This is a genomic window from Acinetobacter sp. BHS4 (assembly GCF_018454425.1).
GTDB lineage: Bacteria > Pseudomonadota > Gammaproteobacteria > Pseudomonadales > Moraxellaceae > Acinetobacter > Acinetobacter pittii.
Genome location: NZ_CP075323.1, coordinates 1614206 through 1671743, shown reverse-complemented (window position 1 = coordinate 1671743; position 57538 = coordinate 1614206). Strand labels below are relative to the sequence as shown.

Annotated in this window: 60 protein-coding genes (2 of these 60 cut by a window edge); 28 read left to right on the top strand and 32 right to left on the bottom strand. The window is 37.2% G+C overall.

Annotation, left to right across the window (positions count from 1 at the left end; genetic code table 11):
- The 5 genes from KIP84_RS07945 to KIP84_RS07925 form a co-directional block, all read right to left on the bottom strand.
- Positions 1-174: the beginning of a 3-oxoacid CoA-transferase subunit B gene (locus KIP84_RS07945; protein ID WP_213689675.1), read on the bottom strand. The gene continues 480 nt to the left of window position 1, outside the view; the window shows 174 of its 654 coding nt (coding positions 1-174); the start codon lies at positions 172-174; its stop codon lies beyond the left edge, outside the window.
- A gap of 18 nt (positions 175-192) precedes the next feature.
- Positions 193-864, bottom strand: coding sequence for a 3-oxoacid CoA-transferase subunit A (locus tag KIP84_RS07940; protein WP_213689674.1), 672 nt, complete (start codon positions 862-864; stop codon positions 193-195).
- Between the two features lie 350 nt (positions 865-1214).
- The gene (gene ispD, locus KIP84_RS07935; RefSeq protein WP_213689673.1) at positions 1215-1931 is read right to left on the bottom strand and encodes a 2-C-methyl-D-erythritol 4-phosphate cytidylyltransferase; all 717 of its coding nucleotides are present in this window, start codon (positions 1929-1931) and stop codon (positions 1215-1217) included.
- Positions 1897-2286: a cell division protein FtsB gene (gene ftsB, locus KIP84_RS07930; protein ID WP_213689672.1), complete on the bottom strand. Its 390-nt coding sequence runs from the start codon at positions 2284-2286 to the stop codon at positions 1897-1899. The genes ispD and ftsB overlap by 35 nt, the downstream gene beginning before the upstream one ends.
- Before the next feature lie 313 nt (positions 2287-2599).
- Positions 2600-4795, bottom strand: coding sequence for a TonB-dependent siderophore receptor (locus KIP84_RS07925; protein ID WP_346011717.1), 2196 nt, complete (start codon positions 4793-4795; stop codon positions 2600-2602).
- Positions 4796-5168: 373 nt separating this feature from the next.
- On the opposite strand from KIP84_RS07925, the gene KIP84_RS07920 reads away from it, so the two are divergent.
- Complete coding sequence (locus KIP84_RS07920; RefSeq protein WP_213689671.1) at positions 5169-5849, top strand: hypothetical protein; 681 nt, start codon at positions 5169-5171, stop codon at positions 5847-5849.
- A gap of 349 nt (positions 5850-6198) precedes the next feature.
- Entirely contained in the window at positions 6199-6876 is a 678-nt protein-coding gene (locus KIP84_RS07915) for a YetF domain-containing protein (RefSeq protein WP_068557086.1), read from the top strand.
- A gap of 82 nt (positions 6877-6958) precedes the next feature.
- Here the strand turns inward: KIP84_RS07915 and eno are convergent, their stop codons facing one another.
- From eno to KIP84_RS07900, 3 genes are all read right to left on the bottom strand, one after another.
- Complete coding sequence (gene eno, locus KIP84_RS07910; RefSeq protein ID WP_213689670.1) at positions 6959-8248, bottom strand: phosphopyruvate hydratase; 1290 nt, start codon at positions 8246-8248, stop codon at positions 6959-6961.
- 63 nt (positions 8249-8311) lie between these two features.
- Positions 8312-9169, bottom strand: coding sequence for a 3-deoxy-8-phosphooctulonate synthase (gene kdsA / locus KIP84_RS07905; protein ID WP_213689669.1), 858 nt, complete (start codon positions 9167-9169; stop codon positions 8312-8314).
- A gap of 30 nt (positions 9170-9199) precedes the next feature.
- Positions 9200-10837 (bottom strand): CTP synthase, encoded by a 1638-nt coding sequence (locus KIP84_RS07900; protein ID WP_002121060.1) that lies wholly within the window; start codon positions 10835-10837, stop codon positions 9200-9202.
- A 223-nt stretch (positions 10838-11060) separates the two neighbouring features.
- On the opposite strand from KIP84_RS07900, the gene KIP84_RS07895 reads away from it, so the two are divergent.
- Positions 11061-11516 (top strand): hypothetical protein, encoded by a 456-nt coding sequence (locus KIP84_RS07895; protein ID WP_002121076.1) that lies wholly within the window; start codon positions 11061-11063, stop codon positions 11514-11516.
- Positions 11517-11757: 241 nt separating this feature from the next.
- A complete protein-coding gene (locus KIP84_RS07890) occupies positions 11758-12603 on the top strand; it encodes a metal-dependent hydrolase (RefSeq protein ID WP_025468387.1) in 846 nt (281 codons plus the stop codon).
- A gap of 63 nt (positions 12604-12666) precedes the next feature.
- Here KIP84_RS07890 and KIP84_RS07885 read toward each other — a convergent pair whose 3' ends face one another.
- The 4 genes from KIP84_RS07885 to KIP84_RS07870 form a co-directional block, all read right to left on the bottom strand.
- Positions 12667-13761 (bottom strand): alpha/beta fold hydrolase, encoded by a 1095-nt coding sequence (locus tag KIP84_RS07885; protein WP_213689668.1) that lies wholly within the window; start codon positions 13759-13761, stop codon positions 12667-12669.
- Between the two features lie 19 nt (positions 13762-13780).
- The gene (locus KIP84_RS07880) at positions 13781-14497 is read right to left on the bottom strand and encodes an SGNH/GDSL hydrolase family protein (protein WP_213689667.1); all 717 of its coding nucleotides are present in this window, start codon (positions 14495-14497) and stop codon (positions 13781-13783) included.
- Positions 14498-14535: 38 nt separating this feature from the next.
- Positions 14536-14943: a nuclear transport factor 2 family protein gene (locus KIP84_RS07875; RefSeq protein ID WP_213689666.1), complete on the bottom strand. Its 408-nt coding sequence runs from the start codon at positions 14941-14943 to the stop codon at positions 14536-14538.
- A 71-nt stretch (positions 14944-15014) separates the two neighbouring features.
- Positions 15015-17039 carry an NADPH-dependent 2,4-dienoyl-CoA reductase gene (locus KIP84_RS07870; RefSeq protein WP_213689665.1) on the bottom strand — a complete coding sequence of 675 codons (2025 nt, stop codon included), beginning with the start codon at positions 17037-17039 and terminating at the stop codon, positions 15015-15017.
- A gap of 135 nt (positions 17040-17174) precedes the next feature.
- On the opposite strand from KIP84_RS07870, the gene KIP84_RS07865 reads away from it, so the two are divergent.
- Together KIP84_RS07865 and KIP84_RS07860 are read left to right on the top strand one after the other, a co-directional pair.
- Positions 17175-17735 carry a PadR family transcriptional regulator gene (locus tag KIP84_RS07865; protein WP_005069032.1) on the top strand — a complete coding sequence of 187 codons (561 nt, stop codon included), beginning with the start codon at positions 17175-17177 and terminating at the stop codon, positions 17733-17735.
- Between the two features lie 2 nt (positions 17736-17737).
- Entirely contained in the window at positions 17738-18655 is a 918-nt protein-coding gene (locus KIP84_RS07860) for an alpha/beta hydrolase (RefSeq protein ID WP_002120883.1), read from the top strand.
- 48 nt (positions 18656-18703) lie between these two features.
- Here KIP84_RS07860 and KIP84_RS07855 read toward each other — a convergent pair whose 3' ends face one another.
- From KIP84_RS07855 to argC, 6 genes are all read right to left on the bottom strand, one after another.
- Positions 18704-19759 carry a 3-deoxy-7-phosphoheptulonate synthase gene (locus tag KIP84_RS07855; RefSeq protein ID WP_213689664.1) on the bottom strand — a complete coding sequence of 352 codons (1056 nt, stop codon included), beginning with the start codon at positions 19757-19759 and terminating at the stop codon, positions 18704-18706.
- Between the two features lie 425 nt (positions 19760-20184).
- Positions 20185-20547 carry a YnfA family protein gene (locus KIP84_RS07850; RefSeq protein WP_213689663.1) on the bottom strand — a complete coding sequence of 121 codons (363 nt, stop codon included), beginning with the start codon at positions 20545-20547 and terminating at the stop codon, positions 20185-20187.
- A gap of 3 nt (positions 20548-20550) precedes the next feature.
- Positions 20551-22827: an ATP-dependent Clp protease ATP-binding subunit ClpA gene (gene clpA, locus KIP84_RS07845; protein ID WP_017400370.1), complete on the bottom strand. Its 2277-nt coding sequence runs from the start codon at positions 22825-22827 to the stop codon at positions 20551-20553.
- A gap of 9 nt (positions 22828-22836) precedes the next feature.
- Positions 22837-23250, bottom strand: a complete 414-nt coding sequence (gene clpS, locus KIP84_RS07840; RefSeq protein WP_213689662.1) for an ATP-dependent Clp protease adapter ClpS — start codon at positions 23248-23250, stop codon at positions 22837-22839.
- Positions 23251-23259: 9 nt separating this feature from the next.
- Positions 23260-24018 carry a DUF6776 family protein gene (locus tag KIP84_RS07835; RefSeq protein ID WP_014206946.1) on the bottom strand — a complete coding sequence of 253 codons (759 nt, stop codon included), beginning with the start codon at positions 24016-24018 and terminating at the stop codon, positions 23260-23262.
- A 75-nt stretch (positions 24019-24093) separates the two neighbouring features.
- Positions 24094-25149, bottom strand: coding sequence for an N-acetyl-gamma-glutamyl-phosphate reductase (gene argC / locus KIP84_RS07830; protein WP_213689661.1), 1056 nt, complete (start codon positions 25147-25149; stop codon positions 24094-24096).
- A gap of 184 nt (positions 25150-25333) precedes the next feature.
- Between argC and KIP84_RS07825 the strand changes: the two genes are divergently transcribed.
- Entirely contained in the window at positions 25334-26854 is a 1521-nt protein-coding gene (locus KIP84_RS07825) for a hypothetical protein (protein WP_213689660.1), read from the top strand.
- On the opposite strand, the gene KIP84_RS07820 is transcribed toward KIP84_RS07825, so the two are convergent.
- Both KIP84_RS07820 and rpiA read right to left on the bottom strand, forming a co-directional pair.
- Entirely contained in the window at positions 26851-27531 is a 681-nt protein-coding gene (locus KIP84_RS07820) for a SprT family zinc-dependent metalloprotease (RefSeq protein ID WP_213689659.1), read from the bottom strand. The two genes, KIP84_RS07825 and KIP84_RS07820, sit on opposite strands and share 4 nt — an antisense overlap.
- A complete protein-coding gene (gene rpiA, locus KIP84_RS07815) occupies positions 27531-28202 on the bottom strand; it encodes a ribose-5-phosphate isomerase RpiA (RefSeq protein ID WP_002046900.1) in 672 nt (223 codons plus the stop codon). Before rpiA ends, KIP84_RS07820 begins: the two co-directional genes overlap by 1 nt.
- 100 nt (positions 28203-28302) lie before the next feature.
- Here rpiA and ilvA point away from each other — a divergent pair, with 100 nt between their 5' ends.
- From ilvA to KIP84_RS07800, 3 genes are all read left to right on the top strand, one after another.
- On the top strand, positions 28303-29850 hold the full coding sequence (gene ilvA / locus KIP84_RS07810; RefSeq protein ID WP_171256526.1) for a threonine ammonia-lyase, biosynthetic: 1548 nt from the start codon (positions 28303-28305) through the stop codon (positions 29848-29850).
- A gap of 143 nt (positions 29851-29993) precedes the next feature.
- Entirely contained in the window at positions 29994-30644 is a 651-nt protein-coding gene (locus tag KIP84_RS07805) for a TrkA family potassium uptake protein (RefSeq protein ID WP_005069007.1), read from the top strand.
- Positions 30645-30662: 18 nt separating this feature from the next.
- Positions 30663-32000, top strand: coding sequence for a TrkH family potassium uptake protein (locus tag KIP84_RS07800; protein WP_213689658.1), 1338 nt, complete (start codon positions 30663-30665; stop codon positions 31998-32000).
- Between the two features lie 38 nt (positions 32001-32038).
- Here KIP84_RS07800 and KIP84_RS07795 read toward each other — a convergent pair whose 3' ends face one another.
- A complete protein-coding gene (locus tag KIP84_RS07795; protein ID WP_213689657.1) occupies positions 32039-33190 on the bottom strand; it encodes a phospholipase A in 1152 nt (383 codons plus the stop codon).
- Between the two features lie 21 nt (positions 33191-33211).
- Positions 33212-36151 carry an insulinase family protein gene (locus KIP84_RS07790; protein WP_213689656.1) on the bottom strand — a complete coding sequence of 980 codons (2940 nt, stop codon included), beginning with the start codon at positions 36149-36151 and terminating at the stop codon, positions 33212-33214.
- A 381-nt stretch (positions 36152-36532) separates the two neighbouring features.
- Between KIP84_RS07790 and KIP84_RS07785 the strand changes: the two genes are divergently transcribed.
- The 8 genes from KIP84_RS07785 (at position 36533) to KIP84_RS07750 (ending at position 42205) form a co-directional block, all read left to right on the top strand.
- A complete protein-coding gene (locus KIP84_RS07785) occupies positions 36533-37537 on the top strand; it encodes an adenosine kinase (protein WP_017480985.1) in 1005 nt (334 codons plus the stop codon).
- A gap of 16 nt (positions 37538-37553) precedes the next feature.
- On the top strand, positions 37554-37862 hold the full coding sequence (locus KIP84_RS07780; RefSeq protein WP_002121079.1) for a Rieske (2Fe-2S) protein: 309 nt from the start codon (positions 37554-37556) through the stop codon (positions 37860-37862).
- 25 nt (positions 37863-37887) lie between these two features.
- Positions 37888-38496: an OB-fold-containig protein gene (locus KIP84_RS07775; RefSeq protein WP_002121106.1), complete on the top strand. Its 609-nt coding sequence runs from the start codon at positions 37888-37890 to the stop codon at positions 38494-38496.
- 374 nt (positions 38497-38870) lie between these two features.
- Positions 38871-39065: a cytochrome oxidase putative small subunit CydP gene (gene cydP, locus KIP84_RS07770; protein WP_005073962.1), complete on the top strand. Its 195-nt coding sequence runs from the start codon at positions 38871-38873 to the stop codon at positions 39063-39065.
- Positions 39065-40651, top strand: coding sequence for a cytochrome ubiquinol oxidase subunit I (locus KIP84_RS07765; RefSeq protein WP_213689655.1), 1587 nt, complete (start codon positions 39065-39067; stop codon positions 40649-40651). Before cydP ends, KIP84_RS07765 begins: the two co-directional genes overlap by 1 nt.
- Positions 40648-41793, top strand: a complete 1146-nt coding sequence (gene cydB / locus KIP84_RS07760; RefSeq protein WP_213689654.1) for a cytochrome d ubiquinol oxidase subunit II — start codon at positions 40648-40650, stop codon at positions 41791-41793. Before KIP84_RS07765 ends, cydB begins: the two co-directional genes overlap by 4 nt.
- Positions 41794-41803: 10 nt before the next feature.
- Entirely contained in the window at positions 41804-41905 is a 102-nt protein-coding gene (gene cydX, locus KIP84_RS07755; protein ID WP_000270276.1) for a cytochrome bd-I oxidase subunit CydX, read from the top strand.
- Complete coding sequence (locus tag KIP84_RS07750) at positions 41906-42205, top strand: cyd operon YbgE family protein (protein WP_004791954.1); 300 nt, start codon at positions 41906-41908, stop codon at positions 42203-42205. It abuts the gene before it with no gap.
- Between the two features lie 12 nt (positions 42206-42217).
- Here KIP84_RS07750 and KIP84_RS07745 read toward each other — a convergent pair whose 3' ends face one another.
- From KIP84_RS07745 to KIP84_RS07720, 6 genes are all read right to left on the bottom strand, one after another.
- A complete protein-coding gene (locus KIP84_RS07745; RefSeq protein WP_206217195.1) occupies positions 42218-42742 on the bottom strand; it encodes a GNAT family N-acetyltransferase in 525 nt (174 codons plus the stop codon).
- A gap of 77 nt (positions 42743-42819) precedes the next feature.
- On the bottom strand, positions 42820-43491 hold the full coding sequence (locus KIP84_RS07740) for a DUF2057 domain-containing protein (RefSeq protein WP_125740060.1): 672 nt from the start codon (positions 43489-43491) through the stop codon (positions 42820-42822).
- 222 nt (positions 43492-43713) lie between these two features.
- Positions 43714-44310, bottom strand: a complete 597-nt coding sequence (locus KIP84_RS07735) for a nitroreductase family protein (protein WP_002121011.1) — start codon at positions 44308-44310, stop codon at positions 43714-43716.
- Positions 44311-44499: 189 nt separating this feature from the next.
- Complete coding sequence (gene ftsY / locus KIP84_RS07730; RefSeq protein ID WP_005073955.1) at positions 44500-45612, bottom strand: signal recognition particle-docking protein FtsY; 1113 nt, start codon at positions 45610-45612, stop codon at positions 44500-44502.
- A gap of 120 nt (positions 45613-45732) precedes the next feature.
- Entirely contained in the window at positions 45733-46059 is a 327-nt protein-coding gene (locus KIP84_RS07725) for a hypothetical protein (RefSeq protein WP_213689653.1), read from the bottom strand.
- Between the two features lie 99 nt (positions 46060-46158).
- A complete protein-coding gene (locus KIP84_RS07720) occupies positions 46159-46518 on the bottom strand; it encodes a hypothetical protein (RefSeq protein ID WP_002120892.1) in 360 nt (119 codons plus the stop codon).
- Positions 46519-46734: 216 nt separating this feature from the next.
- On the opposite strand from KIP84_RS07720, the gene KIP84_RS07715 reads away from it, so the two are divergent.
- The 3 genes from KIP84_RS07715 (at position 46735) to KIP84_RS07705 (ending at position 48117) form a co-directional block, all read left to right on the top strand.
- Positions 46735-46968: a hypothetical protein gene (locus KIP84_RS07715; RefSeq protein WP_002121063.1), complete on the top strand. Its 234-nt coding sequence runs from the start codon at positions 46735-46737 to the stop codon at positions 46966-46968.
- Positions 46969-47167: 199 nt separating this feature from the next.
- Positions 47168-47542 (top strand): DUF2750 domain-containing protein, encoded by a 375-nt coding sequence (locus tag KIP84_RS07710; RefSeq protein WP_005802084.1) that lies wholly within the window; start codon positions 47168-47170, stop codon positions 47540-47542.
- A gap of 143 nt (positions 47543-47685) precedes the next feature.
- On the top strand, positions 47686-48117 hold the full coding sequence (locus KIP84_RS07705) for a CBS domain-containing protein (protein ID WP_002121094.1): 432 nt from the start codon (positions 47686-47688) through the stop codon (positions 48115-48117).
- A gap of 55 nt (positions 48118-48172) precedes the next feature.
- Here the strand turns inward: KIP84_RS07705 and KIP84_RS07700 are convergent, their stop codons facing one another.
- On the bottom strand, positions 48173-49381 hold the full coding sequence (locus tag KIP84_RS07700) for an aspartate aminotransferase family protein (RefSeq protein ID WP_213689652.1): 1209 nt from the start codon (positions 49379-49381) through the stop codon (positions 48173-48175).
- A 227-nt stretch (positions 49382-49608) separates the two neighbouring features.
- Here KIP84_RS07700 and grxD point away from each other — a divergent pair, with 227 nt between their 5' ends.
- Complete coding sequence (gene grxD / locus KIP84_RS07695; protein ID WP_002120913.1) at positions 49609-49950, top strand: Grx4 family monothiol glutaredoxin; 342 nt, start codon at positions 49609-49611, stop codon at positions 49948-49950.
- 47 nt (positions 49951-49997) lie between these two features.
- Here grxD and KIP84_RS07690 read toward each other — a convergent pair whose 3' ends face one another.
- Positions 49998-50321 (bottom strand): hypothetical protein, encoded by a 324-nt coding sequence (locus tag KIP84_RS07690; RefSeq protein ID WP_213689651.1) that lies wholly within the window; start codon positions 50319-50321, stop codon positions 49998-50000.
- A 241-nt stretch (positions 50322-50562) separates the two neighbouring features.
- On the opposite strand from KIP84_RS07690, the gene KIP84_RS07685 reads away from it, so the two are divergent.
- On the top strand, positions 50563-51462 hold the full coding sequence (locus KIP84_RS07685) for a LysR family transcriptional regulator (protein WP_002120927.1): 900 nt from the start codon (positions 50563-50565) through the stop codon (positions 51460-51462).
- A 47-nt stretch (positions 51463-51509) separates the two neighbouring features.
- On the opposite strand, the gene map is transcribed toward KIP84_RS07685, so the two are convergent.
- On the bottom strand, positions 51510-52304 hold the full coding sequence (gene map / locus KIP84_RS07680; protein ID WP_213689650.1) for a type I methionyl aminopeptidase: 795 nt from the start codon (positions 52302-52304) through the stop codon (positions 51510-51512).
- Positions 52305-52656: 352 nt separating this feature from the next.
- Here map and brnQ point away from each other — a divergent pair, with 352 nt between their 5' ends.
- The 3 genes from brnQ (at position 52657) to KIP84_RS07665 (ending at position 55081) form a co-directional block, all read left to right on the top strand.
- Positions 52657-53958 carry a branched-chain amino acid transport system II carrier protein gene (brnQ, locus tag KIP84_RS07675; RefSeq protein WP_213689649.1) on the top strand — a complete coding sequence of 434 codons (1302 nt, stop codon included), beginning with the start codon at positions 52657-52659 and terminating at the stop codon, positions 53956-53958.
- 189 nt (positions 53959-54147) lie between these two features.
- The gene (locus tag KIP84_RS07670) at positions 54148-54567 is read left to right on the top strand and encodes a heme-binding protein (protein ID WP_046813672.1); all 420 of its coding nucleotides are present in this window, start codon (positions 54148-54150) and stop codon (positions 54565-54567) included.
- A 259-nt stretch (positions 54568-54826) separates the two neighbouring features.
- Positions 54827-55081 carry a hypothetical protein gene (locus KIP84_RS07665; protein WP_005068965.1) on the top strand — a complete coding sequence of 85 codons (255 nt, stop codon included), beginning with the start codon at positions 54827-54829 and terminating at the stop codon, positions 55079-55081.
- A gap of 25 nt (positions 55082-55106) precedes the next feature.
- Here KIP84_RS07665 and KIP84_RS07660 read toward each other — a convergent pair whose 3' ends face one another.
- Complete coding sequence (locus KIP84_RS07660; RefSeq protein WP_213689648.1) at positions 55107-55562, bottom strand: hypothetical protein; 456 nt, start codon at positions 55560-55562, stop codon at positions 55107-55109.
- A 143-nt stretch (positions 55563-55705) separates the two neighbouring features.
- On the opposite strand from KIP84_RS07660, the gene KIP84_RS07655 reads away from it, so the two are divergent.
- Together KIP84_RS07655 and ptsP are read left to right on the top strand one after the other, a co-directional pair.
- Positions 55706-56566, top strand: coding sequence for an alpha/beta fold hydrolase (locus tag KIP84_RS07655; RefSeq protein ID WP_213689647.1), 861 nt, complete (start codon positions 55706-55708; stop codon positions 56564-56566).
- Positions 56567-56882: 316 nt separating this feature from the next.
- A protein-coding gene (gene ptsP / locus KIP84_RS07650; protein WP_213689646.1) for a phosphoenolpyruvate--protein phosphotransferase crosses the window boundary here: on the top strand, positions 56883-57538 show its 5' portion. 2197 nt of this gene lie beyond the right edge of the window; only the first 656 of its 2853 coding nucleotides appear in the window; its start codon is at positions 56883-56885; its stop codon lies beyond the right edge, outside the window.

The window sequence follows — 57538 nt, the reverse complement described above, 5'->3', positions numbered from 1 at the left end:
CGGGCCAAATGCCAACAGGCCATTTTCAGAATGAAGAAAAATATCTTTATCGTCAGGCAAGTAGCTGGCAATCTTGGTTGGTAAACCAATGCCCAAGTTCACATAGGCGCCATCTGGAATATCTTGTGCCACACGTTGTGCAATCTGGTCACGGCTGAGTTTCTGGTAGCTCATGTTATTTCTCCTTATTGCTTACTGTGCTGGCGCTACTTGTACAACATGCTGTACAAAAATACTCGGGGTGATGATGTGCTCAGGGTCTAATCCACCTAGCTCTACCACTTCAGAAACCTGAGCAATGGTGACATCAGCAGCCATCGCCATAATCGGGCCAAAGTTACGTGCAGATTTACGGTAAACCAGATTGCCCCAGCGGTCGCCTTTGTAAGCTTTAATCAAGGCAAAGTCAGCCTTGATTGGATATTCAAGTACGTAATCTTTCCCATCAATCTCACGGGTCTCTTTACCTTCGGCCAAAAGTGTTCCAAAGCCTGTTGGGGTAAATACAGCGCCTAGGCCCATACCTGCTGCCTGAATACGACACGCCAGATTACCTTGTGGTACCACTTCAAGCTCGACTTTTCCAGCACGGTACAATTCATCAAACACATAAGAATCTGACTGACGTGGGAAAGAGCAGATGACTTTTTTAACCGAACCGGCTTTAAGCAGTTTCGCCAGACCATAGTCGCCATTACCGGCATTGTTACTGACGATGGTTAAATCTTTAACACCGAGTTCAATAAGACCATCAATGAGTTCAGCGGGTTGTCCTGCGGTACCGAAACCACCAATCAGAATGGTTGCACCATCTTTAATCTGCGATAGAACCTCGCTTAGTGAGGACTTACTTTTGTCAATCATTAGACAACTCCATTGTGCTCATTGAAGAAGAGATAGGTAAGAGAGTTAGGCACACTGAGGCGAGAAGAATAGATAAATATTTCACTCAATCCCGAGTGTTTCCCTTAGATTTCCCTTTTAAACATTTTTGATAATTTTCGTATTTTGATCTAGTAAGCTACATACAGTTTTGTTCGGTATAAATATATTTTGTTCGATGATCGAACATTATCTAAGTAAATTACTCAACTAATCTTATAGACTTGGGATGTAAAAAAACATTAATTCTTATAAATAGATATGTAGAAATGAAATATTTACTTAGGCTATTTCTCAAATAAAACTACAAAATATTATTATGTATATCTATCTTAAGACTGTGATTGTAAAATTAAACGTGCAAGCTCTAAATCATCAGGATAAGTAATTTTAATATTATCAGAACGCCCCATTACAACCTGCACAGTTTCCCCGATATATTCAAGTGCACTTGCCTCATCGGTAATAGCAATATTATTTTCTAAAGCGTATTCAATTGCTTTTTTGAGCTTCCCAATTTTAGCAATTTGAGGCGTTTGAGCCTGCCATAATAAATCCCGACTTACCGTTTTATTAATATGATTATTTGCCTCAACCTGTTTTAAAGTGTCACGAACAGGAATCGCTAAAATAGCACTATGATTTGATTCAATTGCTTGTTCAACAAGGGTATTTAAACAATCAAATGTTACACAAGGTCGTGCTGCATCATGTACAAGAACCCAATCATTTTCATTAGCAAAAGTTAAAAGATGATTTAAAGCATTTAATACCGAATGGACTCGTTCAGCCCCACCTATACAAAAATGCGCCTTATCTATATTTTGAAATGCGAGCGTCTGAGCAAAGGTATCTTGGGTACCAATTGCCAGAACATAACCATTTAATGGAAGTTGACTTATGCGCCGAACAGTATGTTCTAAAACAGTCGTATTCTGAATATATTGATACTGTTTCAATTCAGTTTTAGAAAATCGACTTCCTGAACCTGCAGCTGGAATAACTGCCCATAATTTAGTCTGGGATATCTGGGGATGCAGGTGTCTCATTCGTTTCCAAATCAACTTTAGCGTTCGGGTCAATATAAATAGGCTTGTAATGGGTACTGATGGTACTCATTTGAACAAATGTCTCATGTGGTTTAACTAAACCTAGATCAAGGCGAGCATGTTCTTCTATTGCTTCTGTACCATTTTTCAGGTCAAAAACCTCTGCTGCCAAAATACGGTTTCGTTCTTTAAGCTCTTCATTTACTTCAGCTTGTTGCTGAATTTGTTGCATGAGAGTTTGATGAGGGAGATAGCCACCCTCACCTAACCAAAATTGATATTGCAGTATGGCTACCAAAACAATAACCAGTAGTAATATCAGTTTGCTTGAAGTGGATCGAAATACTTCTAACATATCATTAAGATTTTTAATTAAAAACTTTCGTTAAGAGATTGTATTGTATAGTAATTAAGAAGTAGCATGCGAAATTCCTGCAAAAATTTAAGCAAAATTATTAATGGGCATATTACTTTAATTGACCATTGTGACATGTTTCATTTTGTCAAAAATGAATGGAATTTGAAAGGGAAATAATATTTATAAGTACAACTGCTTATAAATCACTCTATATATAAAAGCTATTCTGCGTATCAAGAAATTATGTTTAATAAATAGGAAAAAGTCCTCCGAAGAGGACTTATCAATAGAGATTTAAATGAGCCATTAATTAGAAGCTATAACGAACACTCAGCGTTGCATTTCGTGGTGTTCCCCAATTCATTGAGTTTTCACCAATACCTTCATAATATTTTTCATCAAAAATATTATCGATATTAAATTGAAGTTTAATATTTTTATCTACTTGATAGCCAAGCATCGCACTTGCTAAAACATAAGCATCTTGCTCAATACGAGAGCTTCCACTACCCGTATAGTATTTACTCTTATAATTTAAGCCAAGTCCTGCACTCCACTGATTAAGTTTGTACTTAACAAATAAATTTGAAGTTGTTCGAGAGTTTGTCGTATTAACCTTCGTACCCTTTGCATCTTTTGCTTCAAAATTAGCAATACCAAAATTAACAGCCCAGTTATCGTTAATTTCCCCATCAGCTTCAAACTCAAAGCCTTTACTTTCAACACCATCTACAGCACGGTAAGCTTGCTCTGTAGTTTGTGTACCATTACGGACAATAAATACTCCAGGTATCGATTCAGCAAAATTAGATTGTTCTATTCGAAATACTGACAATGCTGTATTTAAACGCCCCCCAAACCACTCACTCTTTAAGCCAGCCTCATAACTCTTACCTGTAATCGGATCAATATATTGATCATTTACATCTTTACGGTCTTGAGGTTTGAAAATTTCCGTATAACTCGCATACACAGAATGATCTTGGGCAAAATCATAAATAGCGCCAATATAAGGTGCTAATTCATTGTTAAATTCACGGTTACCTTTATCATTCTCAGCTTTATATTCCCAGTTAGATAAACGTGCACCAGCAATAATTTTTAAAGGATCAAGAATTTGAAATTTTCCAGCAATATATGCCGCAGTTTGTGTGGTTTCATTCAGCGCATTTTTGCCGTTTAAAATAACAGGCTGAAGCAACTCTTGAGCTATATCATTATAGTTAAGCGGACCACCTAAATATTTTTCAATGTCTTGGTTTTTGTTAGATCCACCAAAAATATCTTTAGTCTTTTCATTCTTATTCCAAGATCCGCCAATAATGATTTCTTGTGGACGATTAAAAAGCTTAAATGGGGCATTAATAAAAACATCAATATTGTTTTCTTCGCTGGCAGCTTTTGCGCCATATACAGAAACATAATCAGTTTTATTCTCCGAATTATCATTTGGATTTTCTAATGGGCTGGTGTTGGTTGCCTTATCTACTTTTCCAGCTGTATATAACAACATAGAGTCCGTATCTTCTTTGCGGAAGGTATAAGCAACATTTAAATTGACATCATTAAATAAATTCTGTTTTAAGTTCGCAAAAACTGCCGTTGTATTCACATCCCAGTAAGTCCAAGGTGCACTTATTGTTAAGCTTCTAGAAAAATTGGTACGGGTCCCATCAGTATAAAAAGCAGGTGTACCACCCCAGCGGATACCGTCACGATGCAATTCTTGATAAGTAGCTCCAAGCGACATACTTGTTTTATCGCTCAGATCATAATCAAGGGCACCATAAAATACATTCCGTTCTTTCTCATAAAAATCCATAAATGAATTTTCATCAGAATGCTTCACAAACATACGTCCACGCAATGAACCATCAGCATTAAGCGGTGTAGAAATATCTGCCGAACTACTCCAAGAGTTCCATGAGCCTAATGATGTACTAACATTACCACTAAGTTCTTTTGAGTTTGCATGTTTACGAATCATATTCAGCGCCATCGCTGGATTTCCAGCACCTGTGGTTAGGCCATTAGCACCTTTCACCACCTCGACGCGATCATAAATATCTAAATCAAGATCCCCTGTACCTAAATTAATCGTGCTCGGTATTCCATCTATTAAGTAATAATCTACCTCAAAACCACGTGCATAAACTTTCTGACGCTCATCAGTACGTGAAGTCGAAACACCCGTAATATTGTTCATTAAATCTTGAAAAGAATCGATTTTACGATCATCTAAATATTCACGGGTTAAAACCTTCACCGATTGTGGTGTTTCACGAAGAGATAAATTTAATTTTGTAGAAGTATTTGCGCTTTTTGCTGCGTAACTGCCCGAACCTTCGGTAACAGTGGAATTTTCTTGTTCTGCTTGTACTCTTATCGTTTCCAAGGTGGCTGTTCCATTTTTCTCATCTGCATAACCAACTGAAGGAACAACTAAAGCCATAGCAAATGCTAAAGGATGAGCTCTAAATGCTTTTCTAAAGGGCGAAATGTACATAAGAAAATTCCATAATAATTAATGTGCTGTGCGAGATTCCTTACCCTTTTACTACTTTGTTCCTTATTACAAAGCAGAAAAAGTCGGCACAAAAGTTAACACTAATGATAATTGTTATCAACAATGTATTAATAATTACTACCATTTGTTTAGAATTTGTTATCAGTAATTTTAATTATTGATGTATTTCTTTCCCATCCAACCCCACACTCGGATCATCAGACCAGTTAAATTTATCGTGCTCCAATTAATTAATAAAATGTTATGCAATTGTCTTACGATTAACTCAAAAATAACAAACTAAACAGTATTTTCTTTTATATTTTATTATTCTTCTAAAATCTCATCATAGAGAATAAAGGTACAACTTGTAGTGCATAAAGTTTTAGCATTTTCTTTAGTAAGCTTAGGTTTGAGTGCTTGTAATAATCATACTGATGATAGTCCATCAAAAATAATTAATGTGGAGGACTCCCAAAAAATAAATAGACCTATTAATACCTATACATATGAATTTAATGATATTATTTATAAATTAAATACTAAACAAGACCAAATGACAGCTCATTTGAAATTAAAACGTTTATTAAAAAAGATGCCACCTAACGATAACAACTTAAACATTTTAAAAACTAAACGTAAAATACTCGTACATTTAGGTTGTCTTAATGAAGCATATAGTGTTACCGAAAAAATACTAGCTAAATCAGAAAATTCAAAATTACAAGAGATGCAATGTATTTTCCTAAGTAAAATGAAGAAAGATGCTCATGAAATAAAAGCATGTTATGAAAAAACCGCGAATAGTTATTTAAATGAGATAAATTTAATTCCTAAAGCTGCTTTGCGATATCAATATGCTTTATGGGGACATTATGCAGCAATGTTCCATGCTGGTCATATAGAATATAAAGATAAACTCCAAGAAGTTATTGATTATCACAACATTGAAGATCACAAAAAAACATATCAACAAATGTATAAAAATGTTATGGATCCTCAAGTTTTTCAAAAACGTCTAGATGAGATTCCTTATACTCCTGATTGTCATTAAACTATTTTTTTTAAATCTTAATATCAGTTATTTTTATAGCTTGCATCATTATTAAATCTAATCTACCTAATAAGAATGTCTTTGTTGATATATCTTTTAATACTGCCTTCCCTTTTAGAAATAGCATCACCTCTTAATAGATCTATTTTTGAATAGTACAGCACATAATTAGACTAACTATCTTAAGTTTATTCACACAGAATTAGTTACGAATAAAATTTATAAAAAGTCACATATGCTTCACTCTTTTAACCAATAACTACCTAAAAAGTATATTTTTTTATTTTCTAATTTGTTAAGAATTTTATAAGGATTTCTCTCAATATTTTAATAAGGAGAAAGGTGAAAAATGGATTTTATTAATATATTTATAGGTGATACAACCTGGAACTTTGTTTTAGAAGTTTTAGTTCGATGTACCGTGATGTTTATCATCATTATTAGTTTTTTAAGATTATCTGGTAAACGAGGTGTACGTCAACTCTCCCTTTTTGAACTCGCAATCATTTTATGTTTAGGGTCAGCAGCTGGCGATCCGATGTTTACTGAGGATATACCTATTGCACATGCCTTTGTTGTGTTTATCGTTATTCTTTTTCTTTATCGATTTGCTACATGGAGCATGGTAAAGCATAAAAAAATTGAAGATTTACTTGAAGGAAAAGCGCTTTGTATTGTTAAGGATGGTCTTGTAGTCTACAAAGATTTCCAAAAACAATCATATTCTCATGATGAGTTTTTCTCAGAAATGCGGCAACAACATGTTGAGCATCTTGGACAAGTGAGAACAGCTTTATTAGAGTCTGATGGTATTCTTAGTCTGCTTTATTTTGAAGATGAGGACGTAAAATGGGGCCTACCATTATTCCCTGACGCTTACCGCAGAGCCAATGTACTTAAACTTAATACTTTTTATTCATGTATGAAATGTGGTGAAACTAAAATTTTAAATAAAATCGACCAAGAATGTAGCCGATGTCAACATCACAGTTGGGCTGAGTCTTTAAAAACACGCCGATTAGGATAATAGAAAAGGTGCTATTTCCTATTAAAAACAGGAAATAGCACCTTAAAATGTTAAAAAATTAATTTTAACTTTTATTTAAAGATTAGTTTAAACCTTTAAACTCAGCTTTACCGCGGTAAGCAGCTTTAGTCAATTCTTCAATACGAAGTAATTGGTTGTACTTAGAAACACGGTCAGAACGGCAAAGTGAACCAGTCTTGATTTGACCAGCAGCTGTACCTACTGCTAAGTCAGCAATAGTAGAATCTTCTGTTTCACCAGAACGGTGAGAAATAACAGTCGAATAACCATTTGCTTTAGCAAGATAGATTGCATCTAAAGTTTCAGTCAAAGTACCGATCTGGTTGTATTTGATTAAGATTGAGTTACCAACTTTTTCATCAATACCACGTTGTAAAATCTTAGGATTAGTTACGAACAAGTCATCACCAACCAATTGGATTTTATCACCAAGGATTGAAGTCAAGTAGCTCCAGCCTTCCCAATCAGACTCATCAAGACCATCTTCGATTGAGATAATTGGATATTGATTTACAAGACCAGCTAAATAATCTGCAAACTGATGGCTTGTAAATGCACGGTTGCCTTCGCCTTCTAAAACGTATTGACCGTTTTTGTAGAATTCTGAAGATGCGCAGTCTAACGCAAGCATCATGTCTGAACCAGCTGTGTAACCAGTCAATTCAATTGCTTGTAAAATGATTTGAATTGCTTCTTCGTTAGAACGTAAGTTAGGAGCAAAACCACCTTCATCACCCACAGCAGTATTCAAACCTTGTTTCTTTAAAACTGATTTTAAAGAATGGAATACTTCAGCACCAGCACGTAAAGCTTCAGCAAATGAAGTGAAACCTACAGGCTCAATCATGAACTCTTGAATATCAACAGTGTTGTCCGCATGCTCACCACCATTTAAGATGTTCATCATCGGTACAGGCATTGTCAAAATTGTTTGACCACGAAGATCTGCGATGTATTGGAAAAGAGGAAGTTTCTTTTCTTCAGCAGCAGCGCGCGCAGCAGCCAATGACACAGCTAAAGTTGCGTTAGCACCTAATTTCTCTTTGTTTTCAGTACCGTCAAGCGCGATCATTGTATTATCAATGTCTTTTTGCTCAAAAACTGATTTACCCAACAAAGCATCACGAATCAACGTATTAACGTTGTTAACTGCTGTACGAACGCCTTTACCTAAGTAACGCGATTTATCACCGTCACGTAGTTCTAAAGCTTCACGAGAACCAGTTGAAGCACCAGATGGTGCACATGCACGACCAACAACCCCAGATTCTAAAATTACGTCTGCTTCGATGGTTGGGTTACCACGAGAGTCCAAAATTTCACGTGCACGAATGTCAACGATTTGGCTCATGAACAATTCCTCTTTGAATGAATATGAGCTGCGGTTAAAGCAGCGTAAGGGTTATAAAACAACTCAATGGGTGTCTAACTTTTTGAATCCTTTAACTAAAGTATCCAATTCTTTTATTTGTGCCAAGAATGGTTCAAGTTGGGACATACGTAATGCACAAGGTCCATCGCATTTTGCATGTTCTGGGTCTGGATGAGCTTCCAAGAACAATCCAGCCAAACCAGTTGCCATTCCAGCGCGTGCTAAAGTTGTAATTTGAGCACGACGACCACCTGCTGAGTCAGCACGACCACCAGGGGTTTGTAACGCATGTGTCACGTCAAAGAAAACTGGCACATTCATTTCTTTCATTGTGTCAAAGCCAAGCATATCTACAACAAGATTGTTATAACCAAATGCTGAACCACGTTCACAAAGAATAAGTTTGTCGTTTCCTGCTTCTAAACATTTATGCAGGATATGACGCATTTCATGAGGTGCTAAAAACTGGGCTTTCTTAATATTAATAATAGCCTGTGTTTTTGCCATCGCCTCGACAAGATCAGTCTGACGACTTAAGAAAGCGGGTAATTGAATAATATCGGCTACTTCTGCGACCGGTGCAGCCTGATATGGCTCATGCACATCAGTAATGATAGGAACATTAAAATGTTTTTTAATATCACCTAACCATTCGATACCTTTTTCAAGTCCAGGACCACGGAATGAATGCAGACTAGAACGATTTGCTTTATCAAAACTCGCTTTAAATACATAAGGAATATCTAAGCGTTTGCAAATATCAACATACGTTTCTGCAATTTCAAAAGCTAAATCTTTTGATTCAAGTACGTTCATTCCGCCAAATAATACAAATGGCAAATGATTTGCCATTTGTATATCGCCTAAACGTACAACTTCTTGTGGTTTTAATTGTGACATTTAAACTTTCCCAGTTTATTTAAAATCGCATTATTTACTTTTTTGATGCTGTGTTTTTGCAGCGTCAATAAAACTAGCAAATAATGGATGTCCATCACGTGGTGAACTTGTAAATTCCGGGTGGAATTGTACAGCAATAAACCAAGGATGTTCAGGAATTTCTACAGTTTCAACTAAATGTTGTGCTGAAGAGTAACCTGAAATCTTCATACCAGCTTGTTCAATCGACTCGATGAAACGGTTATTCATTTCATAACGGTGACGATGACGCTCAGTGATTTCAGCTTTACCGTAGACTTCACGTGTTTTTGTGCCTTCAACCAATTCAGATTTTTGAGCACCTAAACGCATAGTTCCACCTAAGTCAGACTCAAGGCTACGTTGTTGTAATTCACCGCGCTCATCTAACCATTCAGTAATTAAACCAATAAGTGGATATTTTGTAGAGCGGTTAAATTCTGTAGAAGAAGCTTCTGGCATACCTGCAACATGGCGAGCGTATTCAATAACAGCCAATTGCATGCCTAAACAAATACCCAAGAATGGGATTTTGTTTTCACGTGCGTATTGAATAGCTTTCATTTTGCCTTCAGTACCACGTTCGCCAAAACCACCTGGAACTAAAATTGCGTCAGCTGTACTTAAAATAGATACGTCTTGGCTTTCAAGTTCTTCAGCGTTGACATAATCGATTTGTACTTTTACACGATTTTTAATACCTGCGTGTAATAATGCTTCATTCACAGACTTATAAGCATCTGGTAATTCAACATATTTACCAACCATAGCTACACGTAAAGTGTATTCAGGATTTAGTAATGCTTCGACTACATTGTCCCAATCTTCTAGGTTTGCTTCTGGAAGATCATTAAATCCAAAACGCTCACAGATCAAGTCATCAACGTTTTGTTCATAGAATGTACGTGGAATTTGATAAATTGTTTTCGCATCTTTACATACCACTACAGCACGCGCTTCTACGTTAGTGAACAATGCAATTTTGCGTTTAGTATCAACATCCACATCATATTCAGTACGGCAGATAAGAATATCTGGCTGAATACCAATCGAAAGCAACTCTTTAACAGAGTGTTGAGTTGGTTTTGTCTTAAGCTCTGCTGCAGATTTGATATATGGCAACAAAGTTAAATGCATAAGCATGGTTCTTTTATGACCAAGCTCAACCATTAACTGACGAACTGACTCCATAAATGGAAGTGATTCAATATCACCTACCGTACCGCCAATTTCTACAATAGCAACATCGTAGCCTTCACCTGCGCGAAGTACACGTTCTTTAATGTTGTCAGTAATATGAGGAATAACTTGAACTGTACCACCAAGGTAGTCACCACGACGTTCTTTATTTAAAACGTCCTGATATACACGACCACTGGTAAAGTTATTAAGTTTGGTCATTTTCGCACGACGTAAGAAACGTTCGTAATAACCCAAGTCTAGATCAGTTTCGGCACCATCCTCTGTGACAAAAACTTCACCATGTTGGAAAGGGCTCATTGTCCCTGGATCGACATTAATGTAGGGATCCATTTTAACCATTGTGACTTTTAAGCCACGGGCTTCCAAAAGTGCAGCAACTGAAGCAGCAGAAATACCTTTACCTAGCGATGAAACTACACCACCAGTGACAAAAATAAAATGGGTCATTAAGTTTCTCGTACAATCAAGCCGAAATCGGCCTACAATGTTTGGCAATTTTACTGTACTCTGCCCCTATAAAGCAAAGTCAAACCGCATCAATTCAAAGATCATTAAACAACTGGCTATTCTATCAGCATTTTTAATAAAAATTTAGGTCAATCTCACATGATTTTTTCATTCTCTTTTGCTGTTATAATGCCAGCTCCTCAATTAAATGTTGTTTAGGACAATGGCAAATAAAAAACTTTTAATCTGTGCTGCAATTGCTGCTGGACTATTGTTAACCGCATGTGTCAAAAAAGAAACACCTAAAGAAGAAGAGCAAGAAAAGGTTGAAACTGCTGTTTCAGAACCTACACCTGCTGAACCTGCAAAATTTGAGTCTTTAGAAAGTGTTCAAACTGAAGAAGCTCAAACTCAGGAACCAACGCAAGTTGAGGTGCATCACGAAGAAACAGCAAATACGACAACTGAAATTCGCCGTGAAACTCGCCCTGCACAAGCTGAGCAAAATTCACAAACAAATGTTTCTGAGCAACCTAAAGCAGAACCAAAGCCAAAACCTGAACCTAAGCCTGAACCAAAAGCAGAGCCAAAACCATCTAAGCCAGCTGAACCAGCTCAAAGTGAAGATGATGCTGTTGCTGCTGCAATTGCGGCTGCTACTCCAGCGCTTAAGAACTAAGTTCGTATGCGAATATGCCCAAATTGAACCATCAGTTTGGGCTTTTTAAATATTATTCAAATTATCAATTCAATAATAAGTTTTACTTTTCTTTCTATTTATCTTTAAAGTTTTCCTAGTTATCAATTAAGGACAATCTACTTTTTCTGCCTAAAAAAGTATTGACGATAAATTTAGAGCGATGTAGTTTTTTAACAAGTTCCTTTTTGGAACTTTAATTAAAAGAAGATTGGAGCTTAGAATGAATACTGTATCAAATCGTGTCCCCGCCTCATTTCCAGTCCGTCGTATGGACTATAATTTTGAAAATGTACCTCGCTACTGGTGTAATAACGAACCAACTTTCACACATTATTTTACGGGTTTATCTACATTATTCCCTGAAGGTGAATCATATTTCGTTCGCTCTGTTCGAGCTTTACGTGCTAAAGCAAAGTCGAATGAAATTTTAGATCGTGAAATTAGTGCTTTTATTGGCCAAGAAGCTATGCACTCTAAAGAACATCATGCTTTTCATGTAAGTGCACAGCAATATGGTTTAGATCCTCAATCTTTAGAAAAAGTAACTGGCATCGTTTTAAAAACGATTGAAAAAGTTTTTAGTAAAAAATGGAATTTGCTTGTAACAGTAGGTCTAGAACATTACACAGCAGTACTTGTGGTTAGTATGATGCAATCCGTTAATGAATTGATGACGGACTCAACTATTCGCAATTTATGGCTATGGCATAGTATTGAAGAAACTGAACATAAAGCTGTGGCCTTTGATCTCTATCAACATTTATATGGAAGCGGCTTAAGTGCTTACCTTCCTCGCATTACAGTCTTTACTTTAAGTCTATTTTTGATTACCGGTTTTTCAACAATTTATCAATTTGTTCTTATGAAACGGGATCATCAACTTTTAAATTTCAAATCTTGGCGTAAGTTCTTTAGTTTTGCAAATAAACAATATAGAACATTGATCCCCCAATTTTTTGATTATTATCGCTTTGATTTTCATCCCAACCAAACAGATGAAAAAGACCTCGTGGCTAGCACAAAAATCAAAATTGGACTAAAAGATCCCAAATTGCTTTTATCTTGATCTAATAAAATTATAAAGCCCATCTATTGAATGGGCTTTATTTAACTTATTGCAAAGTTACCGTTATTGCTTATGTTCGACCAAAAAATAATTTGATATTAATTTGGCAGCCCATGATGTACTTTTCCAACCTTCATAGAAGCCACAATGACTTCCTTTTTTTGTGGTGATTACCGCCATATTACTCATTTGCTGAATCGTTTCTTTGTAAGGTTCCAAATTTTTAATAGAACAGACTGGATCATCCTCAGCATTAAGAATCATTAATGGTATTTTGACATTCTCAAATACATAAATTGGATTAATGGCTTGGCAATAGCTTTGATAATCCTCAAAGCCAGCCATTTCAAAATATTCTTTCTCAAACTCTTCCAGACTTGTGGTCGCCAGAACTTTTTCAATAGAAGAAAGTTGGTTCCATGTATTTTGATAAGGATGAATAAAATACTTGAATAACTTTTTGGTCATCATTTTGCTATAAAACGGATGAACATTTTTAAAGCCAATCTCAGTGTTGTAGCCTGGACACATTGCAAAGGCAGCTTTAAATGGCGTGTCAGTACCTTGCTCTCCTAAATAGCGAACCAGTAGTCCTGTTCCAGCAGAGGAACCTACAGCGTATAAATCCGATTTAGGAAACAAATTTTGAATATGTTCAAGTTGCTCTTTAAGATCGCTTGTTGATCCAAAAAGAGAAATCTGTGGTACAGGCATAGGTAAGCCAGCATGCCCACGGCGTAAGCATAGTGCTATTCTCCATCCCGTATAATGATGTATGTCTTTCACAAGTTCACGCATACTTTCAGGTGTTCCTGTAATGGTATGCATAATGACAACTGTTGGAGTATCTGGAGGAAGATCATAGCCATACCACGCGATCGCAGTTATGCCACCATCTTTCATGGTGAGCTGATCAATACGATCGTATTCAAGCTTAATGGTTTTTTTTCTAATAATATCAAAATATAAAAGATGCACGTGATTGTTGCTTAACCACGGTGTGGGCCGATATTTTTGCTTGAGCTGGGGCAATTTCTCCAGAATATCTTTTATTTTCCCATTTGGGTCATAATAGATTTTTGGCTGTTCGGCACCTAATACCGAATCGAACAATTCTGAACCGAAAGCTTTAATTTTATTTAAAGTAGATATGCCCATTTCCAATCACTACCTCTGATTATGAGTTAAATGATTGCCGCACTAATGCTGCAACCTGTTGTCCCCAAATTGCATAAATTTCCTTACTCGGATGAAAGCCATCACTTGCCATAGGCAGATTCATCGCTTGAAAATGCTCAATATCATATTGAATGAACTTAAATTGGTTTTGTGATGCTAACCATTTATCTAGTACCTGATTCATTTGTTCCGCATATTTTCCAAACAACCAAGCCAATGGATTTGGTAACGCTGGGAAATGCTGCATTGGCGGAACACCAGAAACAATAATGAGCTTAGGCTGAAAACGTGCCTGTATATATTGAAATAATTGTTTTTGTTGTTTTATCCATGAACTTGCTGAGGTTAATTTTATTACATCATTAACACCAATCGACGTAACCACCACATCGTACTTTTGTTGCTCTAAATGCTGTACTGCTTGAAAAACCTGCTTAGTTGTATCACCTGTTTTTGCATGCAGTTTCCAGCGTATCGAATATTGATCTTGCAACTCAGAAATAATTGCACCAGATAAAGCATCTTTTTGGTTTTCTACCCCAACACCTGCTGCGGCAGAGTCTCCTAAAATAAGCAATGATAGAGGTCTTCCCTTGCCAACGATGCCTTGTCTCTCACCACTGGCTTCTAGCAAGCGTGGTGTATTCTTACGAACCTTTGTTCCCTGTACAAACAGTACAGGAAGCAATGCTAGAGTTGAAAGCTTTAACCACATTTTATTGATCTCTATCTTACTTAGGCTATTTACTAAAATTATTGAGGTTGAAACTTAGCAATTCTTATACCCATTTGTTCAGCCAATGCAGCTAAGCCACTCATTGGACGAATCATTACTTCAAAATCAATAATTTTGCCTTGTTCATTAAAACGAATCATATCAATACCTTTTAATGATTTACCACTGACATTGGCACTGAACTCAAGCACTACATTTTCACGGTCTTCTGTATAGAACTCACGATGATAGGTAAAGTCTTCGAACACCTGAATCACATTGGTAAGAATGAAGAAAACAACCTGCTTTCCTTCATAAGGTTTGTAAGCAACTGGTGAGCGAAAAACCACTTCATCCGCCAGCAACTCATTTAGATCAGATAAGTTACCAGCCTGAACCATTTCATGCCATTTTTCTAAAGACTGTTTTGTTGTTTCGAGTGTCATTGTTTTTATATCCTATAATTTAACCAAAGAAGTAACGGGCATTTCTGTTTAAAAGAAATGCCCATAAAAATTTATAGTGTCGCTGCTAATTCAGCGCCTTGGCGTATTGCACGTTTTGCATCCAGTTCACCCGCCTCTTTAGCGCCACCAATTAAATGAACATTCTTTCCATCTGTTTTTAATTGATCATACATTGCAGTAAATGACTCTTGGCCTGCACAAATCACCACATGGTCAACCTCAAGTACACTTGGTTTTCCATCTATAGTTATATGTAAGCCTTGATCGTCTACCTTGTCGTATTGCACACCTGCAAACATTTTGACCTGACGATTTTTTAGTCCTGTACGATGAATCCAGCCTGTTGTTTTACCTAAACCAGCGCCTACAGCAGCAGTTTTACGTTGCAGTAAATAAATTTCTCGTTCAGATGCCTCAACTTTTGGCTGTTTTAAACCACCAACATGCTCATATTGAGTATCGATTCCCCATTCTTCATAGAACTTTTCTGGATTTAAACTGCCAGTTTCACCTTCATGAGTAAGATATTCAGCTGTGTCGAAACCAATACCACCCGCTCCAATAATGGCAACACGTTGGCCTACTGGCACACGCTCTTTTAAAACCTGTAAATAGCTCAACACTTTAGGATGATCAATTCCCTCAAACTGTAATTGACGAGGTGTTACACCTGTTGCAACCACAATTTCATCAAAATTTGCTTGGCTTAATTCTTCGTAAGTTGCTTGATGGTTTAACACAATTTCAATGTTTGGTCGCAATTCAATTTGACGACTAAAGTAGCGTAAAGTTTCGTAGAACTCTTCTTTTCCGGGAACTGTTTTTGCAATATTAAACTGACCACCAATTTGATGACTTGCTTCAAAAATTTTAACTTGATGTCCGCGATCAGCTGCATATACTGCAAAACTTAAACCTGCCGGACCTGCGCCAATAACAGCAATACTCTTTTTCACCTGAGCTTCTTTAAAGATCAGTTCAGTTTCATAACATGCACGCGGGTTTACTAAACAAGTTGCAATTTTCATTGAGAAAATATGATCTAAACAAGCTTGGTTGCACCCAATACACGTATTAATTTCATCACTACGGCCTTGACTTGCTTTCAAGACAAATTCAGCATCCGCTAACATTGGTCGTGCCATAGACACCATATCAGCATGACCAGATGCCAATACATGTTCAGCCATTTCAGGCGTATTAATTCGGTTAGAAGTAATTAAAGGAATAGAGACTTCACCTTTAAGTTTTTCAGTCACCCAAGTAAATGCAGCACGAGGAACTTTGGTTGCAATTGTAGGAATACGTGCCTCATGCCAGCCAATACCTGTATTGATAATTGTTGCGCCTGCTTTTTCAATTTCTTTTGCAAGCTGAATCACTTCATCAAAACTTGAACCGCCTTCAACTAAATCAAGCATAGATAGGCGATAAATGATGATAAAATTTTCACCAACTAAAGCACGTGTGCGCTTTACAATTTCAATTGGAAAGCGGATACGGTTTTCGTAACTACCGCCCCATTCATCATCACGATGATTCGTTCGAGCTGCAATAAACTCATTAATTAAATAACCTTCAGAGCCCATGATTTCTACGCCATCATAGCCCGCATACTGAGCAAGTTTGGCGCAGTTAGCAAAGTCATCAATGGTTTGTTGTACTTCGGCAGAACTTAAGGCTTTAGGCTTAATCGGGTTAATAGGGGCTTGAATTGCTGAAGGCGCAACGTTATTTGCCTGATAAGAATAACGACCCGTATGTAAAATCTGCATAGCAATTTTACCCCCAGCTTCATGGACAGCTTGGGTAATCACTTTATGTTTTTCAGCTTCTTCAACTGTATCTAGTTTGGTCCCGTGGCTAAATACAACACCATCATCATTTGGAGAAACACCGCCAGTTACAATTAAACCCACATCACCTTTTGCACGCTCAGCATAAAACGCAGCCATGCGCTCATATCCTTGCGGTGCTTCTTCTAATCCAATGTGCATCGACCCCATAAGCACACGGTTTTTTAAAGTAGTAAAGCCTAAATCAAGTGGCTTTAATAAATGTGGATAAGCTGACATATTTTCTCCTATGGCTAGCAATAAGCTTGCTAATGCAACTTGTTGCATAAATTTATAATCAAATTTTGACTTTTATGCAACATGTTGCATAATCTCATGAGTCACACTTTACTTTTGCTTACAAACTGGATTGCCATGTCACTTCCTCATGTTTTATTGACCAGCTTGCTTGAACGTCCAAGTACAGGGTTTGAACTTGCCCGCCGCTTTGACCGCTCAATGGGCTTTTTCTGGAATGCCACTCACCAGCAAATTTATCGTGAACTCAATAACATGCTTAAAAAAGGCTGGGTTTCCACTTTAGAAAATGAAATGGATAATGGCCGAAAAAAAACCTATCAGGTCGAACAACTTGGTCGTATAGAACTAGCCTCATGGATGACGCAACAAAGTGAACCTGCACAGCTTCGTGATGATTTAATGGTTAGATTGCGTGCAGAAGCACAATTGAGCAATAATCAGATATTACCTGAACTGTTAAGGCATCTTGGTTTACATCAAGAGAAGCTCAAACTTTATCAAAGTATTTATGATAAAGATTTTAAAGACAGCGATGATCTAAATGACCGTGTGTTATACATCCACAAAATGATCTTAGAACTTGGAATTACGATGGAAAGTGAATGGATCAAATGGTTGGAACAAGTCATCCCTCAATTAAAACGCTTTGCCCAAGATAACCCATCTGGAGAATAGCCATGCCGTATTACACCATGCCCGATCGGGAAAATTTATTTGTACGCCGTGTTGGTCGTGGGGAGCCTGTTTTGGTTTTATCTGGCCTTGGCATGCAAAGTTGGCAGTGGCTACCGTTTATTTATGCAAACCGCAAAGAATATGAATTTATTATTCCAGACTGGCGTGGTTTCGGTGGTTCAAAGAATTGTGCAATTCCCGAGCAAGATGCCATTTCTAGCCATTGGCAAGATGTTGCTCATTTAATAGATCAATTAAAACTCGATAACTTTATCTTGATGGGCTATTCAATGGGTGCGACGACTGCCATGCATGGTATGAAACATGCGCAACTGGCACAGCAGTTAAAAGCCTATTTACATATTGATCAGACACCGAAAATATCAGTAGATTCGACTTGGGAATATGGTTTATTCGGCCCTCTTCACACCCAGTTCAAACAACTATTAAATGATATTTATCAATTATTGCTAAAGCATAAAAACGCCAAATATCTTTATGAGCTATCACTTCCAGATCGACAAGAACTAGTCCGTCTATGGGTAGATTTTATTGAGTTACAAAGTAGCAATCCATTTAGTCCACTAGTTTTTAAAACAGCTTTAAAACAGCCTTTTTTACAAAAATATTTATTACCTATTCAACGTTTAGATTACTTGTTTTGGTATGTTGAAAATTATCTTTATCACAATGAAGATTATCGAGAAGCAATTCAGCAGTTAGCATGTCCTACCACTTTTTTTATTGGTCGTAATTCGACACTTTATCCAGAAACTGGTCAGACACTGATTGCACATAGCGTTGAGCATGCAAAAGCAATATATTTTGAACGCTCAGGCCACACCCCCTTATTAACCGAACCCAAAAAGTTTGGGCATGAAATTACTACATTCTTATCCGAACTCAAGCATGCTTCTTAAAAAATAAAGGGATCTATTTATAGATCCCTTTTTAAAATCTAAAAATGATTAAGCGGAATGAGCTAATTCTTTCGCTTTTAATTGCTCCGAGACACTTAACAAAAGCTGCTCTGTTTTTTCCCACCCTAAACAACCATCAGTTACTGACTGGCCATAAGTCATATCACAAGAAATCTTTTGGTTACCATCAACCAAATGACTTTCAATCATGACACCTCGAACTTGCGTTTTTAAACGTTCAGCAACGATTTGCTGTAAAACTTCTGGCTGACGCAACGGATCTTTCCCACTGTTACCATGACTACAATCAATCACCAGTGCAGGTAGATTTTGTTTATATTTTTCGCGTATCGCCTGAATTGAAGCTAAATCGTAATTTGGCCCATGATTCGCACCACGCAAGATCAAGTGAGGTAATGGATTTCCAGCACTCTGGATCACTGAAGGCAAGCCTTGTTGATTCATTCCTAAAAATTGATGTTCATTTTGCGCGGATTGAATCGCATCTAGTGCAATCTGAATAGAACCATCAGTACCATTCTTGAAACCAATACTGTATGGCATATGACTTGAGATTTCACGGTGAATCTGAGATTCGCTTGTGCGAGCACCAATTGCACCCCAAGCCAATAAATCATCAAAATAGCCAGTTGCCATTGGACTTAAAATTTCACTCGCAATTGGCAAACCCTTTTCAATAATCTGTAGGTAGAGTTCACGAGACTTTTCTAAACCAAGTTGTAAATTTGATGAACCATCTAAATTTGGATCATACATGAACCCTTTCCAACCCACTGTGGTACGTGGTTTTTCAATGTATGTACGCATCACGATAAAAATCTGATCTTTAATTTTTTCTTGTAATTTTTGCAGTTTTTCAGCGTATTCAAGTACTGCAACTGGATCATGAATTGAACAAGGCCCTGTAATTACCATTAGACGATGATCGTTGCCGTTAAGAATATTTTGAATAATTTGGCGGTGTTCGGCAATTTGACGTGCGAAAGAGTGTGCAAGCGGGTATTTCGCTTTTAACTGGATAGGTAAACTAACTGGTGTTTCTTTTGTATTGGTTTGAGTCAGTAAAGTATTTAGGGCATTCATTGGTTTTTTCCTTGGGACTGCAATCTACTCAGTCCGATCATTTATTTGAGCGTTTTGGATCTATTCGTTGGTAAAGGTAAGCAAAAGTAAAACCAATAAAAGTTGCTAAAGTACGAATAAGTCATGTTGTTCATTTTAAGTTCCTCGATTCTAAAAAGATAAAGCATAAAAAAACCTGATCGGGGTTGCCGATCAGGTATTAACTGTGATGGGCAACTTTCTCATGCCCGAATACGCTCAGGCAACTATCTAAATTGCCAAAAGTAATAATAAGCGTTAGTGTTCACAGATTGATTTAACATCTTTATCTCAAATATTAAAAAATGTTCCTTAAATCTAAAATACGCATTGTTGATGAGTTTGACAAGTCTTTTTTTTGAAAAAAACTTCTTATTTTCTCGCTTAAGATTTGATTCAATGATGCATTAACGAATCAACCCTTGAGGTTGCAAAATAATTAAACCAGCTCCACAAAGCACAATTAGACCACCTAATATATCCCATCTTGTTAATCCCACCTGATCAACAAAGCGTAGCCACATAAGCGCAGTAAAAATATAGATACCGCCATAGGTCGCATAAATGCGCCCAGAAGCTGCTGGATGTAAAGTTAACAACCATACAAAGATAGCCAGACTTAAGACCGTAGGTAGCCACAGCCAAGCCGACTTGCCCTCTTTTAAAATCAGATAAGGAAAATAACAACCAAGAATTTCAGCAATTGCCGTGATAATAAATAACCCGAATACACTGAGTATTCGGGTTATAGCAAGACTATCAATTAACATAAGTTATGCTGGTTCTGCCGTATGATGATCTTCAAACACTTCAAGTTTTAAGCCGACAGCTTTGCCATCTTCTTTTTTCACCGATACAGCCACGTTACCACCATGATCTGCAAGTTCACCAAACAGAATCATTTCAGCGAGTGGTTTCTTCAAGTGTTCTTGAATGAGACGTTGCATTGGACGAGCACCCATCAAACGATCATAACCATTTGTAGCTAACCAATCTCGTGCACTTTGATCGACATCAAGAACAACTTGTTTTTCATCCAATTGCGCTTGCAATTCTGTTAAGAATTTGTCGACTACAGACTCAATCACAGTTGTTGGCAATGCTTTGAATTGAATAACACCATCTAGACGGTTACGGAACTCTGGAGAGAAAGCACGTTTCATCGCTTCTTGGTTATCAGAACTGTGATCTTGTTCAGTGAAACCAATGCTCGCGCGAGAAATACTTTCTGCTCCAATATTCGTAGTCAGAACAATAATCACATTTCTAAAGTCTGACTTACGTCCATTATTATCCGTTAAAGCGCCATGATCCATGATTTGTAGCAATAGGTTAAACACATCAGGATGTGCTTTTTCAATTTCATCAAGCAACAAGACACAATGTGGATTTTTGTGAATCGCATCAGTAAGCAACCCACCTTGGTCATAACCAACATACCCTGGAGGTGCACCAATTAAGCGTGAAACTGCATGACGTTCCATATATTCAGACATATCGAAACGTACAAGCTCTACACCCAATAATTTAGCGAGTTGCTTAGTAACCTCAGTTTTACCTACACCTGTTGGACCAGCAAAAACAAAACTACCCACTGGTTTATCTGGTGATTTTAATCCAGCACGAGATAACTTGATCGCTGAGCCTAATGCAGTAATTGCTTCGTCTTGACCAAACACCACACGTTTCAAATCACGCTCAAGATTTTCAAGCACTGACTTATCATCTTTAGACACAGTTTTTGGTGGAATACGAGCAATCTTAGAAACGATATCTTCGATATTCTCTACAGTAATCAAGCTATCATCACTTTCAGCTTTCAAACGGCGTTGAGCACCTGCTTCATCAATGACATCAATTGCCTTATCTGGCAAGAAACGATCATTAATGAACTTAGCAGAAAGCTCTACAGCTGATACCAAAGCCTTATCGTCATATTGTACGTGGTGAAAATCTTCAAACTTAGTTTTCAATCCACGTAAAATATCAATCGTTTCAGCAATACTTGGCTCATTGACATCAATTTTTTGGAAACGACGAGATAACGCATGGTCTTTTTCAAAAACCTGACGATATTCTTGGAAAGTCGTTGAACCAATACAACGTAAAGTACCATTAGCTAAAGCTGGCTTAATAAGATTTGACGCATCCATTGTGCTGCCCATACTTGAGCCTGCACCAATGATCATATGAATCTCATCAATGAATAAAATCGCATTTGGATTTTTCTTCAATGCATTAAGCAATTGTTTTAAACGTTTTTCAAAGTCACCGCGATATTTAGTTCCAGCAACTAATGCACCAATGTCCAGACTATAGATTTCGGCCTGACTTAAAGGTTTAGGTGCTTTACCATTCACAATTAACCATGCCAAACCTTCAGCAATCGAGGTTTTACCCACACCTGGATCACCCACAAGCAATGGATTGTTTTTGCGACGGCGGCACAGAATTTGTGCTGTACGCTCAATTTCTTTTTCACGACCAATTAGTGGGTCAGTTTTGCCTTTTTGCGCTTCAACATTTAGGTTCAGTGTATAAAGCTCTAATGGCCCTGCATTGCTTGCGCTAGTTTCACCCTCAATATCTTCAACTTCTTCTTCAACTTGCACTTCGTCTTTACGTGTCCCATGAGACAAGTATTGAGTCAATGTCAAACGATTGATTTGATGACGTTTAAGTAAATACACAGCAAAAGAATCACGCTCTGAATACATTGCGACCAAAACATCTGCACCCTCAACAGTACGATCGCCGCCACTTGATTGCACGTGAAAAATAGCACGTTGCAAAATGCGGTCGAAACTTTCTGTTGGATGAGGCGCTTGCTCGCTATTTTCGCCAAGCTTAGGAGTATGTTGTTCTACATATTCTTCTAATTCTTTACGCAAAGAAACTATATCAGCCCCGCATGCTTTGAGTGCATTCACGGCTGAATCGTTGTCGAGTAATGCTAATAATAAGTGTTCGACTGTAAGAAACTCATGTCTCTTTTGACGAGCCATGCTAACAGCCAAACGTAATGATACTTCTAATTGACGACTGAGCATGTAACCCCCTTATGCTTTAGGCTCAATCTGGCAAAGTAATGGATGACCTTGCGATCGAGCGTAATTATTAACAAGGTTTGCCTTAGTTTCCGCGATGTCTCTTGGATAGACTCCGGCAATACCTTTACCTTCATAGTGTACTGTTAGCATTACTTGAGTTGCTTGGTCAAGATTCATTGCAAAGTATTGTTGTAAAATTTCAATTACAAAGTCCATTGGAGTGTAATCGTCATTCATTAATACGACTGCATATAATGGGGGACGCTTGAGTGCAGGAGGAGCTGTTTGTACAACAACCTCTCCATCATGATCTTCGTTTTGCGAATCACTTAAGCGTGGGTGGAAGTGCCAATCGACATAGCCAGACTGCTGAAAAGAAGCCTTGATATCTTTTAAGTTTGTTTGACGCTTATTTGTTCGCATAGGATGTTACTATTGTGAATTTGCTTCAGCTTGAGGAATTTCTGCCACAAAAGCAGAAGATGTTTCGACAGGTTTACCACGCTGCCAACTAAAACGTTTAATAATCGGTGTATCAGAACCACCAGTTAAACGTACCTCAATAAATTGAGGCGTGAAACCTTTAGGCATTGTCCAGCGACCTGTTAAACGTTCAAAGTCAGTAAAGTTGAAGTTCTTCGCTTCAAGCGGTACGACTAAAACTTCAGTATCTTTGATCAATCTGATTTCAACCGATCCTAAAGCACGACGCTTACTTGGACTTACTTGAACTAAATCTAGTTGATATTCATAAGCATTTTCAGGCAAAGGCTTAATTGCCAGATTTTGGATTGTTAAGCTCAAACCACCACGTTGTCTCAAAATCTCACGATAGATATTACTCATACCTTCTTGCTGAGTCTTATCGGCATTCGCTTGATTAAGCGCTTCAAACAAATCATTTGCATTCGTCACAGCCACATCACGCTCTTGCACCGCTGCATTAAGGCTTTTGTTAACTGCATCTAAGGCTGTTTTTTGCTTTTGCACCACTTCAACCAATTGCTCCGCATCTGCATCGTAACCAACAACAGTTAAACCTTGACGGTGCCCAATTGTATAGCCGAGCGCAAAACAACCACTCATTAAAATAGCAGCACCAATAAACAAAGGCTTATTGGTGTTTAAAAATTTTTTCTTTTGCAACGAACTTTCTGCTGAAGTCGTCTGTCCAGAGTTTTGCATCGTCATCTCAGTGTTCAAGATCAGAGTCAAGACACACATTTAAATCGAAATTTAAATGTGTGTGAAGCAAAAAAGAGTTTTTTATGGTAATAAACCAATCCCTTGTAAGCCTTCATCTTCATTAAAGCCAAACATAAGGTTCATATTTTGTACAGCCTGACCAGATGCACCTTTTACAAGGTTATCTTGAGCCGCCAAAATAATCAGTTTATTTGGTTGTGGTTTATATAATGCAATACGAAGTTCATTCGCACCGCGTACACTACGTGTTTCAGGTGAACTATTTGCAGGCATAACATCTACGAATTTTTCATTAGCATAGAAGTTTTCATACAAAGCTTGTAAGTCTGTCTGCTTACCAGCTTCTGTCAAATCTACATAAATTGTACTCAGCATACCGCGAATCATAGGTACTAGATGAGGAACAAATAAGAGTCCATCAAACCCGCCCTTTTGTCCTGCAATATTTTCTAAGGCTTCTAAAATTTCTGGATGGTGACGATGACCTGCAACGCCATATGCTTTAAAGTTATCAGCGTTTTCACTATAAATCATGCCCAAGCTTGCTTTACGGCCAGCACCAGAAACACCAGATTTCGCATCAATAATAATATTTTTGGTTTCAATCAGGGCTTGTGCTGATTTTAATAATGGCGCTAAACCTAATTGAACAGTCGTCGGATAACAACCAGGGTTACCGATAACTTGAGCTTGTTTAATTTTTTCGCGGTTTAACTCAGTTAGACCATATACAGAATCTTTTAGTACATCTGGACAAGCATGCTCCATACCATACCATTTTTCAAATTGTTCAAGATCTTGTAAGCGAAAGTCTGCTGCTAAATCAATAACTTTAGTTCCAGCTGCAATTAAATCTTTGGCATGTTGCATGGCAACACCATGTGGCGTTGCAAAAAATACAACATCACACTCTTTTAATGCATCAATGTTTAAATCTGAAAATTGAAGATCTGTATGTCCACGTAAATTAGGGAACATATCTACAACTGGTTTGCCCGCTTCTGTACGTGAAGTAAGAACTCGAACCTGCGCTTTAGGATGTCGTAATAGAATACGTAATAGTTCAACGCCTGTATAACCCGTTCCACCAACAATTCCGACAGAAATCACGTGCATTACCTCAATTTTTGAATCTATACTTGGGCAGTAGTATGACAGGATGTCCAAGCTTACAAAACCATTTCATGCTTGGTAATTTTAATTTTTTTAATTTTAGCGACAATCAGATAGCACTTACTGGACTGTCATAACCACATAAATATCAGCAAATAAATACCAGATTAATTTTTGGAGAGCTAGGATGCTTCAACAATCAAAAGAAACAAAATTACGCACGTACCTTGGCTTGAGCACATTCATTTTAAGTGTAGCCCTTACTGGTTGCGGAGGCGGAGGTAGTAGTGGAGGCACTTCACCCACTACACCAACGCCCGTTGACCCTACACCTGAAGCAACAACTGATGTTACTTTAAAAACCCCTGTAGAAATGCGTAATATCCAGCTTAAAGTATATGACAACACCAATAATGCTATTTTAGTGGATACTCCAATTACGAGTTTAAACAGCTTTAATGTCAAAATTCCTACTGCAAAATTGAATCGTTTATATCGTGTAGAAATTACAACTAAAAGCTCATCTCAAGTGTTTGACCCAATTACTCCACAATACCAAAATTTGTCAGGTATTTATCATGCATTTATTACACCAAACAGTGTAAGTGGCAGAATCCAATTCATTAGCCCAAGCAGTGAAGCAGTTTATCAACGAGCTGTCATACGTTCGGGACAACTCCCTCAAGAGACAATTGACCCAACTCGTATTGAGCAATTACATGTGGATTTAGCTTCTCAAGATGTCTACAAATCGTTAATGAATGCGTTTAAAGATGGTGATATTCCAAGTTTAAGTCCAGCTAATTCCCTTCTGAATTTAACTTTGTTGCGATACTCAACTACTAAACCTAGTACATATGTAGATAGTTATCTTAGCTTTGGTTACTTACAATATTGGTCAACGATTCATGGCGGAGCAAATACCTACCAAGAACTTATTAAAAGTTTAGCAACTGATTTAAAAGATGGCTTTTTGGATGGGAAAAAACTTCATGGGGATCAAACATCCTTCACTCCTATTTTCACACCTGCTCCAAATAATATTGATCCAATCAAAAACACCCTGTTAGATATTGCAGCCAATCAAAAGGCGACACGTGATTATTTTGCTACCAATCTACGAGCAGCCACCTTACAACTAGCAGTTTTGCAAGACCAACCTCGTCTTGACCAAGTAGGATATGATCTTTTAAAAAATAAACAGTACTCAGGAATTGTTCCTACTGTAAATTCAACAACATTCATTCGCATTGACGGTGCTGGAGATTACCGTAGAGCTGTTGGATTTACCACCACAGCGACGTGTAATGGATCAACCTACCCATGCAAACAAGGCTTAACCAGCATCAATCTATCAGATCCAAACCTACCAGCTACAGACTATTTAGTGGGCCACTATGAAGACACCTCAACTGGATGTCAGCTTAATTTCCGTGCGAATGGTCAAATCGACATGAGTAAAGGCTCACAAATTTATCGGGTGGCTCTAAGTGCTGATAGTACCGATAATTTATTGCAAACAGATGCTGCCAGCTCAAGTTATTTACTCAATTCAAGTTCAGCCGAACCAAATAACTCGACGCAACAATACAACTTTATCCAATTATCTATTAAAGCAAATAAAATTATCAGCGCCAAAGCAGGTTTAGATAGTCGAAAAGCACCTGATAGCTTACAAACACCGCAACTAGAATGTACCTTTAGTTAAGCTGAAACATACCACCATGCAGGCAATGGATTTGATTTAAGTTGTCTGCGGTGTTTTTGAAAATATGGATCGTACTTTTCAACTTCTGCCCAAAAAGCTGGGCTATGATCAAAATGTTTAGTATGTGCCAACTCATGAATAGCCACATAGCGAGCAATTTCATGTGACATGAGTACTAGTCCTGCATGTAGCATAATATTATGCTGACTACTACAACTTCCCCACCGAGTTTTCGGGCGGCGAATTGTACACTCCCTGTAAGCCAAATGAGTGTGCTCACTTAATTCTTTTAAAAGCTCTGCTAATTCTTGTTTCGCATAAGCAATAACTGCGTTTTGCAATGCCAAATATGGCTGTGTGTCTTTAATAAATAAACAGCTATTTTCCCAATCAAATTGAAAAACACGATGCTGCTTTTGCACAATCACTTGAAATGGCTGTTTTTTATTAAAGAAATAAATTTCCGAAGGAATTTCAATGGATGCCGATTGGACGTTTTGTTGCTTATTCCATGTCTCGGTTAACCATTGTTCAGATTGCGCTAAAAAATGCTGAATTTGCTTCTTACTACAAAATAAAGGAACCGTAAGACGGATTGAAGCAGGCTCAACACGTAAGCGCAATTTTCGTGCTCTTACGTGTCGAACGATTTTAATCTCTGGCATTTTTGCAGACATTACTGTGCTGTACGCTCTTCAATACCATTATTTGTCGCAACAATTGCGATCGTTGCTGGATTTAAGGCGAAGATACCGTTAGTTACCACACCAGGAATATTGTTAATTGTTTTTTCCAGCTCAATAGCATTTAAGATATTAAGATTGAAAACATCCAAAATAACATTACCGTTATCTGTAACTACACCTTCACGATAAACCGGATCACCACCTAAACTTACCAATTTACGAGCTACAGCCGAACGCGCCATTGGAATAACTTCTACAGGAAGTGGGAAATCACGTCCAAGTTGATCAACCCATTTTGAATCATCAACAATACATACAAATTTCTTAGCGATTGATGCAACGATTTTCTCACGTGTTAATGCAGCACCACCACCTTTAATCATATGCATATGGCGATCAATTTCATCTGCACCATCAACATAGGCATCTAGGCTACCTACATGGTTCATATCAACCACTTCAATACCAAGTTTTTTAAGGCGATCAGCAGTTGCTTGAGAACTTGCCACAGCCGCTTCTAATTGTAATTCAGGTAATAAATCAATTAGAAAGTTTACGGTACTTCCAGTCCCAACACCCAAAATGCCACCTTTGGGTAAGTGTTTTAAAGCAGCTTTCGCAGCAGCTTGTTTCTTTTCATCTTGGGTTGCATATAGGCTCATTACATCACTCAACTATTTTTGACATTTATGCTCCAATAAACGGCGCAAATGCACAAGGGTTTGCTACAATAATTTCCTATTTTAAACTGTTATAGGGAAGATGAACATGCTGTCTCGTGTGGTACGACAAATTTTACAAGCAACGGTTTATGATGTTGCAATTGAAACACCTCTCGAAGCAGCTCCACGAATTAGTCAAAAATTAAACAATACAATTCGTTTTAAGCGTGAAGATTTACAACCCGTTTTTTCTTTTAAATTACGCGGCGCCTATAACCGTATTAGTCAATTACCTAAAGAACAACTTGAACGCGGGGTGATTTGCGCCTCTGCTGGTAACCATGCTCAAGGCGTAGCTTTGTCAGGACAAAGATTAGGAATTCCCGCTATTATTGTTATGCCAAGCACAACACCTGACATTAAAGTTCAGGCTGTTAAACGCTTAGGTGGTCAAGTCGTATTACATGGCGATAGCTTTGATATTGCAAATAAATATGCTCAACAACGTGCAGAAGTTGAAGGTCTTGTATTTATTCCACCCTATGACGACGAACTTGTCATTGCAGGTCAAGGCACTATTGCCAATGAAATATTACGTCAATGGCGTGATGTAGAGTACGTGTTTGTTGCCGTAGGTGGTGGTGGTCTTATTTCAGGCGTAGCAGCTTACCTTGGAGAAGTTGCACCGCACGTAAAAGTTATTGGCGTTGAATATGAAGAGTCAGCTTGTTTAAAAGCAGCTTTAGAAGCAAATGAACGTGTAATTTTGCCACATGTAGGCCTATTTGCAGATGGTACAGCTGTTGCCCAAATTGGTGCTTTACCATTTGATATTATTCGTTTGCGCAAATCTGATAACTCAGGCCCGATTGTTGACCCTGATATTGTGACTGTGAATACAGATGAAATCTGTGCAGCAATTAAAGACACATTTGATGAAAACCGCAGCATTGTTGAACCTTCTGGAGCAATGGCATTAGCGGGTATCAAAAAATATATTCACGAACATAAAATCAGTAATAAAAATATGGTGTCGATTGTTTGTGGCGCCAATATGAATTTTGACCGCTTGCGTTATATTGCTGAGCGTACGGAGTTAGGTGAGCAACGTGAAGCGATTTATGCAGTTACCTTATCTGAAGAAAAAGGCGCATTCTTAGGCTTCTGCCGTGCTTTACAAGGTCGCAATATCACTGAGTTTAACTACCGCGCAAACAATACAGACGAAGCGCAAGTATTCGTCGGTATTAGTTTAAAAGGTGGAGATGCAGAGCGTCATGAAATTTTGGAACAATTAAAACAGCAAGATTATATTGTAGATGACCTTTCTGACGATGAAGTTGCCAAATTACATATTCGTTATTTAATTGGTGGTCACGCAAATCTAGATGATGAAAGATTGTTCCGTGTTGAATTCCCTGAACGTCCAGGTGCGCTCTTAACCTTCTTAACTCGTTTAGGTCCAACCCACAACATTACCCTCTTCCATTACCGTAACCACGGCGCTGCTGAAGGTCGTGTACTAGTTGGCTTACAAGCAACAGATGCTAAACAAAACCCTGATGGATTGATTGAGACACTCGAGCAGATTAATTATCCGTATGCAGAAATTACTGATAACGTCGGCTATAAACGTTTCTTAAAATAATCTTTAGTTTTGATGAAGAGGCCGACATAGTTGTCGGCTTTTTTATACATTTTTTTATATTTCTAGCATATTTACATTGCTTCTCTTTATCTTAAAGAAAATATCCTTAAAAATAATGATCTAACTCGGAAAAAAGGACCAACATGGCACAGTTCGCAGTCATTGGCTTAGGTAGTTTTGGAGCAACGGTTGCTCAAGAACTCACAAAATTAAATCATGATGTTATTGGCATCGATACAGTAAAAAAGAATGTCGAAAATCTGGCCGACGTTTTAACTCATGCCGTCATTGCCGATGCTACTGACGAACATGTGCTTGACGAATTGAATATCCAAAATTGTGATGCTGTTGTAGTTGCAATTGGTGAAGATATTGAAGCCAGTATTTTGTGTGTGCTGAACTTAAAAAATCTCGGCATTGATAAAATTTGGGTAAAGGCAAAAACCAAAGCTCATCACACCATTTTGTCACACCTTAATATCAATAAGATTATTCACCCTGAAGAAGATATGGGAGTGAGAGTTGCTCAAGCTCTGAACTACCCTATGGTAAGTCGCTATATGTCTTTAGAAGATGACCATTACATTATAAAAATTGAAATCCCAGATAAACTTAACGGCATCAATTTATATGGCATTATGCAGCAAGCGCCTCAAGTCAAAACATTGCTCGTGAAAAGACAGCAGCAAATTTTGTTTGAGACTGAAGAAAATTTCACTTTGCAAACACATGATATTCTTATTTTAGAAGGTCATTTATCACAGTTAAAGAAACTTTCTAATTGCTTCTTATAAGAAAACGAACTCTAGAATATGTCCATATATCCTAAGCCTCATAAAACGTTAAATTTAAGCCCTCCTTCACTTTTAGCGCTAGGGTTTTTAGGCTTTATTACTTTTGGCACTTTATTACTTAAATTGCCATTTGCGAATACAGGCAATGTCAGTTGGATGGATGCGCTTTTTACAGCCACCTCAGCAGTTACAATTACCGGTCTATCTGTTTTAAATATTCATGAATCTTTTACCCTCTTTGGGCAAACTATTATTTTATTACTGATCCAGTCTGGCGGTTTGGGTTTTATGACTTTTGCGATATTGGCCGCATTAAGTTTGTCACCAAAAGTTGGTCTTAAACAGCAAATGATGGCTCAAGATAGTCTCGGGCAAACAAGCCTATCAAAAGTTACTTTTGTTGCTAAAGGAGTTGTCACTTACACCCTTATTTTTGAGCTGATTGGTACAGTTATTCTTACCGCCGCTTTTGCACCAACATATGGGTTTGCACGTGGTTTATATTATGCGGCTTTTTACAGCATTTCCTCATTCAACAATGCTGGTTTTTCATTATTTTCCAACAGCTTAATGAACTTTCAGAGTAACTATATTATTTGTATAACCATTAGCATCCTTTACACTTTAGGTGGTCTTGGTTTTTTAGTGCTCATGGATATTAAGCAAAACAAAAGATGGAAAAAACTAACACCAAATAGCAAGCTTATTCTTACCACCATTGCAATTATTAACCTCGTTGCGTTTATTTTAATATGGGCTTTAGAAGCTCAAAATCCCGCGACTTTAGGGATGTTAAGCTCAGGTGAACAAGCATTAAACGCTTGGTTTCAGGCAACAGTTCCACGATCTTCAGGCTTTAATACCATTGATACAGGTGCAATGACCAACAGTAGTTCACTACTGATGATGTTACTGATGTTTATTGGTGGTGGTTCACTGAGTACAGCCGGTGGAATCAAAGTTGGAACCTTTGTCATTTTAGTGCTTAGTGTAATTTCATTTTTACGCCGTACAGATGAAATTAGAATATTTAATCACTCTGTATCTCACGAAACCACCTATAAAGCATTAGCAGTGACTGCTATTACGAGCATACTGATTTTCATTGGCTTCTTTATTCTTTTGCTTTTAGAGCCTAAAGCAGATTTTATGAATTTGCTTTTTGAGGTTGTTTCGGCCGCATGTACAGTAGGCCTCTCTCGTGGAATCACACCAGATTTACATAATGGTAGTTTATTCATTTTAAGCCTACTCATGTTTGCTGGACGGCTTGGACCTTTAACACTCGCCTATTTAATTGCTACTCCTAAAAAGAGTCGACTCAAACACCCTCAAGCCAACATCCAAATTGGATAATAAAAAAGCCGCTTTAAAAGCGGCTTTTTTATAGAGTCTTAGTACCAATTCAAGAGCGATACACCCAGACCAGCATAAGTCGCTCGATGGTTATAATCAATCAAGCTTTCACCATAACCATTAAACAACTGGAAATGTCCGCGTAACTTACCACTGATTGGAAAAGCCCAATCAAATTGCACAGCGCCATGAGAGTCATCACCACCTTTCAATGAATGACGCAGCATTAAAGAGAAGTCATTCTGCTTCCATTTATAAAACGCTGTTAAATCACCACGACCAATGTAATCTTCCATATCCGGATTATTATCATCTTTACTATCTTCTTCAAGACGAATCCATGGACGAAGCATTAAAGCAAAATTACCACGCTCCAATCCAACATTAAAGATGACACGGTTCCAGCTACGAGATAATGGATCTGAGCGACCATTTGACTGATGGTTTAAGGTAACTCCAAGCAAACGCCCATCTAAACCAAGCAACTCGTAGTTCGTTCTAAACATTAAACTTGCTTCTGGCTCATAGTTCGTTTCACGGAATGGGCGAGATTCTTCAGCATTGAACGTCTGCCAGCGTGAAGATTGTGTATACCCTACCCACAAATCACCATTATTTCCAAAAATATTTTCCCAAGCTTTGGTTTTCAAAGAAATCTGAAACTTACTTTCTGTGGATTTCAGATTCTGAGCATCCGTTACAGTGTTATTTGGATTTGGGCTACTCGGGAATTCATTCTTGTCACTGGTCCAAAATACGGGTAATAAATAGACGGGCTGATAAGCACGAATATTCCAAACACCTAGCTTACTTTTTTCAGATAACTCCCAACGTTGATCTAGCAAAGAAGTAGTAGGTTCAAGTGTAGGCGCTTTACCAATCACTTTAATATTACTAACTGTATCTACTACCTTCTCTTTAAATGTTTCTGGTTGAACAGCAGGCTGATCGATTTTTTTAACAAGCTCAGGTACTACCGCGGCTTGCACAACAGGTAGAGCTGCTGGCTTAAATACAGAGTCGTAACAAGCCAGACGATCGGCATTCGAAGCAAGAGCAACACATGCATCAACTGTGGCAGGGTTTGCTGGAGCTAAGGTATCAGCATATGTTACAGACGCACATAAACAGCTAAGCACGATTCCCATGCTTAGCTCTAAAGATGTGCGTTCAAATTGTTTGAACGCCATGTTCAATCTCCAATTTTTATTTTAATTAACTTGTTGAATGGTAAAACCTAATTGCTGCAATTCATCACGTTTAGCAAATGGCGCAACTACAGCTTTTACAGGAGTTTGCTCTACTAAATATTGACGAGCAACACGTTTTAAATCATCCAATGTTACATGCAACAATCTTTCACGCAAAGTACGGCGGAAAGCTGGTGTTCTCGCATGCAACAATGCATAACATGCTGTAATCGCTTCACCTGCTGGAGAGCCTGGTTTATCCATACTTGCCACTAAACCAAGAATTGCTTCTTCAAGCTGATGAGGTTGTTGCTCTGTATTTAATAACCATTGCACGCTTGCTTCAAAGTCTTTAAACGTCTCTGCTAAACGTGGGTCACGGTAACTGAAGAAACGGAATGAGCATGCATTTCCATCATAACTAGCGCCGCCACCATAAGCACCACCTTTTTCACGGATAGCACTGTGCAAGAATCCGTTACGTAAATAAGCTGCCAATACCATTAATGGAGCTGCATCTGGATGCGATACTTCTACGGCTTGATATGCAGAAGCACAGAACTGAACATTGGCCTGAATTAACCACGCTTCATGATTATTATCATTAGCTTGTTCTACTTGAGTTAACTCGGTTGTAGCTGTATCAACATTCAACTTATCCCAAACATTCTGGATTTCTTCAACCAAACGTTCAGATTGATGTTCTTCACACACAAGTAAGAACTGTTTAGGTGCTTGCAACAACTTACTATGAATTCGTTTTAATTCCGCAATCAGCTCATCGTAAGCAGCATCATCTTGGGTAATTTTAGTAACAAGCTCACCCAACCAGTTCAATGCACCTAAACCCGTGTTTTGATAGTCACGTTGAGCCAAGGCACTCATGTTACGAGAAGCAATCTGCATCGCATAGCTATGACCTGAACCAGATAAACGAGATTGCCAACGTGTTTTACGTTGTTGCAGTAACTCGATAATTCGTTCTTTCTCATCAAATCGAAGCTGTTCAAATGCTAATTTTAATAAATGAATTGCATCAAATTTCTGAGTCAACGATTTAGTCGTTAAAGTTAACCAAGCACTAATTTTATCTTTATCATCCACTTTGCTACGTAAAGAAGCGCCCATTCCTAAACCACCACTTACAGCGGTTTGCAAGTTTTGTAGTTCAAGATAGCCATATTCGCCTGCACCTACTTCACCCATCAAAATAGAAAGCAAATTGAAGTAAGGTGACTTCACGATATCTTCAGGGATCTGGATAAGTACTTGTTGATAGTAAATGCCGTTAGTACCCGCATGGTACAAGTTCAACGGCGTATCCATACGATTACAAATAATTTCGCGTAACTGACCTTGCACAATATGCAAGTCAGCAGGTACATCTTCCAAACCTACTTTTGGCAATAACTCAAGATTATCAGGAGTGTCCTGACGTTCCTCTAAAGCCTTAGTCTTAGCAATGATTTCAGCCTTATCAGCATCTGTTAGCTTTTCACCAATAGCCGCTAAACGAGCTTTTTCCGCTTCCTGCTCTTTTACAGACTTGGTCGGGTCTGGAACTAAAGTCATCTGTACGCGATGAGGGTTGTCGAGCAAATGTGTTTGAATCAGATTTGATAACCACATTGGGTCTTTCAACTCTTCTTTAATTTGTGCAATTGCGCTGTCAACATCCCAAATTTGGATTGGATCATTATGGTGAATCGCACCACTTAAGCCATTTAAAATTAGACTTAAACCATACGGTGTACCATCACCATTAATTTCACGTTGATGTAACTCGATTTGATGCAAAATTGCATCGACTAAATTACTATCAATTGGTTTTGCAGCAACATCACGCAGAATATTTAAAACACCATCTCTAAAGCTTTGCGCATGTTCAGGATTTGAACCTTGAACACCACAGTAGAAAGTCATTTCAAAATTACTATCGTCTACGCCCATTAATGGACCTGTAGATTGAGCATAACCACAAGTTTCTAAGTAATGACGCAGTGGCGAAGCCGAATTTTCTAATAAAATCCCTTCGACTAAACGCATTCCTAAACGCAATTTAATGTCATTTGCTTCCGGTAATAACCAAGATAGAACATGATAAGTTTTATCTTTTAAATCATCACTATCAACACCGTAGTTCTCTGTTACTTCAATTGGTGCAGCTAAACGTTTTTCAGGCTTAGAGTATAAAGTTGTTCCCGCAGAAAACTTGTGTAGAGCTAGTTTTTCAAACTGCTCTTGTAGTTCATATGCTGTCTGATTACCAAAGGTCATGAATACAGCATTGCTTGGGTGGTAATGTACTTTATAAAAATCGACTAACTGCTCATACGTTAAATCAGGAATATCTTTCGGATCACCACCTGAGTTGTAATGATAGGTCGTTTCAGGAAATAAATGATGAGCCAACTGATGATAAAGTTGATCAGACGGCGCACTCATTGCACCTTTCATTTCATTAAAAACAACACCTTTATATACAGGTTGACCATTTTCAAGTTCAATACGAATACCTTCTTGAGCAAAATCAAGTGGATTCAAATTGGCAGCAAATGCCGCATCAAGATAAACAGAAAGTAAGTTTTGAAAATCTTTTTTATTTTGAGTAGCGAATGGATATGCTGTCCAATCTGCTGCTGTAAATGCGTTCATAAAAGTATTTAAAGAACGACGAATCATTAAAAAGAATGGATCACGTACCGGAAACTTTTCAGAGCCACACAAAGCTGTATGTTCTAAAATATGTGCTGTGCCTTTAGAGTCCATAGGCTGGGTTCTAAAAGCAACAAGAAATACATTTTCATCATAATCAGTTGCCAAGTGATAATGCACCGCACCTGTGACTTTATGCTTATATTCAGACACTAAAATATCTAATGCTTCTACATGGTGCTGACGTAGCAACTGAAACGCAGGGTGAACAGTTTGAGAAATGGTTTCAGTGACATCTACAGTCATGTGATCTCCTAACATATCGGATAAGTGAATAAGTCTCATTATAGCCTGAGTCAGCTTGAGATTGGCGAACAAAAGCCAAGTAAAATACTATGTTTTTGTTGAGTATTAGTTTTCATTGGCACAGCTTTGATATCAAGCACATAGCGATGAATGTTTTATCCTACCAGAACAAAAGCTTTTAATTCTATGTATATGATAGACATTGAATAAAAAAGCTTATCAATTTTATTTGGCTTACCTACCTCTAATCTAAAAAATATTCATACAACAATATTTTTCCACTAACTTTTGATTTAACTGAATTTTATTCAACAAACTACAGCAAACCCAAGCAATGGTGTAAACTTAGCAACCTGATTTTTTTATTTTGTGACAACACATATGGCAACTGTAGATCTTTTTGCAATTGGTAATGCATTAATCGACCAAGAATTTAAAGTGTCTGATGATTTTCTTAGTCAACAAGGTTTGCAAAAAGGCACCATGCAGTTGTCCGATGGCGACACTCAATCTGCTCTTTATGCAGAGTTAAAACAGCATCAAGACTATAAAGGTCAAGCAAGTGGTGGTTCTGCTGCGAATACTACTGTAGCCTTTAGTGCATTAGGTGGAAGTGCTTTTTATGGTTGCCGCGTTGGTAACGATGATTTGGGTTCAATTTATCTGCAAGGTTTAAATGAAGCTGGCATCCAAACCACTCCAAAATCAATCAGTGAAGGCGTGACAGGTACATGTATGGTACTCATTAGTCCTGACTCTGAACGCACAATGCATACTTATTTAGGCATCACTGCTGAACTTTCTCAAGATCAAATCGACTTTGAACCATTAAAAACAGCAAAATGGCTTTATATTGAAGGTTATCTTTCTACAAGTGAAACAGCGCGCAAAGCTGTAAAACAAGCCAGAGAAATTGCAAAAGCAAATGGCGTTAAGATTGCTTTATCTCTTTCAGATCCTGCCATGGTGCAATACGCTCGCGAAGGCTTAGAAGAGCTCATGGACGATGGCGTAGATTTACTATTTTGTAATGAACAAGAAGCCTTAATGTATACAAATACAACAACTGTTGAAGATGCTCTTGCTCAATTACGTTTTAAAAATCATACAGTAGTCATTACACAAAGTGCTAAAGGTGCTTTAGTTTCTAACTCTACTCAACATTTCCATGTGGCAGGTCGCCACGTAGAAGCCGTTGATACTAATGGTGCGGGTGATGCATTTGCAGGTGCATTCCTATACGCTCTAAACCATCATCAAGATTTAAATGCTGCTGCACAGTTGGCTGTCTTGATTTCTAGTGAAGTTGTTTCTCAATTTGGCCCACGTTTAGCGATTAATGATTATGCTAAACTTCTTGAAAATTTTCAGAAGGAATGTGCTTGAAATGGAAAGGATCTGTATGACGGAAGAAGTTCCTGAGCGTGAAGCTAGAGCTTTTGACACTTTACAAGGAACTACTATTTTCATTACGCAACGTGATGGCGCATTCTATGCTTATCAAAACTTATGCCCTCATTTGCAAACAGAGCTTGAATATTTAGAAAATCAATTTCTCGATCAAGACCAAGAATATATTCAATGTTCTACCCATGGTGCTTTATTCACTGTGGAAACAGGCGAATGTATTTCAGGACCATGTTTAGGTGATTTTTTAAATAAAGTTGAGATTAAAGTACATTCAGATGGCGGTATCTATATCGTAGACTGAAGCGATCAACATTAGAGTTTCTACCATGGCTGATTTCTTTTTCAATTATTATCTTATGCCATTCCACTTAAGTGTAGTGGCTTTGATATTACTCAGCGTGGTAGAAACCATTGGTATGTATATTGGACTTCGTCCAAGTCAATTACTCAAAAAAATTGCGCCTGTTTGGCTTTCTAACTCGCCACTACTTAACGTTAAATTTTCTAAAGCTTTAATTTTCGTTTTTTTACTTATCAATTTTAGTTTTGCAGGCTATTTTTTACAGCTCTCTTTCTTTGCAATCCAGCATTATTTTATTTCACCATTTTATTTAATCGTCCCAGCTCTTGTTATCGCAATCTTTTTTACTGTATTCATGATTCACTGCCTTGACCAAGTAATTAAACCAAAGCTTACTCATACAAACTATAATCTTTTAGGACGATTAGCGACGGTTTCCAGTGGTAATGCTAGACCTGGATTTTCTGCTCAAGCGCGAGTGCGTGATGAATTCGGCCAGCTCCATTACGTTCAAGTCGAACCAGAATACGGCGAACTCGAATTATACTCTCAAGTTATCCTTGTCAGAGTGCATAAAAGCCATTATGTAGCCAAGAAAATTTCTGTATCAAACGATCTTTTCGCCCCCGATTAAATTCTCACTACTATTCTATTTACTTACTGCTTTTAGCAGGCTTTATTACGTCTATATTTTATTATTTTCTTTTTAATTATTTATTATTCCAAGTTTTTTAGTTTGAAATAGTATTTATAAATATAATATACAACCATTTTAGTTGGTATTAAATTAAAACAAACTATTTTAATCAACTTAATATTTTTATTTACAAGTGTTTTAGTAGGATTTAATAATCAATTCAAACTATTTTAGTATAGTATTTATTTTAAAATATTAAGTTATTGTTTTATATAAATTAATTATTTAAATATTCATTTAAAATATATTTAATGTTTATTTTTATTATATTTTGATTAATAATAAAATTAATATCAAATGAGGTTTAATTTATGAGCCTTAATTTTAAAAATCTTAATGGTCGTTTAGTTAAAGAAATCACTATTATTCTAATAATAAAAATAGTGCTTCTCTTAACGATCAAACATATTTGGTTTGATGCTCCCACCATCCCCAAAAATTTTGACAATCAGGTCGCCGAGCATATTGCCGGCGATAACATTTCCCACATTAAGGAGACACGTTGATGATTTCTGAAAGCGTGGTTGATCTTTCGCGGTTTCAATTTGCGATGACCGCAATGTATCACTTTCTTTTCGTCCCTTTAACTCTAGGTTTGGCATTTATCCTTGCCATCATGGAAACCACTTATGTCATTTCCGGTAAAGAAATTTACAAGGATATGACTAAATTTTGGGGAAAATTATTTGGTATTAACTTTGCTTTAGGGGTAACAACCGGCTTAACAATGGAGTTCCAATTTGGAACAAACTGGGCTTATTACTCACACTATGTAGGTGATATTTTTGGTGCTCCATTAGCAATTGAAGGCCTTATGGCATTCTTTCTTGAGTCTACATTTATTGGTTTATTCTTCTTCGGATGGGATCGTTTAAGTAAGGTTCAGCATCTAGGCGTAACATGGTTAGTCGCTCTCGGGTCCAACATGTCAGCACTTTGGATTTTAGTGGCGAATGGTTGGATGCAAAACCCTGTAGGTGCTGCATTTAACTTCGAAACGATGCGTATGGAATTAATTGATTTCGGCGCGCTTATCTTTAACCCTGTAGCTCAGGTAAAATTCGTACATACCGTTTCTGCGGGTTATGTAACTGGTGCAATTTTTGTACTTGCCATTTCAAGCTATTACTTACTTAAAAAACGTGACCTTCCTTTCGCCCGTCGCTCATTTGCAATTGCTGCCATTTTCGGTCTTGCCTCTACACTTTCAGTGATTTTGTTAGGTGATGAATCTGGCTATGAACTCGGTGATGTTCAAAAAACTAAACTCGCTGCGATCGAAGCCGAATGGGATACTCATCCTGCTCCTGCTCCGTTTACTTTGTTTGGTGTACCAAACCATGAAGAGATGCGGACAGATTACGCAGTTAAAATTCCATATGCATTAGGTTTAATTGCAACTCGTTCAACAACCAAAGAAGTTACTGGTCTTAAAGATCTAATGCAACAGCATGAAGTTCGTATTCGCAACGGTATGCTTGCCTACGCTGAACTTGAAAAATTACGTGCAGGTGATCGCTCACCAGAGTTATTAGCCTCTTTTGAAAAAAATCAAAAAGATTTAGGTTATGGCCTACTTCTTAAGAAATATGCACCCAATGTAGTTGATGCAAGCGAGCAAAATATTAAAGCTGCTGTAAAAGATACTGTTCCAAATGTTACAGCGCTATTTTTCTCTTTCCGCGCAATGGTTGCCTCAGGTTTCTTAATGCTATTACTCTTCATTTTAGCAACTTGGGCTGTAGCAAAAAGAAATGCTGAAAATAAACCTTGGCTCCTGAAATATGCATTGTTTGCTCTTCCGCTTCCTTGGATTGCTGCACAAACTGGTTGGTATGTAGCTGAAGGCGGTCGTCAACCATGGTCAATTGGTGAAATTCTACCAACCCACCTCTCTACTTCTAGTTTAAGTACTGGTGACGTATGGGGTTCGATTATTGCGCTAGCAGCGTTCTACACTGCTCTTTTGATTATTGAAATGTATTTAATGATCAAATTTGCTCGCTTAGGACCAAGCTCTCTACACACTGGCAAATATCATTTTGAAAAGCAAGTACCAAAAGCAGCTGTTAATGGGGAGGCCTTATCATGATTGAATATGAATTATTGAAAATCATTTGGTGGGTGTTAGTTGGCGTACTTCTGATCGGTTTCGCTCTGACTGATGGCTTTGATATGGGGTCTATGGCTCTCATGCCTTTCGTTGGAAAAACCGATAGCGAACGCCGTGCTGCAATCAATACAATTGCCCCACACTGGGATGGTAATCAGGTCTGGTTTATTACGGCAGGTGGTGCACTATTTGCTGCATGGCCAATGGTTTACTCAGTCGCTTTCTCAGGCATGTACTGGGCACTCTTGTTAGTTCTATTTGCACTTTTCCTAAGACCCGTAGGTTTCGATTATCGCTCTAAACTTGAAAATACCAAATGGCGTAACTCTTGGGACTGGGGTCTGTGCATCGGTGGTGCTGTTCCAGCGCTTGTGTTTGGGGTGGCTTTCGGTAATTTGTTTTTAGGTATTCCTTTTAGTTTAGATAGCACATTACGCTCTGAATATACAGGCAGCTTTTTTGCACTTCTTAACCCCTTTGCTTTAGTTTGCGGTGTGGTAAGTCTGTCTATGCTTTGTGCACATGGCGGTGCATGGCTCATGCTACGTACTGATGAAGCTTTAAAACAGCGCTCTGCCAAAGCCACTCAAATTATGGCAATTATCTTTTTAATTTGTTTCCTTGTAATTGGAGCATGGCTGTATTTTGGGCAAATGCCGGGTTATAGCTATGCTGTTGCTATAGATCCAAATGCTGCGCTTAACCCTTTAGCTAAAGAAGTGGTGACTAATAGCAATCCGGGTTGGATGAACAATTACAGTACCTATCCAGTGACTAAAATTGCCCCTGTTCTTGCCATATTAGGCGCAATCATTGCAATTTTTGCTTCTTCAAAAGCAAAAGCAGGCTTAAGTTTTACTGGTACAAGTTTAATGATTGTAGGAGCAATTTTAACTGCTGGTTTTGCCCTATTCCCATTCCTACTTCCATCTAGTATCAATCCCAACTCTAGCTTGACGATGTGGGATGCTGTATCAAGTCACCTTACTTTAGGCGTTATGACAGTTGCTGCCTGCATTTTTGTTCCTCTTATTTTGATCTATACCAGTTGGTCTTATTACAAAATGTGGGGAGTCATCACTAACAAACATATCGAGTCAAACTCGCATAGCTTGTATTAAGGAGAAAACTATGTGGTATTTCGCATGGATCCTAGGCATTTTGATGGCATGTTTTGCGGGTGTACTCAGTGCACTTTATATCGAACATCATCAAAATCTAGATGAGGAATAAATGATGGCAAAAGCAATGACAGCATCAAATCATCGAAAAGCTCAAGCATTTGCAATGGCCCTTTCTTTTCTGTTGGCATTGCCTCTTGCTGCAATTTTGTTGGTTTATCCTTCACTCATGCTAGATGCAAACGGGCACTACAATCATAGCCAGCTTATGCTGGTGATGATTGGTATTTCTGGTGGCTTTATTTACGGAGTGGGTTTCGTACCTAACTTCTGGTTATGGAAATGGCTATTTAGCCCGTGGGTGGCTTGGCCTCTCATGCTTTTAGGCTATTACATCTGGTTCCTAACCTAAATCAAAAAGACCTCATCTGAGGTCTTTTTTCATTTCAACCAATTTAATAGGGACCCTTGGTACCCCTACATTTGCTTCAACCGGATATGGCTGCTTATTACCCGTTTTCATATATCCACGTCTTTCATAATAAGCGATCAATTCAGAACGGACATCTAGCACATACATTAAAGCGCTGGTCAGATGGGGATCTTCTTTCAATGCATATTGCTCTGCATATTCTAAAACAGATCGACCCACTCTCATATTTTGAACTTGAGGATCAGTACAAAATGTTCCAATCTCAACCTGATTATTTTCAAATGTAAGCCCAATACAAGCAATAAGCTTAGAAGCAGAAGTTTCCGCTATCAATAATGTTGAATTCCTAAGTTGTAGTTGTTCTTCTAATTGAAACTCTGTAATACGCTGTCCTTCTACCCAATCAAGTTCTGTTGTCCAACTTCTATCTTGTTGTTCTCGATAGGACTTATTAATTAAAACTACGAGTTGTGGAATATCAGGAAATTGAGCTGAACGGAAATTTAAATTATTCATAAAATATACTAGGCTATTTATAAAAATTCTAAAAATAAAGCCGATATTAAATCGGCTTTATTTTAAATAGCAATAAATTAATTTGATTGTTCAGCTAACCACGCCATAAATTTTTGACGCTCAGCTTTAGAAGCTTTTTGCCAAGTTTCTACTAAACGTTGATCATTCGTTTGGGCTACGCCTGTTACAGGCATAGATGTTGGAGCTGGTACAGCCACCTGAACAGAAGTAGGTTTAGCAGAGGCATAAACTGCCTCAGGCTGCGATTTAGATGATTTAGTCGTAAAGTCAGTGACTTTTCCTAATAAGCCCGTTGCAAACCATGGTTTTGCCTCATTGTTTGCACCAGTTTGTTGTACGATTAATTCATTATTTGCGCTATACAAAGCCACAGTTGGTTGCTCAGCATATTTCTTTGCTTGTTCAAATTGCTTTGGTGCATCTACCATCGAAAGCTTATAAGTTTGCCCATCTTTGAGAGCCGGAGTTTGAATTGTGACTACTCCAGATTTAACAATGTCATGCTCCCCGCTTAAATGTTCAAAGTATTCTTGATAGCGCACACTTAAGCTTGTTTCACCAGCATCGACTTTATAATTATTTTTAGATGAACGAAATAACCCAGAGTTGACTTCCTGACCATTCACCGCAAGGATTACAATTTCCTCTGGTGCTGTAATTGTAACTGCTGAAAATACCGAACCGCTGAGTAATAAACCAATTGCAGCAACACCTAATCTTAAAGTCATCTGTCTCTTTCTCTGTGTTTGATAAGCTATTAAATCATGAGCAATATGCAATATGATTGTGACTATTTTATGACAAAGCATTTATCGACTAATTTCTTGATTTATTTTTTTGAAATATGCATTTGAATTTCATAAATTTTCGTTTTATATATTCTTCCTATTCATTCTAAAAATATATAAAAAGCACCTAAAATAGGTGCTCTTTTTTTAACTTCAATTAAATTAATTGAAAGTTTTGAAACGATCAGCATCATTAATAAATGCTTTTTCACCTGCTGGTGCTTCAACCGAACCAAATACTAATTGAGCACGTAATTTCCAAGTTGCAGGAACATCAAATGCTTCAGCTGCGTCTGCATCGACAATTGGGTTATAGTGCTGTAAAGAAGCACCTAAACCAAGCTCTGAAAGAGCAGTCCAAGTTGCAAATTGAGCAATTGCACTTGAGTGTTCAGACCATACTGGGAAGTTATCCGCATATAGTTCGAATTGCTCTTGTAAGCTTTTAACAACAGCTTGGTCTTCATAAAATAAAACCGTGCCAACACCCGCTACAAAGCTATCAATTTTTGCATTTGTACCAGCAAAAGCTTCTGCAGGAACAATTTTGCGCAATGCTTCACGAACTAAATTCCAGAATTTAGCATGAGATTCACCGTATAGTGTCACTACACGTGAAGATTGTGAGTTAAAAGCTGAAGGACTATGTTTAACTGCTTCACGGATAGTTTCTTCAATTTTAGTGCGATCTAATGCAACGTTTTTACCAATTGCATAAATTGTACGACGGTTTTTAATTTTATCTAAGAAAGTAGACATTTTGTTATTTCCTACCTATTGATTTGACCAAGGGTCGTTGTTTGGGAATGAGTACAGTGTATTAAAGTCATTTTTCCTAATCAGCATTAAAAATATGACAGTTCGTTTTATTTTCGCAACAATAATAAAAGATATACATATAAAAAAAGCTTCACGATTTAGTGAAGCTTTTTAGGGTTACCAAGCAATTTACTTATCAGTTTCAAACAGCGCAGCAACAAAAGATTTAGCCGAGAATGGTCTTAAATCATCAATTTTTTCACCTACACCAATAAAACGGATTGGCACATGGGTGCGACTTGCAATATTAAAGAGTACACCACCTTTAGCTGTTCCATCCAACTTGGTAATGGTAATACCCGTTAAACCTACAGCTTGATCAAACTCTTGTACTTGGTTAATCGCGTTTTGACCTGTTCCTGCATCTACTACCAACATAATTTCATGAGGTGCAGTTGCATCAATTTTTTGCATAACACGTTTAACTTTTTTGAGCTCTTCCATCAAGTTACTCTTATTATGTAAACGACCTGCCGTATCCGCAATTAATACGTCAATTCCTTTAGCACGAGCACTTTCAAAGGCATCAAAAATAACAGAAGCACTATCAGCTCCATGACCTTGCGCTACTACAGAGATATCGTTACGTTCACCCCAGATCTGTAATTGCTCAGTTGCTGCAGCGCGGAATGTATCACCAGCAGCCAACATCACTTTTTTACCTTCACCTTGTAAACGTTTCGCCAACTTACCAATTGTTGTAGTTTTACCCACTCCATTTACCCCAACCATCAAAATCACATAAGGTGATTTATTAGGGTCAATATGTAATGGCTTAACACGTGGAGCCAACAAAGCAACTAACTCTTCTTGTAACGCTTTATATAAAGAGTGGGAATAGATCAAATCACCACGAGCTGTACGCTCTGTTAAATTGGTAATGATGGTTTTAGTTGCTTCAACACCAATGTCTGCAACCAATAATTGCTCTTCGACTTCTTCAAGTAACTCATCGTCAATTTCCTTTCCACCAATCAAGATATTGACCATACCATCAGCGAAATTACGACGAGTTTTGGTTAAGCCTTCTTTCATCCGGCCAAAAAAACCAGTTTTTGGTTGTTCAGCCGCTGTTTCTGTAGATGCTACTTCTTCTTTGGCTACTTCAATATTTTCTTGTGATTTAGCAGGAGATTCAACGATGGGAACATCGATAGCAGGTAAATTAGGTAATGTGACATCGTCATCACCGATCTCAGCATCTATCAAGAATTTATTTTGCATATTCGATTGTTGCTCCATGCGGATTCCTTGAAAAGCAGCGCGTTTAAAAAGATAAAGTTTAGCATAAATTCAAAATTTTGCCTGCCACAATAGTGCTCAAAAAGCTTTGGAAACCAAGATTTAGCCTGATTACTCTATTTACTGAGTATCTTCCTGAGCAAGTGCTGGATATTGTCTTATATGAGCACCTTCAAATTGATATGCATGCATTAACTTTAAATACTCTGCTCTATGAATTTTTGATTGAGCTATTAGCAGCTCAGCCATATCCTGAGTTTTAGGATAAGTGGCCTGATGAGAGAGTTGTATAATTCGTTGATATTGTTCCGGACTAATAGGCCGAAGTAATGCTAAATATGACAGCACAAAAATACAGCCAATGACAATAACCACAAATAGGTTAAAACATTGATCAACTTTTAACTCAGATTTTAATTTAAGAAAATTTTGTTTGAATATGAGCATGACCTACCTCGAATTAGTGTAGTGTAGGGTTCAATACTCATAAGCACAAGATCAAACATCCAGTAAGGCCAAGAATCGTACCTTACTGGATCATAATACTTAGCTTATTAGTGAACGAATGACGGAAAAGTATAAAATTGCTGCAATAATCACCAAGACTAAAAACATCGCAAAAATACTTAACCCTTCTTCAGCATCGGCTGGATGCAATTCGTCTTCGTCGGCAATTTTTCTCAGTTCACCATCATAAACTTGATAAAACCAGTTTTTTTGTGCAGGTTCCAAATGCCGTGCAAAGTCAAATACTCTTTTGCGCTGAGCAAGACAATAATCCCCTAAATGGATCTCTTGATGAAAGATCGCTTCATCTAATAGTTTACGATGATAATGGGCTAGTTCTATGATTTGTTCCTCTCTAGGTGGAGTATCAAAAACAAAGCCATCGATAGTATTTGTCATATTTTATTCTCCTTGTCTTTTATTCTCATATTGATTTTACTCAAAATTATTTGTGAATAATGTTTAATCATGTATCCTAATAGTGAATTAACTGGTATGCACCAATAGTTGACAAATCCATTAATTTGTAATATTAGTTTAATAATTCTAAGTTAAATTAATTTAAAGGCAGCGGCCTTTAGAAAAAGTAATCATAATTACAATAAGGAGTTTTCTATGATTCAACGTATCTCTCATCATGATTTAGAACATGTGTACGCAACTGCAGTAAACACAATTCACTCTCAAATGAATTTTCAGGATGCAGTTGCACAGTTAGAAGAAGTTGCTCGCGCTGGGCACGGTAAAGCTGCTCTGTTTTTAGCTGAATTGTATTATCAAGGTTTCCGTGTTGAACGTGACTCACTTAAAGCACAATATTGGCAAAAGTTAGCCACAATGCAAGCATAAAGAAACGTCACTTAGGTGGCGTTTTTTTACGTCTGTAAATAAGTAAAACTAGCAATTTATCTAAAGCTTTAGCCACTTTAAGTAAAGGATATGAATTTCACAGCTGGAATATTTGTTTACGATTTGATACCTGTTTAAACTGAAATGTCATCTGATTTTTTTATAATAAGTAAGACAAGTTAGAACCTTTAAATTCACAATGAAAAGTTTAAGTAATCTACAACCGGTTTCAAGAGACTTGATGATTAAGATTTATATTTTAAGAACCATGATGTATTGCGGGGTTCTTTGGGGATTATTTCATCAAGGATGGGCAATTAAATCAGATCAGGAAGACTTTATTTTTCCTTTTTGGCTTAATGGTTTGCAGGCACATCGCTACGCAAAAGAGCATTGGCCACATTACAAACCAAGAAGAATTACACCTAAAGATTTCCATGAGTCTTTACTGCCAACTTTAACTCGACTCAACGTTACTCCTGCTTTGTTTAATTCATCTCATAGAAAATTAAAGTTATCTACTCAGCAAATGCAGCATTTCTTTTTCAAACATCCGAATTGGCAAGGAGCGTAAACTTTTCTTTAGGTTCTTAATCTCTATTAGAATGCTTTTTGAACGCTTGAGTGTGAAACTTGTATTTAATGACTATCCAGTCTTTGCATTTTTATAAAATCAAGCTAATTTAAAACAAAATGATAAAACACAGGACAGAAGAAATGACAATCGTTGCACAAGTAATCAAGAACAAAGCAGAGCAAGATATTTTTACAATTTCTCCAGAAGCCACTGTCCTTGAAGCAATTAAGATTATGGCGGATAAAGGAATTGGTGCGCTCGTCGTAGCTGAGGGTGAAAAAGTTGTCGGAATTTTGTCTGAACGTGACTACACACGAAAAGTAACGCTTATGGAACGTTCATCATATAGCACTACAGTTGCTGAAATTATGACATCTAAAGTGCTTACAGTAAGCCTAAACAATACGGTTGAAGAGTGCTTACAGCTCATGACAGATCGTCACTTACGCCACTTACCTGTATTAGACAATGAAAAATTAGTTGGATTTATTTCTATTGGCGACTTAGTAAAAGCTGCGATGGAAGATCAGAAAAACCTCATTGAACAATTAAAACAGTACATCTCTGGTTAATTATTTCATATAAAAAATGGGCATATATATGCCCATTTTTTATTGATGTAAAAACTTAAAGATAGTTATTAATTAAAGCAACTAAACGCTCTAGCAAGTCATCAGCCTGTGCTTGAGTCATATTAATTGGTGGTAATAAACGCACTACTGAACCAGCTGTAACATTAATAATAAGTTTATGTTGATCTCGAGCTATTGCAACGAGCTCAGCACAGTCTTTAGGCAATTGAATACCAATCATCATACCAAAGCCACGTACTTGCACATTTTTATCTGTCAATTGCGCACGTAATTGATCAACAATATAACCACCAACAACTGCCGCGTTTTCTACAGCCTTCTCTTTTTGGATTGTATCAATTACTGTATAAACCACACGAGAACCTAGCACTGTGCCACCATAAGTAGACCCATGGCTACCAGGTCCTAATAAGCCAACAGCTTTACCTTGTGTCATTACCGCGCCTACTGGAAAGCCATTACCAAGTCCTTTAGCAGTCGTCAAAACATCAGGTACAATGTTTGTATGTTGATAAGCAAAATACTTACCTGTTCGGCCATTACCAGTTTGGATTTCATCTAACATCATTAGCCAGTTATGTTGATTACATAGGGTGCGGACTTCTTCAAGATAGCTAAAGCCTTGAGGTGCTGTATTAATACCACCCTCACCTTGAATAGGTTCAATTAAAATCGCAACAATATCTGGGTGCTGCAAAGCAACTTCTTGAATTGCTTCTACATCACCAAATGGCACACGAATAAAATCATTGGTTAAAGGAGCAAAACCATCTTGTACTTTCTTATTACCAGTAGCTGAAAGTGTTGCTAAAGTACGACCATGAAATGATTGCTCTGCCACAATTATCTTTGGGGAGCTTACACCTTGTTGAGTACCAAATTTACGAGCAATTTTAATGGCGCCTTCATTTGACTCCGCACCACTGTTTGAAAAGAAGATCTCTTCCATCCCTGAAACTTCAGCAAGCTTCTGAGCAGCTGCCGTTTGCCAAGGAATCTCAAATAAGTTACTCGTATGCACAAGTGTTGCAGCTTGTTCAGCAATTGCTTCTGCAATGACTGGATGCGCATGACCTAAACCACATACAGCAATACCGGTTAAAGCATCTAAATACTCTGTACCATCTTCGGTATATAGATATGCCCCTCGGCCTCGTACAAAACTGATCGCTTGGCGACCATAAGTAGCCATTAAATGTGATGGTTGATCAGGTTGTATTGGAGCTAGGGTAATATCATTCATAACGAACTCTGTCTGTATGAGGTTTTAAGAAGGGTTTATATAAGCAAAAACTGGCTCTGATGAAAAGTCTCATCACTCATTTATCTAAAATTTCGTCTGCTTTTTACTATCGCTTCGGTTTATACAATAAAATATTGAATATTCAATGCAACTTTAAGTAATCAGGTGGTTTGCAAAGCGGTGTGAACACCCCCTATAATGCTGCTAGATTAGTTGAGGATCTCTTTATGACTGAACAAGCACGTGATACTGAAGCGTTAATCCGCGATCAAATTGCGAAGCATCCCGTTTTACTTTACATGAAAGGCACTCCACAGTTTCCACAATGTGGTTTCTCTGCACGTGCTGTAGAGGCGCTCAGTCAAATTGGTCGTCCATTTGCATATGTAAATATTTTGGAAAACCCTGATATTCGTGCAACATTACCAAAAATTGCGAACTGGCCTACATTCCCGCAACTTTGGGTAAATGGCGAACTTATTGGTGGTAGCGATATCATGCTTGAAATGTTCCAAAATGGCGAATTAAAACCATTAGTTGAACAATACAGCGCAGCGCCAGAAGCGTAAATAATAAAAAAGCCAATCAATAGATTGGCTTTTTTATACTCTCAATTTTAACGATCACTTACCCCGACATATCGAAATAAATTTTCCACACCTAAATCAGATTTTAAAATAATTAGATTTTCATAAGTTGTTGTCGTGAGAGCTTCAAAAATATTCATATTCGGATCTTCGTGCAACTCATCCACATTTTGATCCACACACTCATCAAATCGATCAGCAATAAATTCAAACCCCAAATCCATAGCAATAAATAAAGTATGTTCACATGGCTGAATATATTGTTCTTGCGCCCAGTCAATTATTGCTTGTTTGCAAAATGGACATTCAATATTCGCAGAAGCATCGTTAAGTTCGATCAATTGATAATGCATTAGATTTGAGAAGAATAGAAAATTGTAGTGTAAAAGAAATTAATTGAAAGTTCTAGAAAAGGTTAGAGACACTAAGCAAAAATGCACATTAAAATTACATTGTAATGACAATATAATTTCAAAGTCTCATTTAAAGGAAATACATTAGTGTATGTTTTAATTACAAAAAATTTAGTTTAAGAATTATCGTTGCAAAAATAATAATGTAAAATCATGGTTGTTGCAGAAATAGGATATTTTAATGCTCACTGATCTTGATGATTTTTATTGTTTTGCTCTCGTCGTTGAGCATGGTGGTTTTAGTGCCGCTGAGCGTGTAACGGATATACCAAAATCAAAACTAAGTCGTCGTGTATATAGCCTAGAAGAAAACTTAGGCGTTCGCCTGATTCAACGCAGCTCTCGTCATTTTGCTGTTACAGATATTGGGATGGATATTTATAGACATGCTCAAGTCATGATGAATGCTGCACAGGCTGCTCATGATTTGGTTGATCATTTAAGTATTCAACCTAGAGGTGTTGTAAAGGTTAGTGTTCCTGTTGATATTGCTCAAAATCAACTGCCTAAAATTTTGCCTGCTTTCTTAAAAAAATATCCAGAAATTCGTTTGCAACTTATGGTCAGCAATCGTCGAGTAGATGTCATTAATGAAGGAATTGATATTGCTTTACGTGTTCGCTCAAAACTAGATGATGATCCAAGTTTAGTTCTTAGACAGTTTGCACTTATTGAACAGAGTCTATTTGCAAGTCAAGCATATTTAAATGAATTTGGAGATATAAAAAATCCAGAACAACTTAGTGAGCATCGCATTTTAAGTTTGTCAGAAGAGCATCTTGATCAACAATTCCTTTTGCATGGTCCAGACAATCAGCAAAAGAAAATCAAAGTCAGCCCTATCGTAATGGGTACAAATATCCATATGTTGGCGCAATTAGCGAGTCAAAACTGTGGGATCGCTTTACTACCAGAGAGCGCAGCAGAAGATTTTCTAAAATCTGGACAGCTTGTACAAATTTTACCGGAATGGAAAGCTCCTCACGGTATATTACATGCCGTATATCCATCACGCCGAGGGTTATTACCTGCTGTACGAGTATTTATTGATTATTTGGTAGAACATCTTTCTGAGCATTAAAATGAATTAAAATAAAAAAGTTCGATAATTATCGAACTTTTTTATTTTTAAATTGCAGGATAGTTTCCTACACTTTCAGGCCAAGGTGTTAAGAGTTCAAAGCCAGTGTCAGTTACAGCAACCATATGTTCCCATTGCGCAGATAACGAAAGATCTTGAGTAATAACTGTCCAACCGTCATTTAATTCTTTAACCTGTGGTCTACCCGCATTAATCATCGGTTCAATCGTAAAGACCATACCTTTTTTTAATACTAAGCCTTGGCCACGCTGTCCATAATGTAAAACATTGGGTTGTTCATGATAAACCTTACCAATCCCATGACCACAATATTCTCGAACAATGCTATACCCTTCTCGATGAGCAACTGACTGAATAGCATAACCAATATCGCCTAGTGTAGCTCCTGGCTTAACAGCATGAATCCCAGCAACCATCGCTTCATAAGTTGTATCAACCAGTTTTTTTGCTTGCGGGTTTACATCACCCACAAAATACATGCGGCTCGTATCACCAAAATAGCCATCTTTAATAATTGCGACATCAATATTAATAATATCGCCATCTTTTAAAATCTTATTCGGTGACGGAATTCCATGGCAAACTACTTCATTTACTGATGTACATATTGTTTTAGTAAAACCATGATATCCCACATTCGCAGGAATAACTTTTAGAGTATTTAGAATATAGTCATTACACAGGTTATCTAAATATTCCGTAGATACACCCGGTTTAATATATGCCCCTATCATTTCTAAAACTTGTGCAGCCAAGCGTCCAGAAATCCTTAACTTTTCCAGATCTTGTTCAGTTTTTATTGTAACAGTAGAAGCTCTCATTCAGTTTTATCCTCGTAGACACTGCTTTTTACCACGCCTACAAAAATGTAAGTTAATTTAGAATATTCTAGAACGGATATAGGTTAGGCAGAAGCATTAAATGCCCAAATATTCAACATTCATAATAGAAATTCATACTTTTATTTTTGCATAATTTCTTTAAAAAGTCAGAATCAAAAAATGATTTCCTAATTTCTTTCAATGGTTTTTCAAATACATACCTTAACCAGTTGATATTTTTAATATCTATTAAAGGTTTTTATGCTCTGAAAAAAATCTTTTTCACATAAAATACCGCTTGATCATGCTCTCGTTTGCTCTAAAATTCCTTCTTTTTTATTAATTTTAATTTATGCAACATCTTCGTACTGGAGATATTATTGCCCTAGGTTTTATGACCTTTGCTCTTTTTATTGGAGCTGGCAATATTATCTTTCCTCCCATTGTCGCTCAACAAGCCGGTGATCATGTATGGCTAGCCGCTATAGGCTTTTTGATTACTGCAGTTGGTCTACCTGTAATTACCATCATGGCACTCTCTCGTATGCAGGGTTCCATTGAAATTATTAGCTCTCCTCTTGGTCGAGTAGCAAGTCTGATTTTAACCGTTGTTTGTTATTTATCAGTAGGCCCTTTATTTGCTACTCCACGTACAGCTACTGTTTCTTATGAAATTGGTTTTTCATCTTATTTTGGAACATCAAGTAGTAGCCTTTTAATTTACAGCGCAATTTATTTTTCATTTGTAACTGTAGTTTCACTTTATCCAAACAAGTTATTAGATACAGTGGGTCATGTGCTTGCTCCGCTAAAAATTATTGCTTTAGCAATTTTAGGCATTGCAGCAGTTATGATCCCAGCGGGTTACGTCCCTGCTCCAATCAACCATTACGTTGAATCTCCAGTTTCGGAAGGTTTCGTAAATGGTTATCTCACTATGGATACTTTAGGCGCACTAGTATTCGGTATCGTAATTATTCAAGCGATTTATTCGCGTGGTGTTACCGATAAAAAATTAGTCACTAAGTATGCGATTATTGCCAGTCTTATTTCTGGTGCAGGTCTTACTTTAGTCTATTTAAGCTTATTCAAATTAGGTGTAGGTAGTCATGAAGTAGCACCAAATGCAGCAAATGGTGCAGTAATTTTACATGCGTATGTTCAACATGCTTTTGGCAATATGGGTTCATTATTCTTAACTGGACTAATTTTTCTAGCATGTATGGTGACAGCGATTGGCTTAACTTGTGCTTGCGGTGAGTATTTTGCTCAGTTAACTAAATTGCCTTACAAACTTTTAGTATTCATTTTAGTTGGTTTCTCTTTCATTATTTCTAATCTTGGATTAACCAAACTTATTGCCGTATCAGTACCTGTTTTAAGTGCAATTTATCCACCAGCCATTGTTGTGATTATGCTGAGCTTCTTTTGGAAATTTTGGCACAAACCCTCTTTTATTGTCGGTTCAGTAACAAGTATTGCTTTAATTTTCGGTATTATTGACGGTATTAAAGTTGCTGGTTTTGGTGATTATTTACCTGCATTTCTTCAACATTTACCTTTAAATGAACAAAACTTAGCTTGGTTGATCCCATCTTTAGTTGTTCTAGCAATTACCGTAATTATCGACAAAGTTAAATTTAAAAGCATTTAATCTAGTGTCTCTTTTGAAATCGAGTTTTACCCAAACATGATTTTATATATTGAATAAAATGCTGAGTTTACCCAACCGGCATTTTATTTCCACACTACTTTCAATGACAAATCAACTATAGATATAATCAGTTTTTACTGTAAAATTACACTAAAATAATTTTTAGCTTACTAGGAAAGAAGAGCAACAATGAAAAGTAAATATTACCTAACACAAGCAGATGCAGAGTTTTTAATGGAAGAAGCTCAAAAATATGCAATTGAACACAACTTTAAAGTCAGTATTGCTATTGTTGATGAAACAAGTTCTCTTCTGATGATGAAACGTTTAGATGGTGCTTCACCTTTATCCTCACATTTATGTTTAGAAAAAGCAAAATGCTCTTCAATATCAGGTAGACCTTCAAAATTCTATGAAGAACTTCTACAAAGTGGACGCTTAGGTTTTTTAAGTATGCCTAGTGCTCAAGGAATGTTAGAAGGTGGAAAACCGATTATTTATGACGGGCAAATTTTAGGGGCGATTGGCGTTTCTGGTGTTCAATCTTTTGAAGATGCAGAAATTGCTCAACATGCGATTGATACATTTTTAAAAAAACAAAACAGCTAACCTGAAATGATAGAAAAGAGAAATTATTACACTTTTCATTAAAATATTTTCTCTTTTCTAAAACATTAAGTATTTTATACAAAAATATTTAATATTTACTTTTTTAATACCTTAACCTTTTATAAACATAGAGTTTTTTATAAAACTGTTCAAAAAATTTTCTATTCACTATTGAATTGAATTAAAAATAGAAGTACAACATTAAACTTATTCTTGACTAAAACATTCAGTTTTAGCGCAACCACAAGGAGGGATGGAGATGTTATCATTACATTTCAACAAACAAGTCTTCATTAACACTCTGAACAGCAAAGATTCAGTTGTTTATGGAGTAACACCGCTTGCTCTTATGCTGACTTTACTGTTTCAAGGTATGATTAAAGGAAATCTGAAACCCGAATACTTTATGTATGCGATGGTTGTTTCTTTCATATTTTGTGTGTGGGCCTTTGTCGACCATAAGATGCGAAAACTAGCTAAAAGACGTCTTAGTCAACAAAACTCGAATACTTAAAAAATGGATGAGCAATCATCCATTTTTATACATCCAAAAATAAAAAAATTGTTCCGATAACTAAAATAGCTGTAGCTACTAATTCAGTCAAAATTAATCCCACCATCATTAAAGTCATCATCCATGAAGGTAAGCTAAAACGACCTAGCTTGTGAGGACGTTTGAATTGATTTGTTGTGTCCTGTAAATAGCCATGTATGATATAAACCAGAATTGAAAAACTAAAAAATAAAATATTTGCCAATACACACCATAAAGTAATATTTTCATTTAAAACAGTATAATAGCTTAATACAGCTAGAATTAGGGTAGCAGCAGCATAGAGCAAACTACTTCGATGAGCGATATCCACATAATAATGCGCACGACTTAATGCTGAACGGCGTATTTGCCAATATTTCCATACCCCAGTTAACATCCCTATCCATAAAAATACGCCACTAAACACAATTGCAAGCTGTACAGCTTTCGATAAATCCATCTTTTTTCCAATTATTCGTTTTATTGAAAATTTAATGAGCTATATAACATAAATATTGACTTTGCAGTCACATTTTAATCAAGTTTCATTTTGGAACTCATGTAAATTTAAAGTCATCAATAAACCAATCTTTACTTAATATTATGGATAACACTTTTGAATCATTTTGGATGACCTGCAAAGACGGTTATCAACTTGCAGCACATTTTTATCCAGCTCAATCAAAAAAAATAGCAAATCCCGTATTAATCTGTCCGGCAACAGGTATTACCAAAAACTTTTATCATTCTTTTGCTAACTGGTTAAGTCATCAAGGCTATGATGTATTAAGCTTTGATTTCCGTGGAATTGGAGATTCATTGCATGGGCCGTTAAAGCAAAGTACTGCAAGTATTAATGATTGGGGAACTCTTGATATCCCTTGTGCAATTGATACTTTACTGGGAAAAACCGAAGCACAGCAAGTTACTCTTCTTGGCCATAGTGCTGGAGGACAGTTATTAGGAATTGTGCCTAATTTTCATAAAGTAGCAAAAGTTATCGCGGTCGCAGGTTCCACTGGCCATGTAAAAGGTCTTAAAGGTAAAACCAAGTTTTTAGCACCAGTAATGTTCAATGTCATCTTTCCAATTTCTAGTGCTTTTAAAGGTTATGGTGCTACTCAATTTATTGGAATGGGAGAAAACTTACCTAAAAAAGTCGCCCAACAATGGCGAGAATTTTGCAGCCATCCTGGCTATGTGAAAAATGCTATTGGTAAAACAATCCACCATGATTTTCATACTGAAATTATCTGCCCTATTACTTCTATTTGGGCAAGCGACGATGAAATTGCAACCAAGCGCAACGTTGAAGATTTATTAAAACTCTATCCTAATGCACCCACAAAAATGCTAGAGCTAAATCCCATGAAACTTGGGCATAAATCAATTGGGCACATGCTAATGTTTAAAAAATCACATCAAAATTTATGGTCACTCTTAGAAAAAGAAATCCAACACTAATCTATGGATCTTTTACTTTTGCCTCTATACCCGTAATCCGGTATAGAGGTTTTTTTTAATATTAATACCCACTTTTTTTATAAAGTTACCTTATTAATCTAATAATTATCATAGAAAATTAAAATATATTAATCACCTATTCCTTTGTATTAAAAACAAGCATTTTTTACGTAAATACGTCGATATAGCTTTAAAGTTCTGCTATCGTTATTTATACGAAGCTGTTGTTTAAAAACGGTTAAACTAACCTATTTTTAATACAAACAGCTTCTTTTTTTCTGTTTAGCTAAACCAAAGAAATTGTTCAAGGATAAGTATGCTAGCACTAGAGCCTCGACATATTCATATGAATCAACATGCTGTTGATAAAAAGCATGCATTACAGTGTCTAGTAGATATATTGGTAAAAGATGGGTTAGTTACACCTGACTACATTACAGGACTCATCAATCGAGAACAGCAAAGTGCCACCTATTTAGGTCAAGGTATTGCTATTCCCCACGGCACCCCCCAATCTCGCGAATTTATTTTAGAAACAGGTATCCGTTTAGCTCATTTTCCAGAAGGAATTATATGGGATGGTGAAAACAGAATTTATTTAGCTGTTGTTATTGCGGCAAAATCTGATGAACATTTACAAGTTCTACAAATATTAACTCGTGCTTTAATGCATGATGTAAGTGAACAGGTAAAAAATGCTAAACAACCTGAACAAATTATTGAAATCTTACAAGCTCAACCATTATCTCTAACTTTGCATGAAAATTTAATTCAAACTGAAATTGAATCTCAAGATATTGAAGATTTATTTTGGTCTGCATCTCAGATTCTAAAAAAACACAATTTCGTAAAGTGCGGTTTTCTAAGTTCACTTGACCCTGATCAAGTTATTCAACTACAAGATCAAATCTGGTCTATTTCAAGCAGTAAGTTTGTTCAACAACCAGCAATCAGCATTGTAAAACCTCGCCA

Bases quoted from the DNA above. Each gene is read 5' to 3' on its own strand.
- KIP84_RS07940 (WP_213689674.1), bottom strand. From the start codon at position 864: ATGATTGACAAAAGTAAGTCCTCACTAAGCGAGGTTCTATCGCAGATT.
- ispD (WP_213689673.1), bottom strand. From the start codon at position 1,931: ATGAGACACCTGCATCCCCAGATATCCCAGACTAAATTATGGGCAGTT.
- ftsB (WP_213689672.1), bottom strand. From the start codon at position 2,286: ATGTTAGAAGTATTTCGATCCACTTCAAGCAAACTGATATTACTACTG.
- KIP84_RS07925 (WP_346011717.1), bottom strand. From the start codon at position 4,795: ATGTACATTTCGCCCTTTAGAAAAGCATTTAGAGCTCATCCTTTAGCA.
- KIP84_RS07915 (WP_068557086.1), top strand. From the start codon at position 6,199: ATGGATTTTATTAATATATTTATAGGTGATACAACCTGGAACTTTGTT.
- eno (WP_213689670.1), bottom strand. From the start codon at position 8,248: ATGAGCCAAATCGTTGACATTCGTGCACGTGAAATTTTGGACTCTCGT.
- kdsA (WP_213689669.1), bottom strand. From the start codon at position 9,169: ATGTCACAATTAAAACCACAAGAAGTTGTACGTTTAGGCGATATACAA.
- KIP84_RS07900 (WP_002121060.1), bottom strand. From the start codon at position 10,837: ATGACCCATTTTATTTTTGTCACTGGTGGTGTAGTTTCATCGCTAGGT.
- KIP84_RS07895 (WP_002121076.1), top strand. From the start codon at position 11,061: ATGGCAAATAAAAAACTTTTAATCTGTGCTGCAATTGCTGCTGGACTA.
- KIP84_RS07890 (WP_025468387.1), top strand. From the start codon at position 11,758: ATGAATACTGTATCAAATCGTGTCCCCGCCTCATTTCCAGTCCGTCGT.
- KIP84_RS07885 (WP_213689668.1), bottom strand. From the start codon at position 13,761: ATGGGCATATCTACTTTAAATAAAATTAAAGCTTTCGGTTCAGAATTG.
- KIP84_RS07880 (WP_213689667.1), bottom strand. From the start codon at position 14,497: ATGTGGTTAAAGCTTTCAACTCTAGCATTGCTTCCTGTACTGTTTGTA.
- KIP84_RS07875 (WP_213689666.1), bottom strand. From the start codon at position 14,943: ATGACACTCGAAACAACAAAACAGTCTTTAGAAAAATGGCATGAAATG.
- KIP84_RS07870 (WP_213689665.1), bottom strand. From the start codon at position 17,039: ATGTCAGCTTATCCACATTTATTAAAGCCACTTGATTTAGGCTTTACT.
- KIP84_RS07865 (WP_005069032.1), top strand. From the start codon at position 17,175: ATGTCACTTCCTCATGTTTTATTGACCAGCTTGCTTGAACGTCCAAGT.
- KIP84_RS07860 (WP_002120883.1), top strand. From the start codon at position 17,738: ATGCCGTATTACACCATGCCCGATCGGGAAAATTTATTTGTACGCCGT.
- KIP84_RS07855 (WP_213689664.1), bottom strand. From the start codon at position 19,759: ATGAATGCCCTAAATACTTTACTGACTCAAACCAATACAAAAGAAACA.
- KIP84_RS07850 (WP_213689663.1), bottom strand. From the start codon at position 20,547: ATGTTAATTGATAGTCTTGCTATAACCCGAATACTCAGTGTATTCGGG.
- clpA (WP_017400370.1), bottom strand. From the start codon at position 22,827: ATGCTCAGTCGTCAATTAGAAGTATCATTACGTTTGGCTGTTAGCATG.
- clpS (WP_213689662.1), bottom strand. From the start codon at position 23,250: ATGCGAACAAATAAGCGTCAAACAAACTTAAAAGATATCAAGGCTTCT.
- KIP84_RS07835 (WP_014206946.1), bottom strand. From the start codon at position 24,018: ATGACGATGCAAAACTCTGGACAGACGACTTCAGCAGAAAGTTCGTTG.
- argC (WP_213689661.1), bottom strand. From the start codon at position 25,149: ATGCACGTGATTTCTGTCGGAATTGTTGGTGGAACGGGTTATACAGGC.
- KIP84_RS07825 (WP_213689660.1), top strand. From the start codon at position 25,334: ATGCTTCAACAATCAAAAGAAACAAAATTACGCACGTACCTTGGCTTG.
- KIP84_RS07820 (WP_213689659.1), bottom strand. From the start codon at position 27,531: ATGTCTGCAAAAATGCCAGAGATTAAAATCGTTCGACACGTAAGAGCA.
- rpiA (WP_002046900.1), bottom strand. From the start codon at position 28,202: ATGAGCCTATATGCAACCCAAGATGAAAAGAAACAAGCTGCTGCGAAA.
- ilvA (WP_171256526.1), top strand. From the start codon at position 28,303: ATGAACATGCTGTCTCGTGTGGTACGACAAATTTTACAAGCAACGGTT.
- KIP84_RS07805 (WP_005069007.1), top strand. From the start codon at position 29,994: ATGGCACAGTTCGCAGTCATTGGCTTAGGTAGTTTTGGAGCAACGGTT.
- KIP84_RS07800 (WP_213689658.1), top strand. From the start codon at position 30,663: ATGTCCATATATCCTAAGCCTCATAAAACGTTAAATTTAAGCCCTCCT.
- KIP84_RS07795 (WP_213689657.1), bottom strand. From the start codon at position 33,190: ATGGCGTTCAAACAATTTGAACGCACATCTTTAGAGCTAAGCATGGGA.
- KIP84_RS07790 (WP_213689656.1), bottom strand. From the start codon at position 36,151: ATGACTGTAGATGTCACTGAAACCATTTCTCAAACTGTTCACCCTGCG.
- KIP84_RS07785 (WP_017480985.1), top strand. From the start codon at position 36,533: ATGGCAACTGTAGATCTTTTTGCAATTGGTAATGCATTAATCGACCAA.
- KIP84_RS07780 (WP_002121079.1), top strand. From the start codon at position 37,554: ATGACGGAAGAAGTTCCTGAGCGTGAAGCTAGAGCTTTTGACACTTTA.
- KIP84_RS07775 (WP_002121106.1), top strand. From the start codon at position 37,888: ATGGCTGATTTCTTTTTCAATTATTATCTTATGCCATTCCACTTAAGT.
- cydP (WP_005073962.1), top strand. From the start codon at position 38,871: ATGAGCCTTAATTTTAAAAATCTTAATGGTCGTTTAGTTAAAGAAATC.
- KIP84_RS07765 (WP_213689655.1), top strand. From the start codon at position 39,065: ATGATTTCTGAAAGCGTGGTTGATCTTTCGCGGTTTCAATTTGCGATG.
- cydB (WP_213689654.1), top strand. From the start codon at position 40,648: ATGATTGAATATGAATTATTGAAAATCATTTGGTGGGTGTTAGTTGGC.
- cydX (WP_000270276.1), top strand. From the start codon at position 41,804: ATGTGGTATTTCGCATGGATCCTAGGCATTTTGATGGCATGTTTTGCG.
- KIP84_RS07750 (WP_004791954.1), top strand. From the start codon at position 41,906: ATGATGGCAAAAGCAATGACAGCATCAAATCATCGAAAAGCTCAAGCA.
- KIP84_RS07745 (WP_206217195.1), bottom strand. From the start codon at position 42,742: ATGAATAATTTAAATTTCCGTTCAGCTCAATTTCCTGATATTCCACAA.
- KIP84_RS07740 (WP_125740060.1), bottom strand. From the start codon at position 43,491: ATGACTTTAAGATTAGGTGTTGCTGCAATTGGTTTATTACTCAGCGGT.
- KIP84_RS07735 (WP_002121011.1), bottom strand. From the start codon at position 44,310: ATGTCTACTTTCTTAGATAAAATTAAAAACCGTCGTACAATTTATGCA.
- ftsY (WP_005073955.1), bottom strand. From the start codon at position 45,612: ATGGAGCAACAATCGAATATGCAAAATAAATTCTTGATAGATGCTGAG.
- KIP84_RS07725 (WP_213689653.1), bottom strand. From the start codon at position 46,059: ATGCTCATATTCAAACAAAATTTTCTTAAATTAAAATCTGAGTTAAAA.
- KIP84_RS07720 (WP_002120892.1), bottom strand. From the start codon at position 46,518: ATGACAAATACTATCGATGGCTTTGTTTTTGATACTCCACCTAGAGAG.
- KIP84_RS07715 (WP_002121063.1), top strand. From the start codon at position 46,735: ATGATTCAACGTATCTCTCATCATGATTTAGAACATGTGTACGCAACT.
- KIP84_RS07710 (WP_005802084.1), top strand. From the start codon at position 47,168: ATGAAAAGTTTAAGTAATCTACAACCGGTTTCAAGAGACTTGATGATT.
- KIP84_RS07705 (WP_002121094.1), top strand. From the start codon at position 47,686: ATGACAATCGTTGCACAAGTAATCAAGAACAAAGCAGAGCAAGATATT.
- KIP84_RS07700 (WP_213689652.1), bottom strand. From the start codon at position 49,381: ATGAATGATATTACCCTAGCTCCAATACAACCTGATCAACCATCACAT.
- grxD (WP_002120913.1), top strand. From the start codon at position 49,609: ATGACTGAACAAGCACGTGATACTGAAGCGTTAATCCGCGATCAAATT.
- KIP84_RS07690 (WP_213689651.1), bottom strand. From the start codon at position 50,321: ATGCATTATCAATTGATCGAACTTAACGATGCTTCTGCGAATATTGAA.
- KIP84_RS07685 (WP_002120927.1), top strand. From the start codon at position 50,563: ATGCTCACTGATCTTGATGATTTTTATTGTTTTGCTCTCGTCGTTGAG.
- map (WP_213689650.1), bottom strand. From the start codon at position 52,304: ATGAGAGCTTCTACTGTTACAATAAAAACTGAACAAGATCTGGAAAAG.
- brnQ (WP_213689649.1), top strand. From the start codon at position 52,657: ATGCAACATCTTCGTACTGGAGATATTATTGCCCTAGGTTTTATGACC.
- KIP84_RS07670 (WP_046813672.1), top strand. From the start codon at position 54,148: ATGAAAAGTAAATATTACCTAACACAAGCAGATGCAGAGTTTTTAATG.
- KIP84_RS07665 (WP_005068965.1), top strand. From the start codon at position 54,827: ATGTTATCATTACATTTCAACAAACAAGTCTTCATTAACACTCTGAAC.
- KIP84_RS07660 (WP_213689648.1), bottom strand. From the start codon at position 55,562: ATGGATTTATCGAAAGCTGTACAGCTTGCAATTGTGTTTAGTGGCGTA.
- KIP84_RS07655 (WP_213689647.1), top strand. From the start codon at position 55,706: ATGGATAACACTTTTGAATCATTTTGGATGACCTGCAAAGACGGTTAT.